This window comes from Rhodococcus sp. JCM 9793 (assembly GCF_055380405.1).
The window spans coordinates 2,240,700-2,296,867 of record NZ_AP043721.1 but is presented as its reverse complement, the minus strand read 5'-3'; the positions used below and the strand labels follow the sequence as shown (position 1 = coordinate 2,296,867).

At 65.0% G+C, this 56,168-nt stretch carries 57 protein-coding genes and 1 pseudogene (2 of these 58 cut by a window edge); 30 read left to right on the top strand and 28 right to left on the bottom strand.

Annotation, left to right across the window (positions count from 1 at the left end):
- Positions 1-244, top strand: partial view of a 5'/3'-nucleotidase SurE gene (gene surE / locus ACZ46K_RS12770; protein ID WP_054805407.1) — the 3' end only. The gene continues 530 nt to the left of window position 1, outside the view; only the last 244 of its 774 coding nucleotides appear in the window; its start codon lies beyond the left edge, outside the window; its stop codon occupies positions 242-244.
- 153 nt (positions 245-397) lie between these two features.
- Here the strand turns inward: surE and phoU are convergent, their stop codons facing one another.
- The 4 genes from phoU to ACZ46K_RS12750 all read right to left on the bottom strand — a co-directional run bounded on the left by phoU (position 398) and on the right by ACZ46K_RS12750 (position 4,022).
- Positions 398-1,159, bottom strand: a complete 762-nt coding sequence (phoU, locus tag ACZ46K_RS12765) for a phosphate signaling complex protein PhoU (protein ID WP_464748557.1) — start codon at positions 1,157-1,159, stop codon at positions 398-400.
- 258 nt (positions 1,160-1,417) lie between these two features.
- Complete coding sequence (locus tag ACZ46K_RS12760; protein ID WP_054805409.1) at positions 1,418-2,935, bottom strand: catalase; 1,518 nt, start codon at positions 2,933-2,935, stop codon at positions 1,418-1,420.
- 77 nt (positions 2,936-3,012) lie between these two features.
- Positions 3,013-3,492 (bottom strand): DUF421 domain-containing protein, encoded by a 480-nt coding sequence (locus tag ACZ46K_RS12755; protein ID WP_464749303.1) that lies wholly within the window; start codon positions 3,490-3,492, stop codon positions 3,013-3,015.
- The gene (locus tag ACZ46K_RS12750) at positions 3,492-4,022 is read right to left on the bottom strand and encodes a hypothetical protein (protein WP_464748555.1); all 531 of its coding nucleotides are present in this window, start codon (positions 4,020-4,022) and stop codon (positions 3,492-3,494) included. The genes ACZ46K_RS12755 and ACZ46K_RS12750 overlap by 1 nt, the downstream gene beginning before the upstream one ends.
- Positions 4,023-4,137: 115 nt before the next feature.
- On the opposite strand from ACZ46K_RS12750, the gene ACZ46K_RS12745 reads away from it, so the two are divergent.
- Positions 4,138-4,407: a DUF7218 family protein gene (locus ACZ46K_RS12745; protein WP_054805410.1), complete on the top strand. Its 270-nt coding sequence runs from the start codon at positions 4,138-4,140 to the stop codon at positions 4,405-4,407.
- A 2-nt stretch (positions 4,408-4,409) separates the two neighbouring features.
- On the opposite strand, the gene ACZ46K_RS12740 is transcribed toward ACZ46K_RS12745, so the two are convergent.
- Positions 4,410-4,892 carry a hypothetical protein gene (locus ACZ46K_RS12740; protein WP_464748553.1) on the bottom strand — a complete coding sequence of 161 codons (483 nt, stop codon included), beginning with the start codon at positions 4,890-4,892 and terminating at the stop codon, positions 4,410-4,412.
- Between the two features lie 86 nt (positions 4,893-4,978).
- Between ACZ46K_RS12740 and ACZ46K_RS12735 the strand changes: the two genes are divergently transcribed.
- Complete coding sequence (locus ACZ46K_RS12735; RefSeq protein WP_054809732.1) at positions 4,979-5,632, top strand: superoxide dismutase family protein; 654 nt, start codon at positions 4,979-4,981, stop codon at positions 5,630-5,632.
- A gap of 180 nt (positions 5,633-5,812) precedes the next feature.
- On the opposite strand, the gene ACZ46K_RS12730 is transcribed toward ACZ46K_RS12735, so the two are convergent.
- The gene (locus ACZ46K_RS12730; protein WP_464748551.1) at positions 5,813-7,606 is read right to left on the bottom strand and encodes a thiamine pyrophosphate-requiring protein; all 1,794 of its coding nucleotides are present in this window, start codon (positions 7,604-7,606) and stop codon (positions 5,813-5,815) included.
- Between the two features lie 168 nt (positions 7,607-7,774).
- Between ACZ46K_RS12730 and ACZ46K_RS12725 the strand changes: the two genes are divergently transcribed.
- Positions 7,775-8,332: a DUF2231 domain-containing protein gene (locus ACZ46K_RS12725; RefSeq protein WP_464748550.1), complete on the top strand. Its 558-nt coding sequence runs from the start codon at positions 7,775-7,777 to the stop codon at positions 8,330-8,332.
- Positions 8,333-8,450: 118 nt separating this feature from the next.
- On the opposite strand, the pseudogene ACZ46K_RS12720 reads toward ACZ46K_RS12725, so the two are convergent.
- A pseudogene (locus ACZ46K_RS12720) lies at positions 8,451-8,840 on the bottom strand (glutathione-dependent formaldehyde dehydrogenase); the annotation flags it as partial.
- Between the two features lie 167 nt (positions 8,841-9,007).
- Between ACZ46K_RS12720 and ACZ46K_RS12715 the strand changes: the two are divergent.
- The 3 genes from ACZ46K_RS12715 to ACZ46K_RS12705 all read left to right on the top strand — a co-directional run bounded on the left by ACZ46K_RS12715 (position 9,008) and on the right by ACZ46K_RS12705 (position 11,763).
- Positions 9,008-9,577 (top strand): type 1 glutamine amidotransferase domain-containing protein, encoded by a 570-nt coding sequence (locus tag ACZ46K_RS12715; RefSeq protein ID WP_054806862.1) that lies wholly within the window; start codon positions 9,008-9,010, stop codon positions 9,575-9,577.
- Between the two features lie 24 nt (positions 9,578-9,601).
- The gene (locus ACZ46K_RS12710) at positions 9,602-11,011 is read left to right on the top strand and encodes an alpha,alpha-trehalose-phosphate synthase (UDP-forming) (RefSeq protein WP_464748548.1); all 1,410 of its coding nucleotides are present in this window, start codon (positions 9,602-9,604) and stop codon (positions 11,009-11,011) included.
- A 77-nt stretch (positions 11,012-11,088) separates the two neighbouring features.
- Positions 11,089-11,763 carry a PAS and ANTAR domain-containing protein gene (locus tag ACZ46K_RS12705; RefSeq protein ID WP_464748546.1) on the top strand — a complete coding sequence of 225 codons (675 nt, stop codon included), beginning with the start codon at positions 11,089-11,091 and terminating at the stop codon, positions 11,761-11,763.
- 38 nt (positions 11,764-11,801) lie between these two features.
- Here the strand turns inward: ACZ46K_RS12705 and mbp1 are convergent, their stop codons facing one another.
- Together mbp1 and ACZ46K_RS12695 are read right to left on the bottom strand one after the other, a co-directional pair.
- On the bottom strand, positions 11,802-12,038 hold the full coding sequence (mbp1, locus tag ACZ46K_RS12700; protein WP_464748544.1) for a microaggregate-binding protein 1: 237 nt from the start codon (positions 12,036-12,038) through the stop codon (positions 11,802-11,804).
- A 76-nt stretch (positions 12,039-12,114) separates the two neighbouring features.
- A complete protein-coding gene (locus ACZ46K_RS12695; RefSeq protein ID WP_054806860.1) occupies positions 12,115-12,360 on the bottom strand; it encodes a DUF6480 family protein in 246 nt (81 codons plus the stop codon).
- A gap of 250 nt (positions 12,361-12,610) precedes the next feature.
- On the opposite strand from ACZ46K_RS12695, the gene ACZ46K_RS12690 reads away from it, so the two are divergent.
- From ACZ46K_RS12690 to ACZ46K_RS12680, 3 genes are read left to right on the top strand one after another with little or no spacing between them, the layout of a single operon-like run.
- On the top strand, positions 12,611-12,850 hold the full coding sequence (locus ACZ46K_RS12690; protein ID WP_054810352.1) for a hypothetical protein: 240 nt from the start codon (positions 12,611-12,613) through the stop codon (positions 12,848-12,850).
- Positions 12,851-12,859: 9 nt separating this feature from the next.
- Positions 12,860-13,216 carry a hypothetical protein gene (locus tag ACZ46K_RS12685; RefSeq protein WP_054806859.1) on the top strand — a complete coding sequence of 119 codons (357 nt, stop codon included), beginning with the start codon at positions 12,860-12,862 and terminating at the stop codon, positions 13,214-13,216.
- 47 nt (positions 13,217-13,263) lie between these two features.
- Complete coding sequence (locus tag ACZ46K_RS12680; RefSeq protein WP_464748542.1) at positions 13,264-14,490, top strand: glycosyltransferase; 1,227 nt, start codon at positions 13,264-13,266, stop codon at positions 14,488-14,490.
- Positions 14,491-14,641: 151 nt separating this feature from the next.
- Here the strand turns inward: ACZ46K_RS12680 and ACZ46K_RS12675 are convergent, their stop codons facing one another.
- Entirely contained in the window at positions 14,642-15,067 is a 426-nt protein-coding gene (locus tag ACZ46K_RS12675; RefSeq protein ID WP_464748540.1) for an STAS domain-containing protein, read from the bottom strand.
- A 299-nt stretch (positions 15,068-15,366) separates the two neighbouring features.
- On the opposite strand from ACZ46K_RS12675, the gene ACZ46K_RS12670 reads away from it, so the two are divergent.
- Both ACZ46K_RS12670 and ACZ46K_RS12665 read left to right on the top strand, forming a co-directional pair.
- Entirely contained in the window at positions 15,367-15,801 is a 435-nt protein-coding gene (locus tag ACZ46K_RS12670) for an ATP-binding protein (RefSeq protein WP_054806858.1), read from the top strand.
- Positions 15,798-16,580, top strand: a complete 783-nt coding sequence (locus ACZ46K_RS12665) for a SigB/SigF/SigG family RNA polymerase sigma factor (protein ID WP_054806857.1) — start codon at positions 15,798-15,800, stop codon at positions 16,578-16,580. The genes ACZ46K_RS12670 and ACZ46K_RS12665 overlap by 4 nt, the downstream gene beginning before the upstream one ends.
- 25 nt (positions 16,581-16,605) lie before the next feature.
- On the opposite strand, the gene ACZ46K_RS12660 is transcribed toward ACZ46K_RS12665, so the two are convergent.
- The 4 genes from ACZ46K_RS12660 to aceA all read right to left on the bottom strand — a co-directional run bounded on the left by ACZ46K_RS12660 (position 16,606) and on the right by aceA (position 22,417).
- On the bottom strand, positions 16,606-17,667 hold the full coding sequence (locus ACZ46K_RS12660; protein WP_054806856.1) for an NAD(P)-dependent alcohol dehydrogenase: 1,062 nt from the start codon (positions 17,665-17,667) through the stop codon (positions 16,606-16,608).
- Positions 17,668-17,718: 51 nt separating this feature from the next.
- Positions 17,719-20,013, bottom strand: a complete 2,295-nt coding sequence (gene metE, locus ACZ46K_RS12655; RefSeq protein ID WP_464748538.1) for a 5-methyltetrahydropteroyltriglutamate--homocysteine S-methyltransferase — start codon at positions 20,011-20,013, stop codon at positions 17,719-17,721.
- Positions 20,014-20,061: 48 nt separating this feature from the next.
- Entirely contained in the window at positions 20,062-20,958 is an 897-nt protein-coding gene (locus ACZ46K_RS12650) for a 3-hydroxybutyryl-CoA dehydrogenase (RefSeq protein ID WP_054806317.1), read from the bottom strand.
- A gap of 169 nt (positions 20,959-21,127) precedes the next feature.
- Positions 21,128-22,417, bottom strand: a complete 1,290-nt coding sequence (aceA, locus tag ACZ46K_RS12645) for an isocitrate lyase (protein WP_464748536.1) — start codon at positions 22,415-22,417, stop codon at positions 21,128-21,130.
- Positions 22,418-22,943: 526 nt separating this feature from the next.
- Here aceA and ACZ46K_RS12640 point away from each other — a divergent pair.
- From ACZ46K_RS12640 to ACZ46K_RS12580, 13 genes are all read left to right on the top strand, one after another.
- The gene (locus ACZ46K_RS12640; RefSeq protein ID WP_464748534.1) at positions 22,944-24,104 is read left to right on the top strand and encodes a globin domain-containing protein; all 1,161 of its coding nucleotides are present in this window, start codon (positions 22,944-22,946) and stop codon (positions 24,102-24,104) included.
- Between the two features lie 54 nt (positions 24,105-24,158).
- Complete coding sequence (gene ramB / locus ACZ46K_RS12635; protein ID WP_054806316.1) at positions 24,159-25,571, top strand: acetate metabolism transcriptional regulator RamB; 1,413 nt, start codon at positions 24,159-24,161, stop codon at positions 25,569-25,571.
- A 15-nt stretch (positions 25,572-25,586) separates the two neighbouring features.
- The gene (locus ACZ46K_RS12630) at positions 25,587-25,988 is read left to right on the top strand and encodes a pyridoxamine 5'-phosphate oxidase family protein (RefSeq protein ID WP_464748532.1); all 402 of its coding nucleotides are present in this window, start codon (positions 25,587-25,589) and stop codon (positions 25,986-25,988) included.
- Positions 25,989-26,208: 220 nt separating this feature from the next.
- Positions 26,209-27,477 (top strand): urea ABC transporter substrate-binding protein, encoded by a 1,269-nt coding sequence (urtA, locus tag ACZ46K_RS12625; protein ID WP_054806315.1) that lies wholly within the window; start codon positions 26,209-26,211, stop codon positions 27,475-27,477.
- A gap of 30 nt (positions 27,478-27,507) precedes the next feature.
- Complete coding sequence (urtB, locus tag ACZ46K_RS12620; RefSeq protein WP_054806314.1) at positions 27,508-28,392, top strand: urea ABC transporter permease subunit UrtB; 885 nt, start codon at positions 27,508-27,510, stop codon at positions 28,390-28,392.
- Positions 28,392-29,516: an urea ABC transporter permease subunit UrtC gene (gene urtC, locus ACZ46K_RS12615; protein WP_464748530.1), complete on the top strand. Its 1,125-nt coding sequence runs from the start codon at positions 28,392-28,394 to the stop codon at positions 29,514-29,516. The genes urtB and urtC overlap by 1 nt, the downstream gene beginning before the upstream one ends.
- Positions 29,513-30,295 (top strand): urea ABC transporter ATP-binding protein UrtD, encoded by a 783-nt coding sequence (gene urtD, locus ACZ46K_RS12610; RefSeq protein ID WP_054809861.1) that lies wholly within the window; start codon positions 29,513-29,515, stop codon positions 30,293-30,295. The genes urtC and urtD overlap by 4 nt, the downstream gene beginning before the upstream one ends.
- Before the next feature lies 1 nt (position 30,296).
- Entirely contained in the window at positions 30,297-30,989 is a 693-nt protein-coding gene (gene urtE / locus ACZ46K_RS12605) for an urea ABC transporter ATP-binding subunit UrtE (RefSeq protein ID WP_464748529.1), read from the top strand.
- Positions 30,989-31,675 (top strand): GntR family transcriptional regulator, encoded by a 687-nt coding sequence (locus ACZ46K_RS12600; RefSeq protein ID WP_054806312.1) that lies wholly within the window; start codon positions 30,989-30,991, stop codon positions 31,673-31,675. Before urtE ends, ACZ46K_RS12600 begins: the two co-directional genes overlap by 1 nt.
- A gap of 51 nt (positions 31,676-31,726) precedes the next feature.
- The gene (locus tag ACZ46K_RS12595) at positions 31,727-32,266 is read left to right on the top strand and encodes a carboxymuconolactone decarboxylase family protein (RefSeq protein ID WP_054806318.1); all 540 of its coding nucleotides are present in this window, start codon (positions 31,727-31,729) and stop codon (positions 32,264-32,266) included.
- A 292-nt stretch (positions 32,267-32,558) separates the two neighbouring features.
- A complete protein-coding gene (uca, locus tag ACZ46K_RS12590; RefSeq protein ID WP_464749302.1) occupies positions 32,559-36,107 on the top strand; it encodes an urea carboxylase in 3,549 nt (1,182 codons plus the stop codon).
- Entirely contained in the window at positions 36,104-37,819 is a 1,716-nt protein-coding gene (gene atzF, locus ACZ46K_RS12585; RefSeq protein ID WP_464748527.1) for an allophanate hydrolase, read from the top strand. Before uca ends, atzF begins: the two co-directional genes overlap by 4 nt.
- Positions 37,820-37,888: 69 nt before the next feature.
- A complete protein-coding gene (locus tag ACZ46K_RS12580) occupies positions 37,889-38,578 on the top strand; it encodes a GAF and ANTAR domain-containing protein (RefSeq protein ID WP_054806191.1) in 690 nt (229 codons plus the stop codon).
- Positions 38,579-38,601: 23 nt separating this feature from the next.
- On the opposite strand, the gene ACZ46K_RS12575 is transcribed toward ACZ46K_RS12580, so the two are convergent.
- Both ACZ46K_RS12575 and ACZ46K_RS12570 read right to left on the bottom strand, forming a co-directional pair.
- Positions 38,602-38,940 (bottom strand): cupin domain-containing protein, encoded by a 339-nt coding sequence (locus tag ACZ46K_RS12575; RefSeq protein WP_464748525.1) that lies wholly within the window; start codon positions 38,938-38,940, stop codon positions 38,602-38,604.
- The gene (locus ACZ46K_RS12570) at positions 38,937-39,749 is read right to left on the bottom strand and encodes a class I SAM-dependent methyltransferase (protein WP_054806190.1); all 813 of its coding nucleotides are present in this window, start codon (positions 39,747-39,749) and stop codon (positions 38,937-38,939) included. Before ACZ46K_RS12570 ends, ACZ46K_RS12575 begins: the two co-directional genes overlap by 4 nt.
- Positions 39,750-39,887: 138 nt before the next feature.
- Between ACZ46K_RS12570 and ACZ46K_RS12565 the strand changes: the two genes are divergently transcribed.
- Positions 39,888-40,571 carry a helix-turn-helix transcriptional regulator gene (locus ACZ46K_RS12565; RefSeq protein WP_464748523.1) on the top strand — a complete coding sequence of 228 codons (684 nt, stop codon included), beginning with the start codon at positions 39,888-39,890 and terminating at the stop codon, positions 40,569-40,571.
- A gap of 38 nt (positions 40,572-40,609) precedes the next feature.
- Here ACZ46K_RS12565 and lpdA read toward each other — a convergent pair whose 3' ends face one another.
- From lpdA to ACZ46K_RS12550, 3 genes are all read right to left on the bottom strand, one after another.
- Positions 40,610-42,013: a dihydrolipoyl dehydrogenase gene (lpdA, locus tag ACZ46K_RS12560; protein ID WP_464748521.1), complete on the bottom strand. Its 1,404-nt coding sequence runs from the start codon at positions 42,011-42,013 to the stop codon at positions 40,610-40,612.
- A gap of 78 nt (positions 42,014-42,091) precedes the next feature.
- On the bottom strand, positions 42,092-42,907 hold the full coding sequence (locus ACZ46K_RS12555; protein ID WP_054809860.1) for an ABC transporter permease: 816 nt from the start codon (positions 42,905-42,907) through the stop codon (positions 42,092-42,094).
- Positions 42,904-43,851 carry an ATP-binding cassette domain-containing protein gene (locus ACZ46K_RS12550; RefSeq protein ID WP_464748519.1) on the bottom strand — a complete coding sequence of 316 codons (948 nt, stop codon included), beginning with the start codon at positions 43,849-43,851 and terminating at the stop codon, positions 42,904-42,906. Before ACZ46K_RS12550 ends, ACZ46K_RS12555 begins: the two co-directional genes overlap by 4 nt.
- Positions 43,852-43,938: 87 nt before the next feature.
- Between ACZ46K_RS12550 and ACZ46K_RS12545 the strand changes: the two genes are divergently transcribed.
- Positions 43,939-44,646, top strand: a complete 708-nt coding sequence (locus tag ACZ46K_RS12545) for a TetR/AcrR family transcriptional regulator C-terminal domain-containing protein (protein WP_054806194.1) — start codon at positions 43,939-43,941, stop codon at positions 44,644-44,646.
- Here ACZ46K_RS12545 and ACZ46K_RS12540 read toward each other — a convergent pair.
- From ACZ46K_RS12540 to ACZ46K_RS12515, 6 genes are all read right to left on the bottom strand, one after another.
- Positions 44,622-45,278 (bottom strand): response regulator, encoded by a 657-nt coding sequence (locus ACZ46K_RS12540; RefSeq protein ID WP_464748517.1) that lies wholly within the window; start codon positions 45,276-45,278, stop codon positions 44,622-44,624. The two genes, ACZ46K_RS12545 and ACZ46K_RS12540, sit on opposite strands and share 25 nt — an antisense overlap.
- A complete protein-coding gene (locus tag ACZ46K_RS12535; RefSeq protein WP_464748515.1) occupies positions 45,275-46,513 on the bottom strand; it encodes a sensor histidine kinase in 1,239 nt (412 codons plus the stop codon). The genes ACZ46K_RS12540 and ACZ46K_RS12535 overlap by 4 nt, the downstream gene beginning before the upstream one ends.
- A gap of 29 nt (positions 46,514-46,542) precedes the next feature.
- Positions 46,543-47,313, bottom strand: a complete 771-nt coding sequence (locus ACZ46K_RS12530; protein ID WP_054806188.1) for an ABC transporter permease — start codon at positions 47,311-47,313, stop codon at positions 46,543-46,545.
- Entirely contained in the window at positions 47,310-48,218 is a 909-nt protein-coding gene (locus ACZ46K_RS12525) for an ATP-binding cassette domain-containing protein (protein ID WP_054806187.1), read from the bottom strand. The genes ACZ46K_RS12530 and ACZ46K_RS12525 overlap by 4 nt, the downstream gene beginning before the upstream one ends.
- 96 nt (positions 48,219-48,314) lie before the next feature.
- Complete coding sequence (locus tag ACZ46K_RS12520) at positions 48,315-49,154, bottom strand: SDR family oxidoreductase (RefSeq protein WP_464748512.1); 840 nt, start codon at positions 49,152-49,154, stop codon at positions 48,315-48,317.
- Positions 49,155-49,205: 51 nt separating this feature from the next.
- The gene (locus tag ACZ46K_RS12515; RefSeq protein ID WP_054806434.1) at positions 49,206-49,928 is read right to left on the bottom strand and encodes a MerR family transcriptional regulator; all 723 of its coding nucleotides are present in this window, start codon (positions 49,926-49,928) and stop codon (positions 49,206-49,208) included.
- Between the two features lie 41 nt (positions 49,929-49,969).
- Between ACZ46K_RS12515 and ACZ46K_RS12510 the strand changes: the two genes are divergently transcribed.
- The gene (locus ACZ46K_RS12510) at positions 49,970-50,443 is read left to right on the top strand and encodes a DUF6194 family protein (protein WP_464748510.1); all 474 of its coding nucleotides are present in this window, start codon (positions 49,970-49,972) and stop codon (positions 50,441-50,443) included.
- Positions 50,444-50,495: 52 nt separating this feature from the next.
- On the opposite strand, the gene ACZ46K_RS12505 is transcribed toward ACZ46K_RS12510, so the two are convergent.
- A complete protein-coding gene (locus ACZ46K_RS12505; protein ID WP_464748508.1) occupies positions 50,496-51,920 on the bottom strand; it encodes a wax ester/triacylglycerol synthase domain-containing protein in 1,425 nt (474 codons plus the stop codon).
- On the opposite strand from ACZ46K_RS12505, the gene ACZ46K_RS12500 reads away from it, so the two are divergent.
- The gene (locus ACZ46K_RS12500) at positions 51,904-53,913 is read left to right on the top strand and encodes a prolyl oligopeptidase family serine peptidase (RefSeq protein ID WP_464748506.1); all 2,010 of its coding nucleotides are present in this window, start codon (positions 51,904-51,906) and stop codon (positions 53,911-53,913) included. The genes ACZ46K_RS12505 and ACZ46K_RS12500 overlap by 17 nt on opposite strands.
- 60 nt (positions 53,914-53,973) lie before the next feature.
- Here the strand turns inward: ACZ46K_RS12500 and ACZ46K_RS12495 are convergent, their stop codons facing one another.
- Positions 53,974-54,831, bottom strand: coding sequence for an alpha/beta hydrolase family protein (locus tag ACZ46K_RS12495; RefSeq protein ID WP_464748504.1), 858 nt, complete (start codon positions 54,829-54,831; stop codon positions 53,974-53,976).
- Between the two features lie 4 nt (positions 54,832-54,835).
- On the bottom strand, positions 54,836-55,903 hold the full coding sequence (locus ACZ46K_RS12490; RefSeq protein WP_464748502.1) for a patatin-like phospholipase family protein: 1,068 nt from the start codon (positions 55,901-55,903) through the stop codon (positions 54,836-54,838).
- A 123-nt stretch (positions 55,904-56,026) separates the two neighbouring features.
- On the opposite strand from ACZ46K_RS12490, the gene ACZ46K_RS12485 reads away from it, so the two are divergent.
- On the top strand, positions 56,027-56,168 hold the 5' portion of the coding sequence (locus ACZ46K_RS12485) for a phage holin family protein (RefSeq protein WP_054806436.1). Its footprint extends 248 nt past the window's final position; only the first 142 of its 390 coding nucleotides appear in the window; it begins with the start codon at positions 56,027-56,029; its stop codon lies beyond the right edge, outside the window.

The following is a 56,168-nucleotide window of genomic DNA, read 5'->3' as shown; positions in this document are numbered from 1 at the left end:
ACTACGTGGACTACGGACAGCTCCCCTTGCGGAATTCGGAGCCGTGCAAGCAGAAATCGGCGAAATGGAGGACGACGGTCTCGAGACCCGCAGTGTACCGGTGACCTTCCGAAGCGTCGTCATCGACGAGACCAGAGAGAGCGATGCCGCACTGCTACATCATGGCTGGGCCACCGCGACGATGTTGACGATGCCGTTCGAAGCTTCCGGGATCGATCTCAGTGCGTTGACATTCTCGACATGATCCCATCGCGGGACCCGAGGCACTCGATGCCCCGTATCCACAACATCGGAATCGAGCCCCGGCCATACGAATCGGACCCTGGACTCGACCGGATCAGCTTGTAATCCTTGTCTTTCGTGCCGGTGACTGTGCCGGTCTCCGTGTTGTGTTCGGTCATGTCGGTCCTCTGCGTTCGATGGGTCCGATGCCCGTCACATACCCACTCGCTGTGGAATGAACCTGGTCCGTCCCCGGAGATTTCGCCTCATGCGACAGGATTTCGCCTTCCTCGGCATCACCGGCGAGTCCGGTCTCGAGGAAGATCACGCGGTGACCGATCGCCACGGCATGATCGCAGAACCGCTCGTAGAAGCGGCCGAGCAGCGTCACATCCACTGCTCCCATGACGCCGTGCTCCCAGCGGTCGGAAGTGATGCGCTCGAACAGGGCACGGTGCAACGCATCCATCTCGCTGTCGGCCCGCTCGAGCGCTGCGGCACGCACCGGATCTCGCTGCGCCAGCACACGGTGGGTCTCACCGGCAACCGCGACAGCGACCCGGCCCATGTCGGCAAGGATGTCATGTGCCTCCGTGGGGACCACGTGCGCGGGATGGCGTCGGAGGACCGCCTCCGCAATGTGGGTCGTCAACGCGCCCATGCGCTCGAGGTCCGCGGCGATGTGCATGCCGCCGATCATCAGTCGCAGATCGGACGCGACCGGAGCCTGCAACGCGAGCAGGGCGAAGGCGGTCTGCTCCCACTGCCGGGCGGCGGAGTCGCATTCTTCCCGAGTCGCGATCACCTGCTCGGCGAGGTCCAGGTCTGCCGACACCAACGCGCGCGACGCGTCCCCCATCATCGATTCCACACCGGTGCACATCGCCGCGAGATCCGCGGCGAGACGATCGACATTCTCAGCGAAGCGACTACGCACTGCCCTACCCTCCTACGACGTCGGACGCCACGGTGATTCTGCATCGGTTGACCGTGCATGAGCCCGGCCGTGTGCCACCACCACAGCGCCACAAGCGTTCTGCCCGTGAAAAACAACGCCGACAATTGGCTGTACGGCACCTTCGGCGCCGTCATAGTGCGGTTGGCGGTCTACCGCTGGAGGCAGCACTCGGCCCCTCCTGCCTGGGAGCGTGCCCGCAGGAGGTGGCCTCGTCCTCGACTGGGGTAACAGACCGGATCAGGCCTTCTTCTGTGCGCTGCTCCGCGCGGGGTTCGCTTGTTGTCCTGCCTTCGGGTCCTTCTCCGATTTCTTCTCGGAGACACCGCTGACGATCCGGTCGCCGAGGGGCTTGTCGATGTTCCGCCAGTACTCGAACGCCCGCTCGAGAACTGGTTCGGAGACCCCATTGAGAAGATGTCCGACGACGTTGTCCACCAACCGATCCCGGGCTTCATCGTCGAGAACTTCCCGAACCATCGTTCCGGCCTGGCCCCAGTCGTCGTCCTCACTGTGCAATGCATAGGGTGCGCGCACCATGTCGCCCGAGCTCTGCCATGTGGCGGTCTCTCCGACCTGTGACGGATCCGCGTGGGGCCCGCCCTTGGAATTCGGCACGTAGACCGGATCACCGGGGTTGTGGTGCCGCATGTTTCCGTCCTTCGAATAGGACCGGACGGGGACATGCGGTTTGTTGACCGGCAGTTCCTTGTAGTTGGCGCCGATTCGATACCGGTGAGCATCGGGATACGAGAACAACCGACCGAGGAGCATCTTGTCCGGACTCGGGCCGATGCCGGGAACGAGGTTGCTCGGCTCGAACGCGGCCTGCTCGATCTCGCAGTGGTAATCGGTGGGATTGCGATCGAGCGTCATCGTGCCGACCGGGATCAATGGGTAGTCGCCGTGTGGCCACACCTTCGTCAGGTCGAACGGGTTGAAGCGGTAGTCGTCCGCATCCTCGAACGGCATGATCTGCATGTTCAACGTCCAACTCGGGTACTCGCCCGCTTCGATGTGTTCCCACAGGTCACGTGTGTGATAGTCCGTGTCCATCGATGCCATCTGGTCGGCCTCGTGCTGCGTGAAGAACTCGATTTCCTGGTCGGTCTTGAAGTGGTACTTCACCCAGAATTTCCTGCCCTCGGCGTTCACCCACATGTAGGTGTGGCTCGAGTAGCCGTTCATATGGCGCCACGTGCGCGGAATACCGCGGTCACCCATGAGCCAGGTGACCTGGTGTGCCGATTCAGGAGAGAGCGTCCAGAAGTCCCATTGCATGTCGTGGTCGCGCAGATTGTTGTCGGCGCGGCGCTTCTGGGATCGGATGAAATCCTGAAACTTCATCGGGTCGCGCATGAAGAAGATCGGGGTGTTGTTGCCGACCATGTCGTAGTTTCCCTGGTCGGTGTAGAACTTGATCGCGAAACCGCGTGGGTCGCGCCACGTGTCGGGGCTGCCACGCTCCCCTGCAACGGACGAGAACCTGATCAGCAGGTCGGTCTTCTTACCGGGCTGGAACAGATCTGCCTTCGTGTAGGCGGAGACGTCCTCGGTGACCTCGAATCGCCCGTAGGCACCGCCACCTTTCGCGTGGGGTTGGCGCTCCGCGACGCGCTCGCGATTGAACTGGGCCATCTTCTCGATCAGGTAGTGGTCCTGGAGCAGGATGGGTCCATCGGTACCGATAGTGAGGGAATGCTCGTCACTCGTAACCGGAATACCGGCGTCGTCGGTCGTGAAGTTCGGATCCGTCATCGTGGCCTCCTTCAGCAGACAGTGTCTGACAACGGGTACCCATGCGTGCCACGGCCAAACGGACGCCCGGCCTACCGTCAAATGATGTCCGGATGTGCCGACTCGTCCGCCCCTCCGTCGGCCCGCGTGAAAAACGATACGCGCCCATTGGTCTCGAGGACAGCGAGTTCGATCTCGTCGAAGCGACGAATACCCTTCTGACGTGCACTGCTCATCAAATCGTCGAGCGACATCCGTTCGGTACGCAGTCGGTGCAAGTCGGGGACTCCGTCGCGGACGACGATGACGGGAACTCCGTGCGTGACACCCCGCATGCGGGGGAAACGGGAATTGATCCACGTCAACCCCATGGTGAGCAGAGCGAACACTCCGATCGCCAATACTGCCGCAGTGACGGAGTAGTCCTGCTGAGTGACCCCTTGCTGGATGAGGTCACCCATCGCAATGTAGAGAATCAGCTGGAAGGTACTCAGCTCACCGACCGTCGACCGGCCGACTATCCGGGTGATCACCCACAGAAACAGGAAAAGAACAGCCGCGCGGATGACGATTTCCATCAGGGCGCCACCCATGTCGTGAAATCCACAGTGACCACATCGATTCCGTCCTCGTATACGGATACCGAGCCCGATGCTCCGGCCTGGCTCGACGGCTGGATATACGCATCGAACCCGAGGGTGAGGGTATCGCCGGGCGGTGGGTCGAGGGTCATGTAGGTGCGGACGGCATCAGCGGTCTCCGCCGACGGCTCGGGCGTCCAACCTTGACTCTCGAACATGTCGAAATAGTCGGATTCCACGGCGATCACCACCGGCTCGGTGAAACCGCCTGGCTTCCGGACCGTCAGATTCCAAGGGACGTCCAGTCCGGGTCGCGCGATCCGCGGATATTCGAGGTGAAGTTCGTATCCACCGCCGGATGCGTGGGTGGCCGCGCTGTACACGCCTAATCGGCCGGTGAGACCGACCAGGACGATCACGGCAAGGAGCACGACCGCACCTCGTCGAAGCCAGGCGACGGTCGGCGTACGTGCAAAAGTCCCGACATCGTCCAGTACCGAGTCGGGGATTCGGTCGGCAGTGCCCACCGTCCGAATCTCCCACGATCAGGACGCACGCGCCGGGATTCGTGCGAAATGCCGACCCGGGTTTTACGGTGAAGCCCCCGGGTATGCGTGGAGGTGACCAGCGAGGAGGACTGTCATGCCGAAGAAGGGTTCTGATCCGCATCTGAAGGATCAGGAGTTGTACGAGGAACTGCGGGACGAGGGTGACTCGAAGGAGAAGGCCGCACGTATCTCCAATGCCGCGGCGAACGAAGGACGCTCGTCGGTCGGACACAAGGGCGGCAAGGCCGCTGACTATGAGGAACGGACCGTGCCCGAGTTGAAGGAGCGGGCAAAGGAAATCGGTGTCACCGGGTACTCGAAGATGACGAAGGACGAACTCATCGACGCATTGAGGAATCACTGACCTCATTCTGCTGTTGCGTGCCGCAGCCGCGCATCGAGCAGGCGATCCAGCAGAGCCAGCGCTTCGAGGAGAATATCGGCGCGTAGCGAGGCAGACGCGTGGTCGGCATCTTCGAGGGCCGTCCCGACAGAGTCACTGTCGTCGGCGAGTTCTGCTGTCACGGCCCGGACAACGCACTGGACCGCGGGTGGGGCATCGGCGAAATCGACGGCATGGCCGTCGAGTGTGCGGAAGCCGACCTTGTATTCCGCTGGTTCCTGAGGCCCCCACTCCAGCGGTTCGATGATGATTTCTGCGATCCTCGTGACCACCCATGCGAGTACGCGGTCGTAACGGACTCCGTCCGACGCCGCTGAGTACCTGTTCGCGGCTGCGAGATCGCACACCACTCGGACCAGCGTTCCGTTGTCACGCTCGTCCAGGACAGCGAGCAGGTGTCCCGCTGCTCGGGCGTCCGGCTGGGCGAGGCCACCGCTGTGCGTCATGATCTTCGGGTTCCCACTTTTGCGGGATACACACGTCGTGACGAAATCCTGGGTTCGGACCTGTACGTCGCGGGTACGCGACATTCATGAACACACGACACACCACCTTGATCGCGGCAGTGTCACTGGCCGCTCTCGTCGCCACCGGTTGCAGCGACGACGAAGCGACAACCGACGACGCCACCGTCGAAACACCACCTCTGACCACCACCGAAACGACCACCGACGACATACCCACCCCGGCACCCGGGATGGCCGGCGCCTTCCAGGCACCCGGGGAGGCCGCCGGCGACGACGACAATGCCTTCACCTACGACGAAGCCGCCGTGCCGGTGGGCTCGGTGGTGAGGGTCGACTCCGAGGACCAGGACGGCCGCACGACGATCACCCTCGACGCGACGGGTCTGGCACCGAGCCGCGACTTCGGCGTGCACGTGCACACCTTGCCGTGCGGGCCGCAACCGTCGGACTCGGGACCGCACTACCAGAACGACCCCGACCCCGCGGCCACCCCGGACGCACCGTCGACGGACCCGGCCTATGCGAACCCCCAGAACGAGATCTGGCTCGACATCACGACCGACGAGAACGGCGCCGCGCAAGCGTCGACGACCGTCGACTGGGAGTTCCGCGACGATGAGGCCAATTCTGTGGTGCTCCACGCACAGCACACCATGACAGGACCGGGTGAGGCCGGAATGGCAGGTGACCGCCTGGCGTGCATCGACACCGATTTCTAGAAATCGTAGGTACACCGACGACTCCGACGACAACGATCGACGACACCGTCCGAGCTGACGTATCTCGAGCGCAGGCACCGGTATCGATACACAATGGGTTTCCGGACACATTGCGCTGCAGCTATATTGGCAATGGAAGGGCGGAACTGGGGTCACGCAACGTCGAATACGAATACTCGGTCAGTCGTCGTTGTGCGGGAGAAATTCCTGCGCCTTGGTCTTGACACCGGTCGTGATGAACCCCCAGGCGTCCTCGTCCCCGTGCAGGACCGCAGAAGCGGCCGACTTGAACTGTTCCCAGGTCGCGTGCGGCGGGATCGGCGGCATGTTCGGGTCGGTGTGCACGTCCAGCACGGTGGGCCGATCCGCTGAGAGCGCCTTGTCCCACGCGCCGGCGAGTTGGCCGGGTTCGGTGACCGTCTCGGCGCGCAAGCCGAGACTCTCGGCGAACGCCGCGTAGTCGACATCCGGAATGGTTTGCGAAGGTACGAATTTGGGTGCACCGGACATCGCTCGCATCTCCCAGGTCACCTGATTCAGGTCGTTGTTGTGCAGAATCGCGACTATGAGCCGGGGATCATCCCACTCCTGCCAGTAGTGTTCGACAGTGATCAGTTCGGCGAGCCCGTTCATCTGCATCGCGCCGTCGCCGGCGAACGCGATCACGGGACGATCCGGGTGCGCGAACTTCGCTCCGATTACGTAGGGGACGCCGGGCCCCATGGTCGCCAGAGTTCCCGAGAGGGAACCTCGCATCCGACCACGGAACCGCAATTGGCGCGCGTACCAGTTGGCCGCCGAGCCTGAGTCTGCGGTGACGATCGCGTCGTCGGGTAGGCGAGGCGACAGTTCGGCGAACAACCGCAGCGGGTTGACAGGATCGGCGTCCACCTGCGCTTGCATCTCCATGGTCTCCCACCAACGCGCCACGTTCGCCTCGATCTCCTCCCGCCAGGATCGGTCCTCCTTCCGGGACAAATGCGGAATCAATGCCTGCAAAGCTGTTTTCGCATCGGCGACCAGATTGACCTCGTTCGGGTAGCGCATCCCGATCATGTGACCGTCGATGTCGATCTGTACACCGCGGGCCTGGTCGTATTCGGGTAGGAACTGGGCGTACGGGAAGGAGGAGCCGATGGTCAGAAGGGTGTCGCAGCCGGCCATCATCTCGTAGCTCGGGCGCGTGCCGAGCAGCCCGATCGCTCCGGTGACCCACCCCAGTTCATCGGAAAGCACATCCTTGCCCAACAGCGCTTTGGCTGCGCCGGCGCCGAGCAGATCGGCAACGTGTGCGATCTCCTCGTGCGCGCCGCGCGCACCCTGCCCGACCAGGAGAGCAACCTTGCTGCCGGAGTTGAGGATCTCCGCGGCCCGCACCACCGCGGCGTCGCCGGGGGCGAGCGTCGGGATATCGAAGCCCACACTCGAGGGCACCATCTTGAACTCGTGGGTCGGTGGGGAGTAGTCGAGTTCCTGCACGTCCGCCGGAATGATCAGCGCGGTGGGAGCGTGCCGGGTCATTGCTGTCCGGATGGCCCGGTCGAGGGCGTTGGGCAATTGCTCGGGGACCGTGACTACTTGTACGTAATCGCTGGCGACATCCTTGTACAGGCTGAGCAGGTCCACCTCCTGCTGGTACGAGCCGCCCATGGCGGAACGGTCGGTCTGTCCGACGATCGCGACCACCGGTACGTGGTCGAGTTTGGCGTCGTAGAGGCCGTTGAGAAGATGTATCGCACCAGGTCCGGAGGTGGCGATACACACCCCGAGGCGTCCCGAGAATTTTGCGTATCCGACGGCTTCGAACGCACACATCTCCTCGTGCCGAGCCTGAACGAATCGCGGATTGTTCCCAGCCCGCTCCCAGGCGGCGAGAATGCCATTGATCCCGTCTCCTGCGTATCCGAATACGTGCTCGACTCCCCAGGTACGCAACCGTTCGAGCAGGTAGTCTGCGACGTTCTGACGGGTCATCGAATCCTCCTCAGCGCAAGAGACGCGTGCGCGCGATTGTCAACGGAACAGAGCACATGCTGCGACTGCACTCCCCAGCTACCCGGCTGACAGTGCCCGAAACCGGATCGGGCGAACAATCGCCAGTGTCGAGTGTTTCGAACCTTTCATCTGAGGTACTCGCGACCCATGACCGGATTGTTCTCGACACTGGAGTCCGCGACAGCACTCGATCGACCGTCGACGGTGGTCCGAGATGTTGTCCGACGTATTACCGCAGGCGTACCGGGTGACCTGTTGCGCGGTGACGTGGCTCCGGGCCATCCACTGCACCCCGCACTGGTTGCGATCCCGATCGGTGCCTGGTCGTGTGCGCCGCTGTTCGACTTCGTCTTCCGCAAACCGGAGACCGCACGGCAGCTGATCGGGCTCGGGTTGGTCGCAGCGCTGCCGTCCGCGCTTACCGGCTGGGCCGACTTCGCGGAATGCGACACACAGCAACGACGGGTCGGGCTGGTCCATGCTGCGGTCAACGGAACCGGCATCGCCCTGATGGGTCTGTCCTACCTGGGACGACGGCGAGGCGACCGTCCCGCTGCAGTAGCAGCGAGCACGGTCGCAACCGCAATGATCGGCTTCGGCGGCACCCTCGGCGGGCACCTGGCGTTCGCGATGGGTGCGCGGGTGGAGCGCCGCCGAAACCAGCCGTCGGCGGCCGGGCCGGCGTTCGATCCTGTGCTTGCGTGACTCCTCCTGCGACCTCCTCCCGAACGTCAAGGTGTGAAGACGATCTTCACCGCGCCGTCCTGCTTTCGTTGGAAGATGTCGTACGCATGCGGGGCATCCGACAACGGCAGCCGGTGCGTCCTCTCGCCGAGTCCCGCGCGAGCCGCTCCGGAACCAGGTCGACCGCGATGACCCGCGCTCCACGATGGCCGGCGATGCGGCCGGCCATGTCGCCGATCGGGCCGAGCCCGAGAACCGTAACCGTGCCCCCGTCCGGGATCTCGGCGTATTCGACCGCCTGCCACGCGGTCGGGAGGACGTCCGACAGGCACACGAATCGTTCGTCGGCGGGCCCCTGCGGGACCTTGATGTGGGTGGAGTCTGCATGGGGAACACGCAGGTACTGGGCCTGCCCGCCGGGCACACTGCCGTACAGCTGCGAGTAACCGAACAGCGCAGCGCCGCTTCCCTGCTCACGTACCTGGGTGGTCTCGCACTGGGTCTGCAGTCCACGATCACACATGAAGCACTCGTTTCCTCCGCTCGTCGAGACATGCACATCGGCGTACCCGCCGTCTCGGAAGGCAAACGGGTCGCCGCAGGCAAACGGAGTGGGCAGCAGAACATCCCGCAGCATGAAATCAGCCGAGACGGGTATGCGGGAGTCGGCGATACTTCGAAGAAGGGTTGATCATCATGAGCACAGCAGACAGTGGACGCCTGTCGGGCCGGACCATTGCCATCCTTGCAACCGATGGTGTCGAGGAGGTGGAGCTCGTCGAGCCCCGACGTGCGGTGGAGCAGGAGGGCGCCACCGTGCGGTTGCTGTCGCTGGAGAACGGAGAGATCCAGGCGATGCAGAAGGACGTGCATGCCGCGGGCAAGTACTCGGTCGACCAGGTAGTGGCAGACGCGTCGGTGGACGACTACGACGGCCTTCTCCTGCCGGGCGGGACAACCAATCCCGACCATCTCCGCCAGGACGAGAAGGCGGTCGCATTCGTCAGAGACTTCGTCACCTCGGGACGGCCCGTCGGCGTCATCTGTCACGGACCGTGGACGCTCGTCGAAGCCGACGTGGTCCGCGATCGAACGCTGACCTCGTATCCGAGTGTCCGGACCGACATCCGGAATGCCGGTGGCACGGTGGTGGACAAGGAAGTGGTCATCGACCAGAACCTGGTCTCGAGCCGCAACCCGGGCGACCTGCCCGCTTTCTGTTCGGCAGTGGTCGACGTGTTCGCGGGCACACGGCGAGCGGAGTGAATGCGAGCGGCTGGAGCAGGACGGATGCAAGGAGCAGGGCCGCGCGATTTCGTCGTGGTGGCGAACCGTCTTCCCATCGATCTCGTCGAGCAGCCCGACAATGGACCCGCGAGGTGGCAGCGCAGTCCCGGTGGGCTCGTCACGGCCCTCGAACCGGTTCTCCGATCCGTGGACGGCTCGTGGGTGGGATGGACCGGCACCGCTGATGCCGCCCACGATCCGTTCGTCGAGAACGGACTGACCCTTCATCCGGTGCAACTGGATGAACACGAGGTTGCCGAATATTACGAAGGCTTCGCCAACTCGACAATCTGGCCGCTCTACCACGACGCAGTCGTGGCACCCACCTTCCGCCGGGAGTGGTGGCACGCCTACCAACAGGTCAACCGCCGCTTCGCGGAGGCGGCATCTCTGGCCGCCGCGCCGGGTGCCACCGTGTGGGTCCACGACTATCAACTCCAACTCGTACCGCAAATGCTCCGCGAGTTGCGACCGGATGTGAGAATAGGGTTCTTCCTGCACATTCCGTTCCCACCGCCGGAACTGTTCCTGCAATTGCCGTGGCGAAAGGCGACCATCGAGGGTCTGCTCGGCGCGGACCTCGTCGGGTTCCACCTTCCGGGTGGCGCCGAGAACTTCCGGTATCTGGCCCGACGGCTTCTCGGCTTGCCCAGTACGCATCGAGCCGAGGGTGGCCTGATCGAGTTCGGCACACGGCGTGTGCGCGTGGGCGCCTACCCGATCTCCATCGACGCAGCTCGGCTGCGCGACTCTTCGGTGGAGCCGAGCACCGTACTACGCGCCGGGCAGATCAGGGCCGAGCTCGGTGATCCCGAGATCTTCCTGCTCGGCGTGGATCGACTCGACTACACCAAGGGCATCGAGCTGCGTATCGAAGCCCTCCGGGAGTTGTTCCAGGACGGAGCACTCGATCCCGACAAGACCGTGATGGTGCAGCTCGCCACCCCCAGCCGCGAGCGTCTCGCAGCCTATTCCTCGTTGCGAGATGTGGTCGAACGGGTAGTGGGCGGAATCAACGGCGAGTTCGGTCGTCTGCGCGGTCCGGTCGTGCACTACCTGCATCGTCCGGTCGCACGCGACGAGCTCGTCGCGATGTACACCGGCGCCGATGTCATGCTCGTGACACCGTTGCGCGACGGAATGAACCTTGTCGCGAAGGAGTACGTGGCCTGCCACAGCGATGGCACGGGCGCGCTTGTTCTCAGCGAATTCGCCGGGGCCGCCGCAGGGTTGCGTCGTGCTCTGCTGGTGAACCCACACGATCTCGAGGCCGTGAAGAACGCGATACTCAGCGCCGTCCGACTCGGCGATCCGGGCCTGACCCGAAGGATGCGTTCGATGCACGGTCAGGTCATGACTCACGACATCGACCGGTGGACGCGTCATTTCCTCGACGATCTGCGCACGGCGTAGTCCATGCATGCCGTGTCGTTCGAGCCACGACCCTTCCGGTGAACCCAGCCGATGCGAAGTGGCGCATAATCTGACCTATGAAAGATCGTGCCACTCTTCCCGACGCGGCTGCGGCCCGCCCCCTCGGCGGCAACTCGTCCCCGCATGTCGGAAGCTTCCGATACCTGCTTGCCGACGACACGTGGGAGTGGTCCGACGCGGTGGCGGCCATGCACGGATACGCGCCGGGCACGGTGCATCCGACCACCGAGTTGCTACTGCAGCACAAGCACCCCGACGACAAGAAGAAACTTGCAGAACTACTCGAGGCGGTCCGCACCACGGGAGAACCGTTCAGCAGTAAACATCGCATCATCGATACCGCCGGCAACATCAAGAGTGTGGCGGTGATCGGCGACCGCCTGGTCGACGGAAACGGCACGGTGCTCGGCACAAGCGGGTTCTACCTGGACCTGTCCGAGGCAATCGAGGAGGACATCCGGGAAGGCGTGGACGAGGCGGTTTCCTCTCTCGCCGCAGCGCGCGCCGTGATCGAACAGGCCAAAGGCATCCTGATGGTGGTGTACGCAGTTTCCGCCCAACACGCCTTCGAGGTCCTGACCTGGCGTTCCCAGGAGACCAATGTCAAGCTGCGGGTACTCTCGGAACAACTTGTCGCGGAGGCTACATCCGGTTCCGGCGCGCAGCCTATCGCGCGCACGGAATTCGATCATCTCTTGATGACACTGCACGAGCGAGTGCCCGACGCCTGATCAAGGCCTCGGGCACCCCCAACAGCTGCCGCTGTGGACTACTGCTGTGAACGCTGCCGTGCTTCGTCCACTTCGGCTTCGCCGCGAGCCTTCTCGGCCTCGGCTTCCTTCTTCGCAGCTTCCCGCTGACTCTCGGCCTTGTCCTGTTGGGCGCGTCCCTCACGCGTGAGGTCGTCGTTTCCTACCAAGGCTCCGGCTGCTTCCTTGGCCTTGCCCTTCACGCCTTCGACGGCGCCCTTGATGCCCTCGCTGGGGCCGCTCTTGTCGTCTGTCATTCCGATAATCCCTTCTCGTGATTCACATGCTCGGGTCGCCCGTCCATCGCTTCGACCCCGATTCGGTGTGCTGCTTCTAGAACAACAAGCCGACGGCCACAGCCACGAAGATCAGGACGATCACCACCACGGCGCCGATCGTCATCCACCCGGTGGGAGGGAATCTGAAACTCGTACGCGGCTCCGGCGCAGACAGCCCCGAGGTACCCGATGATTCGGGCGGTGTCGATCCGGGGCGCACTCCACCGCCGGGATCCAGATCCGGTGTCCTGTCAGGACTCGGATCGGTGTTGCCGTGAGGCTCAGGATCGGAGACGCTCATGTGCTCTCCTCGATTCGTTTCCGCATCGTGTCGGTCGAATACCGAACTCGGCAACCGCACTTCTGCTATCGGGCGGACCTGTACTGGATGCCCATTCGCCCGCCATCGAAACCCGATCAACCGGGACGATCCCCGGCCCGCTCCTAATCCGTCTCGCGAACCGCACGTTTGCCACGCGAACCGCACGTTTGCACAGCCACGTGGCGGGGCACCCGAGAGGCACGGCAGTTCACACGAAAGGAGCTTCGGCATGCCCACGTGCGATACATGCGGAAACGACTACGACAAGACCTTCACCGTCACTCGCGAGAGCTTCACGGGCACATACGACAGTTTCGAGTGCGCCGTCGATGCGATGGCGCCGGAGTGCGCCCATTGCCACTGCAGAATCCTCGGTCACGGAGTCGAGGCGAACGGGGTGATGTTCTGTTGTGCCCACTGCGCGCGTCAAGTCGGCCAAGACCGGCTCACCGATCGTGTCGGGAGCTGACCACCAGCCATGACCCAAGATGTGGAGAAACGCTGGCGCGATCCCAAGGCGTTCCGTAGCGCCGTCCGGTATGCAGCCATCGTCATTGCGATCGCACTGCTGATCATGGTCGGAGTGATCGTGTGGTCGGCAATGTCCGGTGACAGTTGTGCGGACGCAGAGTTCGCCGTCTGCACCGATCCCGCTCGCCAGATTCTCATGTTCGGACCGGTACTCGTACTTCTTCTGGGAGGACTCGGGGCGTTCATCCGCGCCTATCTGGTGTGGAAGGAGGGTGGCCGTTGGCCTATCTGGCACGGAACCGGGTGGGCCCTCTTCGTTCTGATGGTGATGTACGCCGGCATTTCGGCGACGGCCGCGACGTAGTCCGTTTCTCCGAAGAAGCCGCTGCTCTTTGCCCAGGAGGGAACCCGATGCACATCGCGATCGTGTCCGCAGGCGCGAGTCCGCTCTGTACTGCCGGTGATTCCCACGCCGACGCACGGGGTTTTCACGTCGCTGAGCTCTCCGCAGCCCTCACTCGTGCAGGCCACCGCGTTGTCATATACACACGCTACGACAGCCCCGACCTTCCCGAACGAGTGCGCACCGAGGCGCATTACGAGGTGGTGCACGTCCCTGCCGGTCCGCCCGAGCAGCTGGCGGAGGATGAACTGCTCACCTTCACAGGAGAGTTCGGCTCCTTCCTCCAGAGCGAATGGTCACGTGAACGTCCGGACGTCGCACACGCCCATTTCTGGCTGTCGGGAATCGCGACCCAGTTGGCAGCACGAGAACTGGGAATTCCGACTGTGCAGACCTTCCATACGTTGGGAGTGGTCGAGCGTCGACATCAGAGCACGACCGACGCCACCCCATCGGACCGGATCCGCCTGGAGAAACTCGTCGCTCGCGGTGCCACCAGAGTGGTAGCAGCCTGCACCGACGAAGTGTCCGAGCTCACTCGCATGGGCCTACCCCGGGCTCGCACATCCGTCGTGCCCTGCGGCGTCGATGTGAACCGATTCGAACCTGTTGGCCCCACGCTCCTCCCCCGGAGAGCGAAGTATCGCATCGTGTCCATCGGAAAGATCGTTCCCCCAATGGGTTTCGATGTCACGATCGCAGCCCTGAGTGCACTTCCCGACACCGAACTCGTGGTGGCAGGAGACCCACCGGACGGCGGCAGCCCACCCGGCGATCCGGAAGCATCACGGCTCGCCGGAGTCGCACGGCGGTGCGGCGTATACGACCGAGTACGGATGCCCGGCAGGATCGCGCACTCGCAGACGCCCGCTCTATTGCGTTCGGCAGATATCGTCGTGAACAACCCCTGGTACGAGCCATTCGGCGTCGTGCCCCTCGAGGCCATGGCGTGTGGACGACCGGTGATCGCATCCGCGGTCGGCGGCGTACTCGACATCGTGGTCGACGGCGTTACCGGTGATCTCGTACCACCCCGGTCCCCCGAAGCCCTCGCGAAGGCAGCACGGAAACTGCTCGGCGACCCGACCACCCGCGACACCTACGGGATCGCGGGACGCGACCGCGCCGTCGCACGATTCTCGTGGGATCGCGCCGCTGCGGACACTGCCCGCGCGTACGAGCGGTGCATCCCGCTGCCGCGTGAGGAAGCCCTCAGTCGAGTGAGAACGCGATGATCCGCTCTCGTTTAGCAACACGGACACCAACATCGCATCGCATCGCATGAAGCATCGACGAAAACACCGTTGCCGTGCAAGCATTCACCTTGCACGGCAACGGCTTCGCGACATACTGACCACTACAGTCTGCCGCGTCCTTCGAATGGCATCACGCCGCGTGACTCAGCGATCGCATCGCGCTCTCCAGGGAAAAGTGCTTGGGAATACGCTGTTCGGGGTCGGCAACACGCAGCAGTCGCTGGACCGGCCTTCCGCAGACGAGAGCCCAACGTGCACTGTTCTGGCGACTCACCTCATCGAGCTCGTCGAACACCGCCAGGCCAGGCGTCCCGAAGAACCCCACTTCGGACAGGTCCAGGATCACCCGCGGCGAAGACCGAAGCTGCGCACAAGAATACTCGCTCAGCGCAGCCGCGTTACGGAGGTCGATTTCTCCGCCGACTCCGACACGAACCAGAGCGGAGCTGATCTGCTGCGCGCAGAATTGGGCGCCGGCCGCCCAGTAGATCGCAGCACCGGCCGGACCAGGACGCATGGGCAGGGTCCGCGGGGCAGGGCTCTCGGTAGCTGTCATTGCACTTCCCAACGTCTGAGAAACTCCAAAGGCGCTAGTGGCGCAGACGCAGCGGCACAGAATCGCCCGCCGGAATACCGCCCATCATGCGGCACCTTCGACTTCCAGGCTGTGTGCTCAACCGCCCCCAACACTAGTGCAGACCCGGCGCGTGCTCAACCGGATCGAGATATCTCCATCCGTAATGGAGGCAGCGGAAGAACCGTTGGGTTGAAACCTCTCCGACTGGGTAGTCTCCCCCCTGAAAGGGAAGCAGAACATTGAGCACCGTTACATGCAGTCACGGAGAACAGGCACCCATGGCGAATTCCGCGTCGGTAGATTCGGCACACGAAGATGCACCCCCCACAGTCGAGCTGCGGGTCAGGGCCGATGCCGACCAGCTTTCGGTGCTGCGCGCGGTCGCGGCAGCGATCGCATTGCAACACGACTTCGATCTCGACACCGTCGAGGACATCAAACTCGCAGTCGACGAGGCAGCAACCCGACTGATCGTGAATTCCACAGATCTGTCCACCCTTCTGTGTAGCTTCCAAGTCTCCCCATCGGGAGTGAAGATCAGCTTGTCGGCACCCACCCGCACGGATGCCCCCACCCGGCAGCCCCGCTCGTTCGGGTGGCATGTTCTCAATTCGCTCACCGATTCGGTTTCGGTGTCGTCGGGTATCGACGACCACGGTGACACTGTGAGCACCATCGACCTTGTGATCTCCGAAGGTAGCGCCGCTCGGTGAAAGAGAACAACAGGAGGACGAACGACGAGTATGCCGACGTCTTCGACGATCTGAAAAGGATCGCTGTTCTCGATGTGAAGGATGCGGAACGCTCTGTGATCCGCGAGCACGTCGTCGAACGTTGTCTCCCTCTTGCCGAACACATCGCGCGTCGCTTCGATGGGCGCGGCGAGGGATTCGAAGACCTGGTCCAGGTCGCGCGTCTCGGGTTGGTCAACGCGGTCGACAGGTTCGATCCGGATCGCGGGGCCGACTTCGTATCATTTGCGGTACCCACCATCATGGGTGAGGTGCGCCGGCACTTCCGCGACACCGCGTGGGCGGTGCGGGTTCCCCGTCGCATGAAGGAACTGCACCTGTCGTTGAGCCATGCAACCGCCGACCTGTCGCAGCGCCTCGGGCGCGCGCCCTCGGCAAGCGAGCTCGCGCAGGAGCTGGGTATCGACCAGGAAGAAGTACTGCAGGGTCTGGTCGCGGGGAATGCCTACACCACTATCTCCGTGGATCGGTCGTCGCCACAGACCGACGACGGACTGACTCTGGCCGAGACACTCGGCGAGTACGACGCGGCCCTCGACGAGGTCGAGAACAACGAAGCACTGCGTCCGTTGCTCGAGGCGCTACCGGAACGCGAACGCTCCATCGTCATGTTGCGATTCTTCGGCAACATGACCCAGACGCAGATCGCCGAACGAGTCGGGGTGTCGCAGATGCACGTCTCGCGTCTGCTGGCAAAGACTCTCGCGCAGCTACGGGATCAGCTCGGCGACAACTTCTGACCCGGCCCGTTCCCTCGGTTCCGGCTCAGAAGGTTGCGGCGTCGATGACGAATCGGTACCGCACGTCGCTCGCAACGACGCGGTCGTAGGCCTCGTCGATGCGATCGGCGGAGATCAATTCGATCTCTGCGGCAATGCCGTTCGCCGCACAGAACTCGAGCATCTCCTGGGTCGACGCGATCCCTCCGACGTTCGATCCCGCGATCGCCCGGTCGTTGTTGCCGAGTGAGAACGCCCGCAGCGTCAGCGGATTCTCGGGCAGTCCCAGTTCGACGAGAACACCCTGCAACGACAGCAGCGACAGGTACCGGTCCAGGTCGAGGTTGACCGACACGGTGTTGAGGATCAGATCGAACTTGCCGCGAAGTTCCTTGAAGATCGCCTCATCGGTCGTCGCGCGGTAATCGACGGCGCCGAAGCGCAGGCCGTCCTCTTTCTTCGCCAGGGAATGGCTGAGCACGGTCACCTCCGCGCCGAGCGCCGCGGCGATCTTGACGCCGACATGCCCGAGACCGCCCATCCCGATGATCGCGACCTTGGTACCGGGGCCTGCCTTCCATCGCTTCAACGGTGAGTACAGGGTGATGCCGGCGCACAGCAACGGCGTCGCCGCGGCGGGATCGAGCCCGTCCGGCACCTGCAGCACGAAGTGTTCGGTGACGACGATGTGCGTCGAGTAGCCACCCTGAGTGACCTGGCCGTCGCGGCCGACGGAGTTGTACGTCGCGGTGACCCTGTTGACGCAGTGCTGCTCGAATCCGGTGGTGCACGGATCGCACTCACCGCACGAATCGACGAAGCACCCCACACCGACCCGGTCGCCGACGACGTGCTTCGTGACCTCGGCGCCGACGGCGGCGACGCGTCCGACGATCTCGTGACCGGGCACGACCGGGTACTTCGTACCGCCCCACTCGTTGCGGGCCACGTGGATGTCCGAGTGACAGATGCCCGCGAATTCGATCTCGATCAGCACGTCGCTCGGACCCAACGGGCGGCGCTCGATCGTGGTCTTCGTCAGCGGGGCATCTGCAGCGGTGGCGGTGAAGGCAGCAGCAGTGATGGTCGGAACAGCCGAGTCGCTCATGCTCCTATCCTTACTCCCCTGCCGGAACCCTGCACCCGCGGGTGCAGGGCGTCACAGTCGTTCGTGCTGTTCGGTCCTGGCTGCGGCCCGGCGACGCACCCGGCGCGCCGCGGCGACGAGGTTGCGCAGCGACGGCTCGAGCTGCCAGTTCCGGCGAGACTTGAGGCCGCCGTCCGGGTTCGCCCACAGCCGGTCGAGGTCCACGGACTGGGCTGCTTCGGTCAGCAACTCGTCGAGTTCGTCGATGTCGGGGATCCGCGCCGAGCGCGACTCGTAGACGCCCGGCCCGACGCCGTGGGTCAGGGCCTGATCCTTGATCGCCTCGAGCACCCAGCCGATCGACCTGGTCGCGACGATCGCGGTGACGTCGGCATCGAGTCGTTCGATTGCGTCGACCACCGACTTCTGGCCCGAGTACGTCAGGTGTGTGTGGATCTGGGTCTCGGGCGCTGCCCCGCCGGTCGCGAGGCGGAACGCATCGACCGCCCAGTCGAGGTACTCGACGCGCCCGTCCTGCCGTAGCGGCAGCAGTTCACGGATCGCCGGTTCGTCGACCTGGATGATCGCGATGCCCGCCTTCTCCAGATCCTTGATCTCGTCTCGGATCGCGAGCGCCAACTGGTCGGCGGTCTCGTGCCGCGGCTGGTCCGCTCGCACGTAGGAACGCGCCAGCATCGTGACCGGGCCCGTGAGTATTCCCTTGACCGGTTTGTCGGTGAGCGACTGCGCGAACGCGGTCCACTCGACCGTCATCGGTTTCGGCCGCACGATGTCGCCGTACAGGATCGGTGGGCGAGTACAGCGCGACCCGTAGGCCTGCACCCAGCCGAAATGAGTGGTGGCGTAGCCTTCCAGCAGTTCGGCAAAGTACTGCACCATGTCGTTGCGTTCGTGTTCGCCGTGCACCAGGACGTCGAGACCGATGTCCTCCTGCAGCCGGATCGTCGACTCGATCTCGGCCTGGATCAGCTCGGTGTACTCGTCGTTCGACAGTCGCCCTCGGACGAGTTCGTACCGCGCCTTGCGCGCCTCGGCTGTCTGAGGGAACGAACCGAGGGTTGTCGCGGGGACGGGCGGCAGCTTCAGTCGCTTCTGCTGGGCGACGCGACGCTCCTCGTAGGGGGCGCGGACGCGATGCTCGGCGGTGAGAGCGTTGAGGCGGGCCCGCACGGTGTGCTTCTGCTTGAAATGCACGGAGACGGGCGGTCGGCGCCACTTCTCCTCCGCTCCGGTGGTGAGCGCCTTCGCGAGCGAGACGACCTCGCCGACCTTCTGCTTCGCGAAGGCGAGCCGGTCGGCGACGTCGCCGGGGATGTCGTATTCGATGAGGAGGTCATACGGCACGTGCAGCAACGAGGAGGAGGTCGAGACGACGAGGTCCGGCGCGACCGCAGCGAGCGACTGCAGGTAGTCGAGCGTGCGGCGCCGATCGACTTTCCACACGTTGCGGCCGTCGACGACGCCGGCGTAGATCCGCTTACGCTTCAGGCCGGGCACGGCAGCGAGTTCGTCCGGAGTCATCCGGCCGTTGACGAGGTCCAGACCGAGCGCTTCGACCTTCGACGCCGCCAGGATCGGCAACGCTTCACCGAGATGGCCGTACGGTCCGGTCACGAGGATGCGTGGCCGCAGCGGTGCGTGCGAAAGCACTTCGTAGGCTCGCTTCAGCGCGGCAAGTTCGTCGGCGCTGCGGTCCTCGGTGAACGACGGCTCGTCGAGTTGCACACACGTAGCGCCGCGTATCGCGAGTTGTTCGAAGAGCCGCTCGTACTGCTCGAGCAGCCTGTCGAGCAGATCGAGTGTCGAGAATCCGTTCTGCTGGGAAGCCGGCGCAACCTTCGACAGCAACAGCAGCGACACGGGGCCGAGCACGACGGGCCGAAGTTCGACGCCCTCGGCCATGGCACGATCGAACTCGTCGAGCAACGCGGCCGAATTCAGTCCGAAGACGGTGTGCTCGTCGAGTTCCGGCTGGCGGTAGTGGTAGTTGCTCCCGAACCAGCGGACGAGTTCGAGGGGCGGGAAGTCTGCGCGGCCACGGCACATCGTGAAGTAGAAATCGAGTGGGTCGAGTTCGTCGACGAGCGGACGGAATCGCTCCGGGACCGCACCGAACAGCAGTGCGTTGTCGAGCACGTGGTCGTAGTAGGAGAACGTGTTGCCGGGGACCTGCGTCAATCCGGTGGCGAACAGTTCACGCCACATGTTCTCCTGCAGTTCGCGACCGACCGCGATGATCTCGGCGCGGGTGCCGTCCCCGTGCCAGTAGGAATCGAGAGCACGCTCGAGTTCACGACGGGGTCCGATGCGCGGGTAACCGAGAATGCTCGAGCCGTGGCCTGCCATGCCGGAATCGACCTCTCCCTCAATGCAGTCGCGGTGGGTGCTGCCTGACTAGCCGGCCTTCTTGGTCGCGCGACCGTTGTCGGCGTACTCGTAGAAGCCGGCTCCCGACTTCTTGCCGACGAGTCCGGCCTCGACCATACGGAGAAGCAGCGGAGGTGCCGAGTAGAGCGGCTCCTTGAATTCGTCGTACATGGAGTCCGCGATCGACTTGACGGTGTCGAGCCCGACGAGATCGGTCAGTTCGAGCGGGCCCATGGGGTGGGCGCACCCGAGCACCATCGCCTTGTCGACGTCCTCTTTGGTGGCGAAACCGGATTCGACCATCCGGACTGCCGAGAGAAGGTACGGCACGAGCAATGCGTTCGCGATGAAACCTGCCCGGTCGGATGACCGGACAACCTGTTTGCCGAGGATGTCGCTTGCGAAGGCCTCTGCGCGTTCCGACACCGCGCGGCCGGTCTTGAGGGTGGTCACGACCTCCACCAGCGGAAGTACCGGTACCGGATTGAAGAAGTGCATCCCGATGACGCGTTCGGGTGCCGCGGTCGCGATGCCGAGTTTCATGATCGGGATCGACGACGTGTTGGAGGCGAGAACAGCATTGGGATCGGTGACGACCTTGTCCAGCCCCGCGAAGATCTCGGCCTTGATCTTCTCGTCCTCCACGACCGCTTCCACCACGAGCTGCCGATCTGCGAAATCCTCGAGATCGGAGGTGAAACGCAGCCGCCATGCAGCCTGTTCACGCTCACGTTCGGTGATCTTCCCAGTACTCACACCGCGGTCGAGAGACCTGAGGATCCGTGCGCGTCCGGCCGCCGCGAGTTCGCGGGTCTGCTCGAACACCAGGACGTCGACATGAGCACGCGCACACACCTCGGCGATACCCGAGCCCATGATGCCGGCGCCGATCACACCGACGCGCTGAATCCTCTCGCTGGTCACGTCAGCTCTCCCTCAACCTTGACTGCGCTACGGTGACAACAGATCTGGTGAGCAGATAGTCAACTCACCCGGGTACGTCCCAAGCCTCGAGTTTCGACACCGGCGGCCCGCAACCAACGTCGCGGGCCGCCGGGCTTGTATGCCGAAATCCGGAGAGGCGGTCCAGCTCCTAGTGGAACTGGCCTTCCTCGGTGGAACCCTTCAGGGCAGCCGTGGAGGTGTTCGGGTCGACCGTGGTGGCGATGCGGTCGAAGTAGCCTGCGCCGACCTCACGCTGGTGCTTGATCGCGGTGAAGCCACGCTCTTCTGCGGCCTTGAACTCGCGCTCCTGCAGGTCGACGAAGGCGGTCATGCCCTCGCGGGCGTAGCCGTGCGCCAGGTCGAACATGCCGTAGTTGAGCGAGTGGAAGCCGGCGAGGGTGATGAACTGGAACTTGAAGCCCATCGCGCCGAGCTCCTTCTGGAACTTCGCGATGGTCGCGTCGTCCAGGTGAGCCTTCCAGTTGAAGGACGGCGAGCAGTTGTAGGCCAGCAGCTGGTCGGGGAACTCGCTGCGGACGGACTCGGCGAACTTCTTGGCGACCTCGAGATCCGGCACACCGGTCTCCATCCAGATGAGGTCGGAGTACGGGGCGTAGGCCTTGGCGCGAGCGATGCAGGGCTCGATACCGTTCTTGACGCCGTAGAAACCCTCGGCAGTGCGGGTGCCATCGAGGAACTCGCGGTCGCGCTCGTCGACATCGGACGTGATGAGCGTAGCGGCCTCGGCGTCGGTGCGGGCGATGACGACCGTCGGGACGTCGGCGACATCCGCGGCGAGGCGAGCCGAGGTCAGGGTGCGGATGTGCTGCTGGGTCGGGATGAGCACCTTGCCACCGAGGTGGCCACACTTCTTCTCCGACGCGAGCTGATCCTCCCAATGCGAACCGGCAACACCGGATGCGATCATGGCCTTCTGCAGCTCGTAGACGTTGAGAGCGCCACCGAAGCCGGCCTCACCGTCGGCGACGATCGGAGCGAGCCAGTTGTCGACGGAGGTGTCGCCCTCGACCTTGGCGATCTCGTCGGCGCGCAGCAGCGCGTTGTTGATGCGGCGCACGACCTGCGGAACCGAGTTCGCCGGGTACAGCGACTGGTCCGGGTAGGTGTGACCGGACAGGTTGGCGTCGCCGGCGACCTGCCAACCGGACAGGTAGATGGCCTTCAGGCCGGCGCGAACCTGCTGAACGGCCTGGTTGCCGGTGAGGGCGCCCAGCGAGTTGATGTAGTCCTCGTTGTTCACGAGGTCCCACAGGATCTCCGAACCACGACGGGCGAGGGTGGCTTCCTCGACGACGGAGCCCTGCAGTGCGGCGACCTGCTCGGCCGTGTAGTTGCGGGTGATTCCCTTCCAGCGCGGATTGGTGTCCCAGTCCTTCTGGATTTCTTCAGCGGTCCTCGGGGTGCCGGTGGTCGACATCAAAGCTCCACTCTCTAGATCTACTCCGCTCGGCGTCAGCAGTACGTCTGTACTACTTCACATCCTTTGCGGCCCATTCGGATGTACATGACGACAATGACACATCCGAAAACCACTCGCTACCTGTTGCTAATGCCAATCTCGGCAATTTTTGCCGTGCACTCTGCAAAGATTGCTAATCAAGGGTGGGACCAACAACCATGCCGCCGGGGATAGAAGTTACCCGCCGGTAGCACTGACCTCGACTTTTACGGCCCTTCAAAAGCCGAGTGCGATGCAACGCCCTGTCGCGATGACCTGCTCGACAAATCCCTCGAAGGTTCCCTGATGTGACGGCCTTCACAGAACTTCACTGCACATACACGCCCTGTAAATGACCTTGAAAGCACCCCGCGCGGTCGTACGATGTGCCGCACGACCGGATCGGGGCCGGTCGCGCACAGCCCTGCGCGCCTCCTGCTTCGGTTGCCGTCCGCACAACCGAGGAGCAGTCATCCTTTCAGCCACGTCGCGTCCGATCGTCGAGATGACCCTGCCTGTGGTCGGGGCACACATCGGCGTGATCTCCAAGGTGTTCTACGAGAAGCTGTTCGCCGCAGTCCCGTCGCTGCGCACCAACCTGTTCAACGGGACGAATCAAGCGAACCTCACCCAGCAGCAGGCGCTCGCAAGTTCCGTTGCGTCGTTCGCAACCATGCTCGTCATGCAGGAACCCCGCGACATCGACGCGATCATGGCCCGGATCGCCGCAAAGCACGCATCCCTGGGCGTGACGTCCGACCTCTACGAAGTCGTGCGCACCCACCTGTTCGCCGCGATCGTGGAGGTCCTCGGCGACGCCGTCACTCCCCAGGTTGCCGCCGCATGGGACGAGGTGTACACACTGATGGCCAACTCTCTGGCCGAACAGGAATCGCAGCTGTACCAGGATGTGGGCGTGACAGAAGGCCAGGTATGGAGGCAGGCCCTGGTGGCCGCGCGCGAGTACGACGGCGCACACTCCGCAACGCTGTTCCTGCGTCCTCTCGACGGGAGCCCGTTCCGCATCCACCGCCCTGGCCAGTACACCTCGGTCCGCATCCGCTTCGCAGACAAATCAGAACAGATCCGCCAGTACACGGTGACCCACGGCCGCCAGTCGGGCGAATGGGCGCTGTCCGTCAAACGCGTGCCGGACGGACTCGTGTCACCGATCCTCGTGGACAGGGTCGAGGAAGGTGACCAGCTCACCGTGTCGCAGCCGTTCGGCGGCGTCGTGGTCGACAACGGCACCCACCCGTTGCTCCTGGTCTCTGCGGGAATCGGTGTCACCAACACCATGGCGACCCTCCAATATCTGGCCACGTACAACCCCGCCCGCGAGGTGACGATCGTCCATGTGGAGGCGTCCGCATACGAGCACGTACGGCGCATCGAATTCAGCGCGCTGGTGAAGTCACTGCCCCACGCACAGCTGTTCCTCCGCTACAAGGATTTCGACGGTGAGCACGACGACGGCCGAAACCCACTGACGCGTGTCCCGTTGCCCTCGGATGCACAGACGTACGTATGCGGACCGGTCGACTTCATGCGGTCGATCCGCCGCGAACTGATCGGCGCCGGACTGTCACCGGCATCGATCCATTTCGAGGCATTCGCGCCGGGTTCGTGGCTCGGCTTCGAGAGTGAGGCGGCGCCCGTTTCTTAACGAAGTTGCGAACCCTACGTTGCAAAGCGAGTGGAAGCGTCTTACGCTGGGCGAATGGCCAAGACCTACGTCGGCGCCCGCCTGCGCCAGCTACGGACCGAGCGTGGACTCAGCCAAGCCGCACTCGCCAAGACACTCGAGATCTCCGCAAGCTACCTCAACCAGATCGAACACGACGTCCGGCCCCTGACCGTGCCGGTGCTACTGCGGATCAGCGAAGTGTTCGGCGTCGACACCACGTTCTTCTCGTCACAGGACGACACCCGCCTGATCGCCGAGATGCGTGAGGTCGCGCTCGACCAGGAGATGGGGATCGAGGCCGACGCACAGGAGATCGCCGAAATGGTCGCAGCGCATCCCGGTCTGGCGCGCGCGATGGTCAATATGCACAGCCGCTTCCGCAATACCACCGCTCAGCTCGCCGCCGCGACAGAGGACCGCTACAGCGACGGCAGCGGGAGCGGCGCGATCACCATGCCGCACGAGGAGGTCCGCGACTACTTCTATCAGCGGCAGAACTACCTCCACGAACTCGACACCGCAGCCGAGGAGTTGGCCAACCGGATCCGATTCCACCGGGGCGACGTGGGCGGCGAGATCGCCAAACGCATGGCCGCGATCCACGACGTGCAGGTCGTCAAACGCATCGATCTCGGCGAGAACGTCCTGCACCGCTACGACCCCGAGACCCGGGTGCTCGAGATCGCGCCGCAGCTGTCCGGAGGGCAGCAGGTGTTCAAGCTCTCGACCGAACTCGCCTATCTGGAATGCGGCGATCTCATCGACAAGCTCGTCGACGACAACGGATTCACCAGCGACTCGTCACGCTCGCTTGCGCGCCTCGGACTCGCGAACTACTTCGCGGCAGCGCTGATCCTGCCGTACACCCAATTCCACGAGATCGCCGAAGACTTCCGCTACGACATCGAACGACTCTCGGCGTTCTACGGTCAGAGCTACGAAACAGTCGCGCACCGCCTCTCGACGCTGCAACGTCCGAAACTGCGCGGTGTGCCGTTCTCGTTCGTCCGTGTCGACCGGGCGGGCAACATGTCCAAGCGACAATCCGCCACCGGATTCCACTTCTCGACGAGCGGTGGCACCTGCCCACTGTGGAACGTGTACGAGACGTTCGCGTACCCGGGCAAGATCATGACGCAGATCGCGCAGATGCCCGACGGCCGCCGCTACCTGTGGGTCGCGCGCACCGTCGAACGCCGCGCCGCCCGCTACGGGCAGCCGTCGAAGACCTTCGCGATCGGCCTCGGCTGCGAACTGCGCCATGCGCACCGGCTCGTCTACGCGGAAGGCCTCGAGCTCGACGAGTCGAACCCCGGCACTCCGATCGGCTCCGGCTGCCGGGTGTGCGAGCGGATGAATTGCCCGCAGCGTGCGTTCCCGCCGCTCGGCAAGGACATCGACATCAACGAACACCGTAGCTCCGTCTCGCCGTACCTCGTGCGCTGAGTACTCTCTACCCACATGTCACGCACCCCCGACGCGCTGGGCGACAAGGCCCTCGAGTTCCTGTCCGAATACCACCTCGCGACTCTCACGACGTTGCGCAAGGACGGGACGCCCCACGTCGTCGCCGTCGGGTTCACATGGGATCCCGCGACAGGCCTCGCCCGGGTCATCACCTCCGAAGGATCGCAGAAGGCACTCAACATCGAACGAGGTGGGTACGCGTCCGTCAGCCACGTCCACGGCGGGCGGTGGCTGACGATGGAAGGCCGGGCACGCGTCGCCCGCGACAGCGACTCGGTCGCCGAGGGCGAGCGGCTGTACGCGGCCCGCTACCGCGAGCCCCGCCCCAACCCTCGACGCGTCGTCATCGAAATCGTGGTCGAGCGGGTCATGGGTTCCGTCCTCGACCCCGCGTAATCCCTTCCGCGCGCAGGTCGGCTTCCCTCAACAGCATCCGCATGCTCGGGAAGCTGGTCAGCGCGCGGGAACAATGTGAGCACGACGTAACACCGACGTCATCCACGTCATGGAACGGTCATCGGAAGACACTCCGGCGCAATAACACCCACCTATCGTATGGATCCACGGATACAGCGCTGTATACGCCGCCCGGTCCCCTTCCACGAAGGACACCCCCATGACAGTTGCCCGTTCCAAGTTCGCCACGAGCGTCGCAGCATTGGTCGCCGTCGGACTCACTCTCACCGCGTGCGGAAGCAAGGCTGCGGACACCTCCACGGGAGATGCATCCGCCTCCGCTGGGGCGACATGCGTCGACACCGCCGGTGACAGCATCAAGGTCGGCTCCTTGAACTCGCTGTCCGGAACGATGGCGATCTCCGAGGTCACCGTACGCGACTCGATCGCCTTGGCCGTCGAGCAGATCAACGCCGACGGCGGCGTGCTCGGTAAGCAGATCCAGATCGTCGCGGAAGACGGCGCCTCCGAACCCACCGTCTTCGCGGAGAAGGCCGAGAAGCTCATCAGCTCCGATTGCGTCGCAGCGGTGTTCGGCGGCTGGACGTCGTCGAGCCGCAAGGCGATGCTTCCGGTGTTCGAGGACCGGAATTCGTTGCTCTACTACCCTGTTCAGTACGAGGGCCTCGAGTCGTCGTCGAACATCTTCTACACCGGGGCGACGACCAATCAGCAGATCGTTCCCGCTCTCGACTATCTGAAGGAACAGGGAGTGCAGTCCCTGTATCTGGTGGGCAGCGACTATGTCTTCCCGCAGACGGCCAACCGGATCATCAAAGCGTACGCCGAGGCGAACGGCATCGAGATCAAGGGCGAGGACTACACCCCGCTCGGCTCGACCGACTTCTCCACCATCGTCAACAAGGTCCGTACCGCCGACACCGACGCCGTATTCAACACGCTCAACGGCGATTCCAACGTCGCGTTCTTCCGGGAGTACACGAACGCCGGCCTGAAGGCCGCCGACATGCCCGTGGTGTCGGTGTCGATCGCCGAAGAAGAGGTCGTGGGTATCGGGGCGCAGAACATCGAGGGTCAACTCACCGCGTGGAACTACTACCAGACGGTCGACTCCCCCGAGAACACCGCCTTCGTCGAGGCATACAAGGCCGAGTACGGCGACGCGAAGCCGACGTCCGACCCCATGGAAGCCGCCTACACCTCGGTGTTCCTGTGGAAGAACACCGTCGAGAAGGCCGGATCGTTCGACGTCGCTGCGATCCAGGAAGCGGCCGACGGGGTGACGTTCGATGCGCCCGAAGGCACCGTGACGATCGACGGCGACAACCACCACATCACCAAGACCGCACGCATCGGTGAGATCCGCGGTGACGGTCTGATCTACACGGTCTGGGAGTCCGACGGACCGGTCGATCCCGATCCGTACCTCGAAACCTACGACTGGGCCTCGTCCCTCTCCGGGAACTGACCGGTACCACCGCCGACGAGGAGTACCGACATGGATATTGTTGCAGGACAGTTGTTCACAGGATTGAGTATCGGATCTATCCTGCTGCTGGCAGCATTGGGGCTGTCGCTGACGTTCGGTCAGATGGGCGTGATCAACATGGCCCACGGCGAATTCATCATGGCCGGTAGCTATACCGCATTCGTGGTTCAGCAGGTGATCTCGTCCGCCGGCCTCTCTCTGTTCGTGTCACTCCTCGTCGGTTTCCTCGTCGGCGGTGCACTCGGTGTCCTCCTCGAGGTCACCCTCATCCGGCGGATGTATCACCGCCCCCTCGACACGCTGCTGGTGACCTTCGGTGTGGGTCTGCTCCTCCAGCAGCTCGCCCGCGATATCTTCGGAGCGCCTGCCGTCAACGTCATTGCACCGACATGGCTTTCCGGCGGCGTCGAGATCCTCGGCGCGGTGGTTCCCAAGACCCGCCTGTTCATCCTCGTACTCGCCACTGTGTGCGTGGTCGCCCTGATCACCGCGATGAAGTACACCTCTATGGGTCGCCGCATCCGCGCCGTCGTACAGAACCGCGACCTCGCGGAGACCGTCGGAATCTCGTCCCGCCGCACCGACCTGACCACCTTCTTCCTCGGCTCCGGACTCGCCGGCCTCGCCGGGGTAGCGCTGACGCTCATCGGGTCGACGAGCCCGACCATCGGATCGGCCTATCCCATCGACGCGTTCCTCGTCGTCGTCATCGGCGGTCTCGGCCGCATCGAGGGCGCCGTCATCGCCGCAGTCTCCCTCGGCCTGCTCAATTCGTTCATCGAGTACTCGACCACCGCATCGATCGCGAAGGTGATCGTGTTCGTGCTCATCGTGATCTTCCTCCAGGTCCGCCCGCAGGGCCTCTACGCGGTCAAGACAAGGAGTCTGGTCTGATGTCGACGCCCTTCCACGCCCGCGACCTCACCCGCCCCGGCCCAGTACGCACTGCCGCGGGATTCGCTCTCGCCGCAACGATGCTCTTCGCCGTCGCCCCCGCAGTGCTGTCCGACTTCCGTCTCGGACTGCTCGGCAAGTTCCTGTGCTTCGCGATCGTCGCCGTGGGCATCGGCCTCGCCTGGGGCCGCGGCGGCATGCTCACCCTCGGCCAAGGTGTGTTCTTCGGTCTCGGCGCCTACATGATGGCGATGCACCTGAAGATCGCCGACGCCGAACTCCGCGGCGACACCGTCCCCGATTTCATGCAGATCGCCGGCATCCGCGAACTGCCCGCCTACTGGGTGCCGTTCACCTCACCGATCGTGACCATCCTCGCGATCCTCCTGCTCCCGGCTCTCGTCGCACTGCTGCTCGGCCTCGGCGTCTTCAAGCGTCGCGTCAAGGGCGCCTACTTCGCGATCCTCTCGCAGGCGCTCGCCGCCGCCTTCGCGATCCTGCTCATCGGTCAGCAGTCTACCGGAGGGTCCAACGGGCTCAACCGATTCCGGAGTTTCTTCGGTTTCGACCTGTCGGATCCCGTCAACAAGCGGATGCTGTTCTTCATCGTCGCCGCGATCCTGTTGCTCGTCGTCGCCGCGACCCGACAACTCATGCAGTCCCGCTACGGCGAACTGCTCGTCGCAGTCCGCGACCAGGAGGAACGCGTCCGATTCCTCGGATACGACCCCGCCGACATCAAGGTCGTCGCCTACACCGTCGCCGCGTTCTTCGCCGGAATCGCGGGCGCAATGTTCGTTCCGATCGTGGGCATCATTTCCCCCTCCGACGTCGGAATCGTCCCCTCGATCGCCTTCCTCATCGGTGTCGCGATCGGCGGCCGCACGACCCTCCTCGGCCCCGTCCTCGGCGCGATCGGTGTCGCATGGGCCCAGACCTCCCTGTCGGAGAGCTTCCCCTCCGCCTGGACCTACGCGCAGGCACTGCTGTTCATCGTCGTCATCGGGTTCTTCCCCGCCGGAATCGCCGGGCTCGCCAAGCTCCGTAGACGTCGCGCGGAAGCAGATTCCACCGACGATCCCACGACCTCTCCCTCCGAACCCGAATTGGAGCCGGCCCGATGAGCGCACCCGAATTCGGCGGCAATGCCGGTATGTCTGCCGAGTACCTCGAAATCCAGGATCTGCGAGTCCAATTCGATGGATTCATCGCCGTCGACGGCGTCGATCTCACCCTGTTCCAAGGCGATCTGAGGTTCCTCATCGGACCCAATGGCGCCGGCAAGACGACCCTCGTCGACGCAGTCACCGGTCTCGTCCCCGCGACCGGATCGGTCACCAAATCCGGTATCGAGCTGCTCGGCAAGAAAACCCACAAGATCGCGCGTCTCGGTGTCGGACGCACCTTCCAGACCGCGTCCGTGTTCGAGGAATTGTCGGTCCTGCAGAATCTCGACATCGCCGCCGGTGCCGGCCGCTCGCCGTGGCAACTGCTCCGCCGCCGCAAGGACGTCCTCCCAGAAATAGAGCAGGCCCTCGAGACGATCGGTCTGACCGCTCACCGCGACACCCCTGCCGGCATCCTCGCTCACGGTCAGAAGCAGTGGCTCGAGATCGGGATGCTGCTCGTGCAGAACGCCGACGTCCTGCTCCTCGACGAACCCGTCGCAGGCATGAGCGGCGACGAACGCGAGGAGACCGGGCAACTGCTCCGGAGGATCGGCGCTCAGCGCACCGTGGTGGTCGTCGAACACGACATGGACTTCATGCGTGCCTTCGCGACATCGGTGACGGTGCTCGCCCGGGGCAAGGTCATCGCCGACGGCACCGTCGAGGAAGTACAGAACAATCCGCAGGTCCAGCAGGTCTATCTCGGGACCACCGCTGCAGTACAGGAGGCGTGAGATGCTCGAACTCGTCGACGTCCGCGTCGCATACGGACGCACCGAGATCATCCACGATGTCTCCCTCGAAGTCCCCGGCGACGGGGTGGTCGCGGTGATGGGACACAACGGAGCAGGCAAGACGACGCTGCTACGTGCCGCGGTCGGATTGCTGCCCGTCACGCGAGGAAAGATCATCTTCGATGGTGAGGACATCACCGGCCTCCGCCCCGCCGCCCGCGTCGCGCGCGGACTCGCCTATGTGCCGCAGGGCCAGCAGTCGTTCGGACAGCTCACCTGCGAGGAGAACCTGCAGGTCGTCGCAGACGGACGCAAGAACGGCAAGAAGCTGATCGCCGACATGCTCGATCTCTTCCCCGCGCTCGTCCCGCTCCTCGACCGACGCGCGGGCCTGTTGTCCGGTGGTCAGCGACAACAACTCGCCATCGCGCGAGCACTCATCACCGAGCCGCGCATGCTCATTCTCGACGAACCCACCGAGGGCATCCAGCCGTCCGTCGTCGCGGAAATCGAGAACACCATCGTCGAACTGAGCGGCTCGGGCAATCTCGGCGTGCTGCTGGTCGAGCAACACATCGGATTCGCGCTCGACAACGCGCTGCGCTACTACGTCGTCGAATCCGGCCGCGTCACCTCCACCGGTGACGGCGGCGCTGAGGCAGCACACACCGTCCGCGAAGCGATGGCGATCTGATGACGACCACTACCCACCGCGACCGGGTCTACCGGGCATTGCGCGACGACCTGATGTCCGGGGCCCTGGCGGCCGACGAACGGCTCGGTGAGGAGAAGCTCGCGGATCGCTACGAGGTGTCGCGCACACCGGTGCGGGAGGCATTGGCCCGGCTGGTCTCCGACGGGCTCGTCGAACGCCGCACCGGTGGCCTGTTCCCGTACCGCCCGCGTTTCGACGACCTCGCCGACCTGTACGAACTGCGCATCACCCTCGAGTTGCACGGAATTCGGCGTGCGCTCGAGAATCCGGCGATCCGCCACGACCCCGCCGTCCTCGGCCCGGAACTGGACCGCTGGTACACGTTGCGCACCGATCCGCCCGCACCCGATGCCGGTTTCGTCGCCCTCGACGAGCAGTACCACCTGGCAGTACTCGCGTCGTCCGGGAACCACGCATTGTGCGATGCCCTCGCCGCGGTGAACGGCAAGGTCCGGCCGGTGCGAATGTTCGATTACCTGACCCCTGACCGCATGGCCGCGACCATCGACGAGCACATCGAGGTGGCCGAGCTACTGCTCGACGGCAGACTCGACGACGCTCACCGGGTACTGCTCGGACACATCGACACTTCCCGCGACGTCGTGATCCGACGCGCAGAGGAAGCGCGCGCGATGGCGCGCTTCGCGCAAGCGCTCCGCGATTGACAGCTACGTGTCGCGCGTGACTCGTGCCCGGCACTCGTGCACACTACGATCGTGACGCCGCGAATCCAGCCCGGACGACTCAAGGAACTCGGCCCGATCAACTGGGTTGCGTGGAAAGCACTGTCCCGCGCCGCGGGCACGCCTGACGCGCACCTGTTCAGCACCCTCGGCCGATCGGGCCGACTCTTCCGCGGCTGGCTGCACTATTCGGGCATGCTGATGCCGTTCGGTAAGCTGAGCCGTTTCGAGGCGGAGATGGTCATCCTGCGAGTGGCCCACCTGCGTGCCTGCGCCTACGAATTCGACCACCACACGCGCCTCGGGCGGCGAGCCGGAATCACCGACGAGATCCGTGAACAAGTCGTCACCGGACCGTCCGCCGAAGGCCTGAGCCGACGTCAGCGCGCAGTCCTGACCGCTGTCGACGAGTTGGTCGACACTCGGAACCTCACCGACAAGACCTGGGTGGCACTCGCGGAATTCTTCGACGATCGACGCATGATCGAGTTCTGCCTCCTGGTCACGCAATACGACGGTCTCGCCACCACCATCGGTGTCCTTCGACTCGACCGCGACTTCGGCGGCGAATAACTCTTCCGCTCCCCCTCCTACGTGCCGGCATCTTCCGGCATCGTGTGCTCCACCCGGCACCAGCGGTGACAGCTCTTCCTAACCGACGCTTTACCGCAGGAAACCGAGACGAAACAACGGGCCCATAGCGTATACAGCAGTGTCCACAACGACGGATACAGCCGCGGCACACTCATTTCCGCGCTGTTCGATGTGGATCCTGTTCGCCCGCCAAATTTCGAAGGAGCACGCCGTGGCATTCGGATTCGACACCCTTCTCGTCGCGAATCGCGGTGAAATCGCGTGCCGCATCATGCGCACCGCGCACCTGATGGGGCTGAAGACGGTCGCGGTGTACTCGGATGCCGACGCGTCCGCCGCACACGTCGAATCGGCCGATATGGCAGTACGTCTCGGCCCTGCCTCCGCCGCGGAGTCCTATCTGCGCGCCGACCTCGTGATAGAGGCGGCACTCGCCTCCGGGGCCGGCGCGATCCACCCCGGCTACGGGTTCCTCTCCGAGAATGCCGAATTCGCCGCAGCATGCGAAGCCGCCGGCATCGCGTTCGTCGGTCCGACGGCGGACCAGTTGCGCGTATTCGGCGACAAACACACGGCGCGCGAAGCCGCACGCGCCGTGGGAGTTCCCCTGGTCGCCGGGAGCGGCCTGCTCGGTTCCCTCGACGAAGCGCTCGCCGCGGCGGACGAGATCGGTTACCCGGTGATGCTCAAGGCCGTCGGCGGCGGCGGCGGGATCGGCATGCAGGCCTGCCACGACCGCGACGACCTGCGCGAGGCGTACGACCGCGTGCTGCGACTCGCGTCGGCGAACTTCTCGTCCTCGGGAGTCTTCCTCGAACGGTTCGTCGCGCACGCCCGCCACGTCGAAGTGCAGGTCTTCGGTGACGGCCTGGGCCGCACCGTCAGCCTCGGCACGCGCGACTGCTCACTGCAGCGACGCAATCAGAAGGTCGTCGAAGAGGCACCCGCACCGAACCTGCCCGACGAGATCGTCGAGCAGATGCTCGCGTCGTCGCGGACACTGGCATCGTCGGTGCAGTACCGCTCCGCCGGTACAGTCGAGTTCGTGTACGACACGTCTCGCGGCGAGGTGTCGTTTCTCGAGATGAACACCCGTCTGCAGGTGGAACATCCGGTCACCGAAGAGGTGACCGGTGTGGATCTCGTCGAGTGGATGTTGCGCCTCGCCGGGGGCGAGACGACCCTGCTCGACGCGGTGCCCGATTCGGGACCAGAGATCACGGGGCACGCCGTAGAGGCCCGCGTGTATGCCGAGGATCCCTGCCGGGACTACCGGCCCAGTTCCGGCCTGCTCACGCACGTCGAGTTCCCCGCGCACACCCGCATCGAGACCTGGGTCGACACCGGCACCGAGATCAGCTCGTTCTACGATCCGATGATCGCGAAGGTGATCGTGCGCGGCGACTCCCGCCGCACCGCGTTCGCCGGACTCGCAGAAGCCCTCGCCGACACCAGCGTGTACGGGGTCCAGACGAACCTGTCTCTGCTCCGGACGATCTGCACAGAACCGCCCGTCCTGTCCGCTGAGCACACCACCGCAACCCTCACCGGTGTCACCGGAACCCGTCGCCGGATCGACGTCCTGCGCGCCGGTACCATGACCACCATCCAGGACTTTCCGGGTCGAACAGGGTTGTGGGAGGTCGGGATTCCCCCGTCCGGACCGATGGACGATCTGTCGCTGCGCGCCGCGAACCTCGCTGTGGGGAACGCCGAGGGTACCGCCGGTCTCGAATGTACGCTCCAGGGCCCGCGCTTGAACTTCTCCGACACCACGGTCGTGTGCGTCACCGGTGCGCCCACTGCCGTCACGCTCGACGGCGAACCCGTGTCGATGTGGGATCCCATCGAGGTCCCCGCCGGCGGCGTCCTCGATGTCGGAACCCCCACCGATGTGGGACTGCGCACCTACGTCGCGGTGCGTGGTGGACTCGACGTGCCGCTCTACCACGGCAGCGCCTCCACCTTCACACTCGGCGGCTTCGGCGGACTCACCGGCGCTGCGGTGGCCATCGGCGATGTCCTCGGACTCGCGGACACCACTGCCGTCACCGATCCGGCGTCCGTGCCCGACGATCGACGACCCGAATTCGGTCACACCTGGCATCTCGCGGTCACCGAAGGCCCACAGCCTGCGCCCGCGTACTTCACTCCGGAGGACATGGCGCAGTTCTACGACACGACATGGACCGTCCAGACCCACGCCAACCGGACGGGAATCCGCCTGGACGGCCCCAAACCGACGTGGTCACGCACCGACGGAGGCGACGCCGGACTCCACCCGTCGAATCTGCACGACAATCCGTACAGTGTCGGGTCACTCAATGTCTCGGGTGATACACCGATCCTGCTCGGTCCCGACGGCCCGAGCCTCGGCGGATTCGCGTGCCCACTGACCGTGGTGTCGGGACATCGGTGGAAGCTCGGCCAGATCCGCCCCGGCGACTCCGTTCGGTTCGTGCCGGTGTCGGACGAGGACGCAGCCGCCCTCCGCCACGGTGCCCACCGATCGCTCGACGTACCGCCGATGGTGCCGAGCACCACCCTCGACTCCGGACGCCTCGGCCACTTCGACTCGATGCTCGACCGACCCGAGGTGGCGTACCTTCGCGGCGGCGACGACAACATCCTCGTCGAATACGGCGAGATGACCCTCGACCTCGGCCTGCGTATGCGCGTCCACGCATTGTCCGAAGCACTGGCCACGACGCAGATTCCCGGCATCATCGACGTCACGCCCGGTGTGCGGTCGCTGCACATCCACTTCGACCCCGACGTCCTCCCCCAGTTCCGATTGCTCGGCGTGCTCCAGGATCTCGAAACCGAGCTGCCGGCGACCCACGATCTCGTGGTACCCAGCCGCACGGTCCGGCTCCCCCTCTCGTTCGACGATCCGTCGATCTCCGAGGCGTTGTCGCGGTACCGCAGCGGTGTGCGCGACGACGCGCCCTGGCTCCCGTCCAACATCGAGTTCATCCGCCGCATCAACGGTCTCGACTCCGTGGACGAAGTCCGCGATACCGTGTTCGACGCCGAATACCTCGTTCTGGGTCTTGGAGACGTGTATCTCGGTGCACCCCTGGCAGTTCCGCTCGATCCGCGCCATCGGCTCGTGACCACCAAGTACAACCCGGCTCGGACGTGGACACCGTCGGACGCCGTGGGCATCGGCGGAAAGTACCTGTGCGTCTACGGGATGGAATCTCCCGGCGGTTACCAGCTCGTCGGCCGTACCGTGCCGATCTGGTCCGGTTACCGGCAGTCCGGTCCCTTCGAGGACGGCAAGCCGTGGCTGTTCCGATTCTTCGACCGTATCGTCTGGGAGCCCGTCTCCCCGGAGCAGTTGCTCGAGTACCGGGCCGCGTCGAAGGCCGGGCGGTTCGACGCCGACATCTCGGAGGGAACGTTCGCCCTCGCCGACCATCTCCGGTTCCTGGAGAACAACGCCGGGTCCATCGCCGAGTTCGACGCGAAGCAGTCCGCCGCCTTCGAGATCGAGAAGAAGGCGTGGCACGACTCCGGCGAATTCGACCGCGTCGAGGCCTCACCCGTCGAGGTCTCCACCACGGCCGACCCGCTTGCCGGGATGCCCGACGGCTCCACCGTCGTCGAAGCGTCCCTCGTGGGCAACGTGTGGCGTGTCGAGGTCGTCGAAGGTCAGGCCGTCGACGTCGACACCACCGCCGTGATCCTCGAAGCCATGAAGCTCGAAATGCCGGTCCGCAGCGAACGGACCGGAACAGTCCTGAAGGTGCTCGTCACACCGGGCGCGAAAGTCGCGCCGGGCACCCCCCTTCTCGTGATCGGACCTGCAGCATGACAACCGATTTCGCCACATCCACCGAAACCGCGACAGACCGCGCGCGACGTGCTCTGAGCCGCATCGCGGAGGTCGACCGTCCCGAGGTGTGGATCACGCTGCGCGACGCGGACGACATCCTCGCCGACGCCGCCGCCGTCGACGCACGTGTCGCGGCCGGTGAGTCACTCCCACTCGCAGGTCTCGCGGTCGCGGTCAAGGACAACGTCGATGTTGCCGGCCTGCCGACCACTGCCGGGTGCCCCGAGTTCGCGTACACACCCACGACCACGGCTTCGGGCATCGCCCGTCTGATCGACGCGGGTGCAGTGGTTCTCGGAAAGACCAATCTCGACCAGTTCGCAACGGGCCTCGTGGGCACCCGCAGTCCCTACGGCGCAGTACGGTGCGCATGGGATCCCGAGCGCGTCTCCGGTGGGTCGAGTTCGGGCTCCGCGACTGCAGTGGCCCTGGGTATCGCCGACATCGGAATCGGCACCGACACAGCCGGTTCGGGACGCGTACCGGCGGCTCTGCACGGCATCGTCGGCATCAAGGCCACGCTCGGGGTCATCCCGACGCACGGAGTGGTGCCCGCGTGCGTCGACTACGACTGCCTCACCGTACTCGCAGAGTCTCTCGACCTCGCGACGAAGGCGGCTGCGGCGATGGCGGCACCGGACGAACGCGATCCGCGCAGCCGCACATGGCCGACCGACGTACGGCTCGCCGCTCCCGCACAGATCCGGCTCGCCGTGCCGCGGCCGGAAGATCTCACCGCACTGTGTGCCGAGTACCGCGACGCGTTCGATGCAACGGTTACCGACGCTCGCCGCTCGGGCATCGAGGTCGCCGAAGTGGACATCTCTCCGCTCCTCGATGCGGCAACCTTGCTCTATGACGGAGCCCTGGTCGCCGAACGGTATGCGGCCATGGGCAAGTTCCTCGAGACCGAACGGGTCGGCGCGGACCCCACCGTCGCCGCGATCGTCGCGTCGGCGAAGAAACCGGCCGCGCACGAACTGGTGACCGACCTCGACTCCCTGGTCCACACGCGGGCATACGCGAGCGTGTTACTGGACGGCTTCGACGGCCTGCTGCTCCCGACCACCACCGAGCATCCGACGATCGCTGCGGTGCAGGGCGATCCGGTGGGCATCAATCGCCGGATGGGGACGTACACCAATTTCTGCAACCTGCTCGACATGGCCGCGGTCGCGGTACCCGGCGCAACCACCTCCGAGGGACATCCGTTCGGCGTGATGGTGGTGACCCCCGGGTTCGACGATCAGGTAGCGGTCGACATCGCGGCGCGCCTCACGAGCGTCGAGGCACCGCAATTCGTCGACGCCGGCGTCGAGTTGGCGGTGTTCGGCGCCCACCTGCGAGGTCAGCCGTTGCATTTCCAGCTCGAGAGCATCGGTGCCCGATTCTCCGAACAGGTGCACACGTCCGATGCGTACCGGTTGATGGCACTGAACACCGCCCCGCCGAAGCCGGGCGTGGTGCGGCACGGCCCCGGCGAGGGCGCCTCGATCGTCGGCGAACTGTTCCGAGTATCCGAGGCCGGACTGGGCAGGTTCCTCGCAGCTCTGCCCGCCCCGATGACACTGACGAGCGTCGAGCTCTCGGATGGTCGCTGGGTCGTCGGCTTCGGATGTACCCAGGACGCCTCTGCCGATGCCGTGGACATCACCGGATTCGGTGGCTGGGTGGCATACACGACGAGTTGAGAGGCAGTTCGTCCGCAGCGGGACGGGGCAGACTATCGTTCTCGAGTAGTCGACGAAGGGTGCCGGGCGATGTCGGATCAGGACGAACGATTGAGCCGGATCATGGCTGATCTTGCTCGTTCGATGACGGACGATACCGACCTCGAGTCGTCTCTCGAACGCTTGACCGCAGCCGCAATCGAACTGATTCCGGGTGCGGACGCTGCCGGGGTGCTCATGGTCACCGGACCGTCCGAGTTCGAGTCACACGCTGCTACCTCCGAGCTGACGAGACAGGTGGACAAGATCCAGGCAGAGCTCGGAGAGGGCCCCTGCGTCGATGCCGCGCTGGAAACGGAAATGACGCACACCGCCGACCTGCGATCGGAACAGCGGTGGCCGCGGTTCTCCGCGGCCGCGGTAGAGGCGGGCGTGCGCAGCATGTTGTCGTTCCGGCTGTTCACGCATGGCGACGAGTCGGGTGCCCTCAACCTGTTCGCGGCGGAACCCGGTTCGTTCGATGCCGAGTCGATGCACGTCGGCGGGGTCCTCGCTGCGCACGCCGCGATCGCGGTCCTTGCTTCCCGCAAGGAACTGCAGTTCCAGTCCGCGCTCGCCAGCCGTGACCTGATCGGTCAGGCCAAGGGCATGCTCATGGAGCGGTTTGCCGTGGGGGCCGGACAGGCCTTCCAGATGATGGTGAGACTGTCGCAGGAGACCAACACGCCCGTCTCGGTGATCGCGGCCCGGATCGTGGAGGCCGGTCCGGGCCGCGGCTGAGCGCCACGGACCTCCGCGCCCGGTCAGCGCAGGATCGTCAGCATCACCACGGAGTCGGTGTTGGCAACGAGGTTGTGCATGACTCCCTCGTCGACGTGCACGGCGGTGCCCGGCACGAGCGGCACCGTCCGATCTGCGGTGCTGAACGACACGTCACCGCTGGTGGTCTGTACCAGGATCGGGGCCGGCGCACGATGGTCCTTCAGAATCTGTCCGGCGGCAAAACCGATCCGGATCACGGTGGCCCCCGCACCCGAGGCAAGCTTTTCGAGACGCGGGGCGTCGCCGTCCTTCTTGTCGAGGTGCGTGAGCCCCTCGATCACGGTCATCGTTCCGGTCGAATCGCTGGAATCACTCATCATGCCGCCTTCTTGGTCGCGATGATCTCGATCGCGACGAGATGTTTCTTGTACTTCGTGAACGTCGAACGCATCTGCAGCACGCGCGCGCGAGCGTCGGAGTCCCGCAGTACGTTTCCCACGAATTTCACAATACCCACAAGGCCTTCGTCGGCAAGGATGCGTTGAGGTTCGAGGAGCGCCATCGGAGCGAAGCCCACGGTCTCGATCTCGAATCCGGCATCGGTGAGGAGCGTCGTCCATTCGGCCGCGGTCAGCGGCCGCGCGTTGACCTTGATGGACCGTGCAAGCGACTTGCGGATCTCGGTCTTGACCTCGTCCTCGACCTCATCGGGCTCGATCGCCAGTTCGTGGATCGCGTAGCGCCCGCCCGGACGCAGCACGCGCAACGCCTCGCCGATGATCTGCGTCTTGTGCTTGTCGGTCTGCATCGTGAGCATTGCCTCTCCGACGACGACATCCGCGGTCGCGTCGTCGAGCCCGGTCTTCGATGCCTCACCGCTGACCACCGCACCGGCAGACCCGAGGACCTTACGAGTCAGATCGGCTGCGCTCTCGTCGGATTCGACACCGGTATAGCTCTTCGGGGCGAACTCCAGGATGCTCTGCGCGGTTCGCCCCAGCCCGGGAGCGAATTCGACGACATCGACGCCGCGCAACTTCGCGTCGGTCAGCATCCGCGCGGTCAGTTCCTTGCCTCCGGGCCGAAGGACGCGCTTGCCGAGCCGCGCAAGCAGCCAGTGTCCGGGCAGGTGGGCAGCATCCCGATCGGCCAACGGGAGTGCGTCGCCTGCTCCGTGCTCGTCGTTCATGGTCGACCTCTCTCGCTGCACATCCTATTTACAGGAGTAATCTACGGTAAATACAACGTGGGATATAGAGCCTTTGGCCCTTTCACTAAGGTCACCCTCATTCACTCGAGGGTTACCGGGATCGCGAAGGAGTGCGAGTTGGCAAAGCGGGTGAAGCAGCGCGAGCGCGTACTCGACATGCTCCGGGAATCCACAGGGCCTCTCGACGCGCACCACCTCGCGGCCACGCTCGACCTGCACGTCACGACGATCCGTTTCCATCTCTCCGGACTCCTCGACGAAGGTCTCGTCCGCACCCAGGCCGTGCCCGCCGAGAAGGTCGGCCGGCCCCGCATGGGCTACATCGCGGTGAAAGAGCCGTCCTACACCGATCTCGTCGCCCTGCTCGCGGCGCGCATCGGGGGTAATGCAGCCGAGCGCGAACTCAAAGCCTTCGAGGTCGGCGACGACTGGGCCGGGATGCTCGGACTCCCTCCCTGCTCCACGACCGACGCCGGCGCACTCGTCATCGAATCCCTCGAACAGCTGGGCTTCGAAACGCAATCGGCCACCAACGCGTTCGGCACGCACAGCATCACCCTCTGCACGTGCCCCCTCGCAGAGATCGCCCGCCGCAATCCCGAAGTGGTGCGTGGCATCCAGCGCGGCCTGATCCAGCGCGTCCTCGACGACCACGCCGCCGCACTCGGAGCCTCCTACACCGTCGATGTCCTTCCGGACCCTCAGGACGGGAACTGCCTGGTCGAACTGGTGCTACGCCCGACGCGAGGCAAGTCCGAAACGACAGCAGCTCGCGGCGACGGTCGAGTCGCCACGAGCTGAGTCGGTACATCCGAGCGGGGGTCTGCCCGCGCGGAAGATCAGAAGTTGATCATGTGTCCTGCGAGGCCGTGGATGGCCTCCTGCAGTGCCTCGCTGAGCGTGGGGTGCGTGTGGACGTTGCGTGCCAATTCGTTGACGGTCAGGTCCCACTTCTGCGCGAGGGTCAGCTCGGGCAGCAACTCGGAGACGTCGGGGCCGATGAGGTGGCCGCCGATGAGTTCGCCGTGGGTCTTGTCTGCAATCAGCTTGACGAAGCCGTTCGGGTCGCCCAGGCCATGCGCCTTGCCGTTGGCGGTGAAGGGGAAGGTCGCGACCTTGATGTCGTAGCCTTCGGCCTTCGCCTGCTCCTCGGTCAGGCCGAACGACGCGACCTGCGGCTGGCAGAACGTCGCACGCGGCATCATGCGGTAGTCGCCGAGTTCGAGGGTCTCCGCGTTGCCGATGGTCTCGGCTGCGACGACGGCCTGAGCCTCGGCGACGTGCGCGAGCTGCAGCTTGGCGGTGACGTCACCGATCGCGTAGACGCCGGGGACATTGGTGCGCATGCGCTCGTCGATCTCGATGGCGCCGCGATCGGTGAGGGAGACACCGGTGTTCTCGAGGCCGAAGCCCTCGACCCGCGGGGCGAAACCGACCGACTGCAGAACCTTGCCCACGGTCATCGTCTCGACGTTGCCGGACTTGTTGTCCTTGATCTCGACCGTGACGTTCGAGCCGTTGTCGGTGATCTTCTGGACCGCAGCGCCGGTCTTGATGGTGACGCCGAGCTTCTTGTACGCCTTCGCGATCTCCTTGGAGATGTCGGCGTCCTCGTTGGGCAGCGCACGATCGAGGAATTCGACGATCGTGACATCGACCCCGTAGTTCTTGAGGACGTAGCCGAACTCCATGCCGATGGCGCCCGCACCGACGATGACGATCGAGTCGGGGAGGTCGCGGGTGAGGATCTGCTCCTCGTAGGTCACGACGTTGTCGCTGAGCTCGGTGCCCGGCAGCAACTTCGTGACCGAACCCGTGGCGATGATGACGTTGTCGAAGGTCACCCGGTCGGTGCCGCCCTTGGTGAGCGCCACCTCGATGGTCTTGGCGTCGACGAACGAACCCTTACCGTCGTACTCGGTGATCTTGTTCTTCTTCATGAGGAAGTGCACGCCCTTGGTGCGGCCGTCCGCCACCTTGCGGCTGCGGTCGAAGGCTGCACCGAAGTCGAACGACACATCTCCCGAGATGCCGAAGGTCTTGGCCTCTTTGGTGAAGAGATGCGCCAGTTCGGCGTTGCGGAGAAGCGCCTTCGAGGGGATGCAGCCCACGTTGAGACAGACACCACCCCAATACTTCTGCTCGATGATGGCGGTGCTCAATCCCAGCTGTGCCGCGCGGATAGCAGCGACGTACCCACCGGGACCGGCTCCGAGGACAACGACGTCATAGTGTGAGGTCACAGCCATAGAGGGTAGTCCTGCCCGATCCGGCTGTCTGCTGATGGTCCGGTTACCCGCCGGTAAGGTGAGTTTTCGCACTCATCGCTGCGCACCGTACCGCCTCACCGCGACAGGCACCGTCACCGCGAGGATCACCGCGATCCATCCGAATGCAGCAACTACCGGGTGGTGCATCGGCCACGCCGCATCGGCCGCCACCGCGGTTCCCGAGCCGAACAGTTCCCGCAGCGCGGCGACCACCGCGCTGATCGGATTCCATTCCGCGATCGTGCGGACGACGGACGGCATCGCCTCCGTGGGCGTGAACACGTTCGAGAACATGATGAGTCCGAAGATCATCGGCGCTGCCTGCTGGAGGACCTGCTCATCGCGGATCGCAATGCCGAGGAGGATGCCGAGCCAACTCAGCGCCGATCGGAAGGCGAACAGCAGCACGATGGCCAGGGCGACGTCACCGACGGGTGCGTCGATACGCCACCCGACCAGGTAGCCGACCCCCATCATCGCGGCGAGCGCCACCACGCCGATCACGGTCTCGGCCAGCGCGAGGCCCGTCGGCACCCCGGACCGTGCGATGGGCAGGGCACGGAACCGGTCCGTGAGCCCGCTGCTCAGATCCGTATTGGCGGTGCTCGCGGTGGCCATCAAACCCAAGGCGGCGACGAGGACGAACACGCCCGGCATGAGGTACGACCGATACGCCGAGGGATCGGCGTCGCCTGCGAGCGTGCCGCCGAAGACGTAGCCGAACAACACGACCATGCCCAGCGGCGCGGCGAGCGAAACGGCGAACAGGGCCGGCGAGTGCCGGTAGGTGGCCATGGTGCGGCCGAACACCACGCGCGCCGCGGTGACTGTATTCACGGTCGGGTGTGGATGGGTGGAGGTGGTCATGATGCCGGGATCCTTTCGGTGAGCGCGAGGAACGCCTCGTCGAGGCTCGCGCGGCGTCGACCGATGTCGTGGACGTCGATTCCGTCGGCGTCGAGAGCCCGCAGGATCGAAAGGAGCTCCGGTTCACCGTCCATCCCGAACGACAAGCGGATCGAGTCTTCCTGCACCGCCGTCGATCCCATTTCGCGGGCATCGAATCCGGCGAGAATCTGCACGGCCCGGTCATGGTGGGCCGGCGGGACGACGATATCGAGGCCGGTACCGACTGCGGCGGTGATCTCGGCGGGCGTACCGGTGGCGACGGTGCGCCCGCCGTCGAGGATCGTGATGGCATCGGCCAGGCGTTCGGCCTCGTCCAGATACTGGGTGGTGAGCACCACTGTGGTGCCGTCCGCCACGAAATTCAGGATGTATCCGAAGATGTCGTTGCGACTGCGCGGGTCGAGCCCGGTGGTGGGTTCGTCGAGAAACAGCACTGCGGGGCGCACGACGGTGCCCGCGAGAATGTCGAGTCGGCGACGCATGCCGCCCGAGTAGCTCTGGACCTGCCGGTCGGCCGCATCGGCAAGATCGAAGCGCTCGAGCAGGTCACGGGCGTGACGACGAGCGTCGCGTGCGCGGATTCCGGAGAGTCGCGCGAACATCGTGAGGTTCTCGGCGCCGGTGAGCCGCACGTCGACGGAGTGGAACTGACCGACCAGGCCGATGCGCTGCCGCACTTGAACGGCGTCGGCGACGGTGTCGTAACCGAGCACCCTGGCCTGCCCGGAGGTCGGGCGCAGCAGGGTCGACAGCATGCGCACGGTGGTGGTCTTGCCCGAACCGTTCGGCCCGAGCAGGGCATGCACCGTCCCTTCCCGCACTCGGAGGTCCACCCCGTCCACGACCGCGTGCTCGCCGTAGCGGCGCGTAAGGCCTTCGGTTTCGATGACGTTCACGGGCATCTCCTCATCTGTGAACAGTGTTCGCAGATTCAGTGTAAACATTTGCGAACATCGTTCGCAAATGTCGGCTCGAGGCATGCTGTGTTCATGCCGACCTCACTGTGGCTGAGATCCGACGGAGCGAAGCGCGGCCCCCGCCCGACGCACACGCTCAGCGATATCGCCGCAACCTGCGTCGATCTCGGAGATCGCGAAGGTATGCGCGCCCTGTCCATGCGCCGCGTCGCCGAAGCGCTCGGCACCTCAGCCGCGTCGCTGTACCGATACGTGTCCGGAAAGGACGATCTGCTCGCGCTGATGGCCGACCACGTCGCCGGGGAATACGTGTTCGCGCCCCTCACCGGCGACGTGCGTGCCGACGTCCTGGCCGTAGCGGAACAATCGCGCGTGCTGCACCAGCGCCACCCGTGGCTTCGCGAGGTCCCGGCCACCGACATGGGTCCGAACACCGTCGCCTACCTCGATCACCTCATCGGAGCACTCGCACCGGCGGAACTCGACGCGACGGCGACGATGATGGGCGTCGCACTGTTGAGCGGATGGGTGACGAACTTCGCCGCTCAGGAGTCCGCCGGCGAAGTCGCGTCCCAATCGGGCGGCGGTGCCGAACATCTGGTCGCCATGCTCGCTCACGGCGACTACCCGCACCTGGCAATGCTGTTCACCCGCAGCGGCGACGACGCCCCCACCGCCCCGATCGACAACGACGCCGCGTTCGTCGCGGGTATCGACGCGATGCTGTTCGGCATCGCACCACCCGATCCACAAGGTCAGCCGAGGATTCCGCGCTCGTAGGCGGCGGCCACCGCCGCGGCACGGTCCGACACGTTCAGTTTCCCGAAGATATGGATGAGATGCGTCTTCACAGTCGCCTCGCTGACGAACAACACCCGCGCGATCTCCCGGTTGGACGTCCCCTTCGCCACGAGTACCAGAACCTCACGTTCGCGGGCGCTGAGTGACCGTGGAGCGCCCGCATCGCGCACCCGCGACATCAGGCGCGACGCGACCACCGGCGACAGGACCGTGCGTCCTTCTGCAGCAGCCCGCACCGCGGCGAACAGTTCGTCGCGCGGTGCATCCTTGAGGAGGTATCCGGTCGCGCCTGCCTCGATCGCGGGAATGGTGTCGGAATCCGAGTCGTAGGTCGTCAAGACCAGAACCCGACTGCGGACACCGCTCGAAGTCAGCTCGGCGATCGCCTCGACACCCCCGCCTCCCGGCATCCGCAGATCCATGAGCACCACATCAGGATCCAATCGGGCGACCAGCGCCACCGCTTCCTTCCCGTCGCCCGCTTCACCCAGGACCGTGAACTCACCCGAGGCCGAGAACATTCCGCGCAGCCCATCACGCACGACAGGATGATCGTCGACGATCAGTACAGTGATGCCCTCTTCGTCGATGCCCTCATCGTCGCTGCTCACGAGACCGACCCCGCCTTCACCAGCGGCACTCGTACCGATACTGCTGTTCCGGCGCCGATTTCGGACTCGATATCCAAAACACCGGCAATGCGGGCGATACGGGAACGCATGCCCCTCAACCCGAATCCATCCACCGTCTCCGCCGACAGATCGAATCCGCGCCCGTCATCACGGATGTCGACGCTCACCTCGTCGTCCATGTACGACACGGTGACACCGACGCGGTGCGCCGACGCATGTTTGGCCACGTTCGCGAGCGCCTCCTGAGTGATCCGCAACAGCGTGGCCGCGATGTCGTCGTGCAGGTGTTCCACTGTTCCCGTCGCCGTGAACTCGGCCCGGATCCCGTGCTCGACGGACCAACGGCCCACGGATTCGGCCAGGACCGTTTCGAGTGTGTCGTGCTCGAGCACTTCCGGCGCGAGATTGTGCACAGAGCGTCGCGCCTCGCCGAGGCTACGTCGGGCAAGGTCAGCGGCCTCGTCCACATGACGTCGCGCCGCGTCGGGATCCGCGGTGGCCCCGGCGGCCTGCAGTTGGGTGACGATTCCGGCGAGGCTCTGCGCCAAGGTGTCGTGGATCTCCGCGGCAAGGCGACGCCGCTCATCGTCGATTCCTGCCTCTCGTGCATGTGTCAACAACTGCGCATGCAGTGCCTGGTTCTCCGACAGCGCCTGTTCGAGACGGGCATTCGTGCGTTCGAGCTCGGCGATCGCGTCGATCCGTTCTTCGGTCCTACGCTGGTCGCGCTCCCCGATCCGGTACGCCACCATCGCTATCGCAGAGTTGAGGACGAACAGCAGGACGAAGACGATCCAGATCTCCGGATCCTGCGGAGGCAGTCCCCCCGCTTGTGAGCCGGCCAAAGTCACCGCCGTCGCGACCAACCCGACACGAGCCCACCGTTCCCCGACCAACCAGGGCGCATCGAAGTAGCCCATCACGGCGTAGATCGCGAAGAACGGGTTGAACAAGCTCAGGACGAACGCCAGGACCGTGCGGACGATGTAGTAGACCGTGCCGGACCCCGCATGACCACGCAGCCGGCGGATCTCCCAACCCGCCAGCACCACGACCAGCAGCGACGCAGGGATCTGTTGATCGGGGGTCATCAGCAGCGATGCGGTGCCTGCGGACAGTAGTGTTCCGGTCGCGAGCAGCGCGATCGGGCCCCACCGGTGGAAGCGGCTCCACGGGTCGTCATCCAACTCGTGCGTCGTTGTTCGCTCTGTCACCACGGTGTCCAGGATGACGGGTGGAGGCGTCACTGCCAACGGAACCAGCGGATCGCGGCGGCGGTGAGCACCACCGTCCACCCCATGACCACGGCCAGCCCACTCCAGGCGGGCCACTCGCCCGCTGCGGCCTGGTCGAGTATCTGCGCGGCCGCCCCGAAGGGAGTGAGTTCGACGATCCGCTGCAGTACCTCGGGCATCGCCTGCACCGGAAGCCACACCCCCGCACAGAACATCATCGGGAAGAACACGATCGTGCCCAACGTCTGCGCTGCACGCTGCGACGACGACAACGCCGAGATCGCGGCGCCGAGACTCAGTGCCGCAGCGAGGGTCACGAGCACCGCGAGAGCATAGCCCCACGGCTGCGCAGGAAACGCCACATCGAACACCACACGGCCGACGACAAGGGCGAGGACCACCGACACTGCAATCGCAACGGCGTGCACGACGATCTGTGCCGTCAGCAGGTTCGCCGGACGTGCCGGAGTCACGGCCAGCCTACGGAGAATGCCCTGCTCGCGGTATGCCGACAGCACGGTGGGCATCGTCTGGATACCACCCACGATCATCGCCAGCAGCAACGTCACCGGCACGTACAGGTCGATCACCCGCAACCCTCCGAGGTTGGGATCGGGTTCCCGGAACGACGGGATCAGACCGAGAATCGTCAGGAGCAGAACAGGGAAGACGAGGATCCAGAACAACGCCGCGGGTTGGCGTGCGAACAGTCGCGTCTCGGTGCGCAACACCGCGATCGCCGGTGTGGTCGTCGCGCTGCTCCTGATCGAGGTGGTCATGATGTGCCTTTCGATCCGGTGATGTCCAAGTAGGCGTCGTCGAGGGTTGCGTCGGCCACACGGAGTAGTTCGGCGCTCAATCCTGCCCCGGAGAGCACCGAGAGCACGGCCTCGACCGACTCCTCGCTGCCCTCCACCACGACCCGCTCGTGATCCGTTCGTACTGCGGCAACGCCGGGCAACGACTCGAACCTGCCTACGTCGAACGGGCCCGAAGGGCGGAACGAGACAACGACGGCGGTGGTCGATCTGCCGATCAGTTCCGTAGGTGTGCCCAGCGCTTCGACCCGGCCCGAGCGGAGCACGGCGACTCGGTCGCACAGCCTCTGGGCCTCCTCCATGAAGTGTGTGACCAGCAGGACGGTGACACCGGCGTCACGGACCTCCTCGATCAACTCCCACGTGTCGCGGCGCCCGCGGGGGTCGAGTCCGGTAGTGAGCTCGTCGAGCACCACCACGCGCGGTGTCCCGATGAGCGCAAGAGCAATGAACAGGCGCTGCTTCTGCCCGCCCGACAATTTCGCGAACTGGGTGCGGAGCAGAGCCCCGAGCCCGAGACGTTCGGCCAAGGCGTGACCGTCAGCGGGCCGCGTGTAGAACGAGGCATACAGCTCGAGGGCCTCGCGCACGGTCAGTTTCGGCTGTAGTCGGCTTTCCTGCAACTGGGTACCGAGCAGTTCGGTGACAGCGCGGTGGTCACCGATCGGATCGAGTCCGGCGACGCGGACGGTACCGGAGTCGGGTGTGCGTAATCCGGAGAGGCATTCGACGGTGGTGGTCTTCCCCGCGCCGTTGGGGCCGAGAATCCCGAAAATTTCACCGTCGTCGACATGGAAATTCACGCCGTCGACGACGGTGCGCCCGCCGTACGACTTGCGCAGGTCGGTCACTTCTACGATTGGCATACATCGAGCGTGCCTGCCTGCATCGGGTCGGCACATCAACCGAGCGGTTCGGATCCGCATCAACCGATCGGATGATGCGGGCAGGTACGCCATGTGTCAGGGACGGAACCGGAACATCCGGAGAAGGTACCGGGGCACTCCACTGAGCGGAACGGCAACAGGCCAGTCGCCCGAGCGGAAATACGCCTCGGTGCCGCCGTCCACCGTCACGATACTTCCCACCATGAAATCCGCTGCGCGCGACAGCATGAACTCGACCCACTCGGCGATCTGCTCGGCGTCACCGAAGCCACCGATCGGTACTGGAAAGCCCTCGACCCGCTTCGCTTGCGGACCGGCCAGCTGCGTTTCCAGCAATGGTGTCGAAATTGCGCCCGGTGCAATGACATTGAGACGAATACCGGAACCCGCCCAGTCGTCGGTGACCGCGATACGACGAGCCCACCGGGTGACCGCGATCTTCGTCGCCGCGTAGGTGAACGGGGCCGCCGCAGCGGAGATGCGCCCTGCGCGCTTGACTCCTTTGTCGAGGTCTCCGGCGAGGAAAGCCTTCACTGCGGAGTTCGGCACACCGGGCGTCGCCGTCGTCGAGTTCGATCCGAACACCACCACTTTGCTGTTGCCGGTCGCGGCGAGGGCGGGCCGCCAGCCGACGAGCAGGTCTATCACACCTCGCACGTTGACCTGGGCGATCACCGTTTCCTTTCCTGCCACGGGCCCCAGCCCGGCGGCGAGGACGGCGCCGTCGAGGCGTCCGCCGGCAAGCTCGAGCGTCTGCCGGATCGCCGTGGAGCGCCCCTGCGGCGTCGATAGATCCGCGACGACGTCGGCGTCCAATCGGTCGACCCCGATGACCGTGTGCCCCTTCGCGCGCAATCGCTCGGCGCTCGCCTTGCCCATCCCGGATGCCGCCCCGGTCACTACATAGATACCCATGTGTCCCCCTTCACTGCGTGCGGACCAGTACAACATGTGGGCTCGGTGTTCTCAGCGACGGGCGATGATCTCGGCAAGGACGGCTCCGGCACGCAGCAGCGCAAGTGTTCGCGCTGCGATGTCGTCGATCCTCGAGTCCAGCACCCTCAGCGACACGTCGATGTCATGGAGGTCGCGAAGATCGGTGAGGGCTCTGTGGACATCGGGTATGCGGTAGCCGGCAGCCCGCAGCGCCGCGACGATTCGAGCCTCACGGATCGCCGCCAGCGGATAGCGACGGGCCGATCCTGCGCTCGTGGCCACTCGATGTGGCGTCACGAGTCCCTCTGTCTCCCAGAATCGCAACGTCGAGGCACGAACTCCGAGGGCGCCGGCGAGTTCGGTGATCGTCATGGTGTCACTCTCGGAAGATTCGACCTCGGTCGCCGCTTCCGCGCGGATGAGGAGAAGTGCCCGTCGCGCCTCGAGCGCTTGTTCGCGCTCGCGAGTGAGTTCGATGTGGAGGGACGCCACCAGTGCGGCCGCCTCGCCGGGCGCGAGGACCCGGATCTGCCGCATCACGTTCCGCGCCTCCACGGGACCGACAGCACCGGCGAGGTCGCGGTAGGCATGCAGGTCGCGAACGTGTCGCGCGGAGAACACCCGGTACCCGTTGGCTTTCCGAGGAGCAGACTCGACGACGCCGTGAGCCTCGAGGTCGCGGATCTGCTGTACCGAGTATCCGGTGGCCGCAGAGACGGCGGCGGTGCTCAGTTCGACGTCGCCGTGGCCCATTGCCAAACCCTCCACAAGCACTTCAACTGCACACTTGAACCATGAGTATGGAGCAGATTCTCGAGACGGTGCGCGGCTTCGACGGGATTCTCGAACTCGCACCCGCCGAAGGCAGTGAGTTCCCCGAGGTCGCGTGGGGCGATCATTTCTTCTATTACGCCCCCGACGGTCAGGTCCCGCAGCGAGCGCAGCCATTCGCGACGATCGTGACGAAGGACTACCCCGGCGACACCGGGTCCGAGCTGGACCCGCCGGATCGGTGGAGACTGAACATCCACGTCGGCCGGGCGAGATTCACCGAGCTCACCGGTGAGGAACCACGGGCAGCGGAATCCTCGGTGGACTACAGCGCCTCCGACACCGTCCTACCTCATCCGGTCTATCGAGCTCAGGGGTGGATTGCGATCGTCGATCCTGGCGTTCGGACGTCGACCATCGCCGTCAGCCTTCTTCGCCTTGCCCACGAAGACGCGCGACGCCGGAAGACACCACACCGCCGCGACTCGCACGGATAGGCACACCGTGCCGACAAAGTGCGTGTGTCTTCCGAGCGCGCGTATGTCTCGGTCACCCGCCGAGCGCGACCCGGACCTCGCCGATCGCCTCCCGCAGCATCGACTCGTACTCGTCGACGTCGGGCACCGCGCGTGGGCTCGAGTTGATACCGATCGTGACGGTGTCGCCGAGACCGTACACACCATGGGTCAGGGCCATCACCGGTGACAGCCCCGGAAATCCGGCACTGAACACGACCGGGGCACCTGCGAGTTCGAGGTCGGCGCGGCCGCGGTTCACGCTCGACACCACCGTGTTCCCTGTGACGGTCGCGGGAACCTCGCCCAAAGAGTACCGATCGACACCGAACTTCAACAGCGGCGCGGGAACGAACTCGTTCGCCGAATCACGTTGCGCCAACAGCGGGCTCGACAGTCGTGCGCGACGATCGGCGATATCGTCAGCGATCAGCGCGGCCCGCGCGGACAGATCAGGTTCGGTCACGAACAGGTCGATACCGGCATTACGGTAGTTGTTGCGCGACTCCCCTGTCGCGTCGACCGCGATGGTGACCTCGACGCCGAGCCGATCCGGCACCGTCTCGCCGCGCAACCCCAGGAAGCGGGGCAGGGCGACGGAGATCGCTGTCAGTGCCGACACCGTGACGGTGACGCCGGCCCCGCGGAAGACCTCGGCGGGGCACACCACCATCCGCACGGCCCGATCGTCCCCGGGGTCGGTATTGACGCCGACGAGAGGGCGCCCTGCGGCCGGCGCGGGAATCTCTCCCGCGGTTGTCGCGTCGGTCAGCGCCCGATCGGCAGCGGCAGCCCTGCGTCCGGCCGCGACGAGTCGCGCGAACTGGACCGGAAATCGAAGCGACCGTGCCAGCTTCACGCGCATCGAGACAGCGTCCGGAGCCGGCGAGCGCGGTGGCTCCTCGGTGCCGAACAGTGCGCGCACCAGTTCCGTCGCCCGAGCGCCGTCGGCGAAAGCGTGCGACACCTGAAACACCACAACAACCGCAGGCCCGTCACAGCGAGGAGCGTCGAGAACACCCGCGAAGACGTGCACCCGCCACGGGCTCGTCCGGGCGTCGATCGATGTGGCCACCAGCGACCCCAAGCGTTCCTGAAGCTCGTCCCACGTGTGGTCGGTCAAGACGTGCTCGACCACCAGGTCGTCGCCGTACTCCCTCGGTTCCCAATACGGGTAGTCGAGATTCCACGGAACCTCGCGGATCCTGCACCGGAGCTCCCCCACCCCCGCGACACGTCGCCGGACCGCGACACGCACCGCATCGGCGTCGGTATCGCCCGCGAAGCAGTACAGCAGGAACTGATCACTACGGATCCGCTCCGCAAGCCAGTACATCTGCGCGTCGGAAGGGGTGAGCTGCACGGCCGCGAGCGTACCGTCGACGCATTCCCGGGGCCCCACCGTCGGCACCCAACCGCTCCGGTCCAGGTAGAAATAGGGCATGAGCAACACCACCACCGATCCCTACCTCTGGCTCGAGGATGTCACCGGCGAGAAGCAACTCGACTGGGTGCGGTCACGCAACGACCGCACCGTCGACGCCTACACACGCACCGATGACTTCACTACGCTGGAATCCCGGATCCGGGAAATCCTCGACACCGACGCGCGCATCCCCTACGCCCGACGCCGCGGCCGGTACCTGTACAACTATTGGCGCGACGCCGAGCACGTGCGCGGCCTGTGGCGGCGCACCACACTCGACCAGTACGTCCTCGACGACCCGGAGTGGGATGTCCTCGTCGACCTCGACGCGGTGGCCGCCGAGGAGGGTGAGAACTGGGTGTGGTCGGGCGCTCAGGTCCTGCGCCCCGACCAGGACCGCGCGCTCATCAGCATGTCGCGTGGCGGTGCCGACGCAACCGTCATCCGCGAGTTCGATCTGATCACACGGCAGTTCGTGTCGGGCCCGGACAGTTTCGAGCTTCCCGAAGCGAAAACCGACATCAGCTGGATCGATGTCGACTCCGTCTTCGTCGGAACCGACTTCGGTGACGGCACCCTGACCGATTCGGGCTATCCGAGGATCGCGAAGCGCTGGCGCCGCGGCACCCCGATCGCGGACGCGGAAACGGTGTTCGAGGGCGAGACCACCGACGTCGCCGTCGGCGCCGGCCACGACAACACCCCCGGGTACGAACGCAGCTTCGTCGACCGCGCCATCGACTTCTACACCGCGCACCAGTACGAACTGAAGCCCGACGGCACCCTGGTCAAGCTCGACGTACCGGACGACGCGCGGGTGAGCGTGTACTGCGACCACATGCTCGTGCGCCTCCGCTCCGACTGGCTCGGCTACCCCGCCGGCTCCCTGCTCGCGACCGACTACCCCTCGTTCCTCGAGGGTTCACGCGACATGACGGTGCTGTTCACACCCGACGAGCACACGTCACTCGAGCAGTACACCTGGACTCGGAACCACCTCCTGATGGTCACGCTGCGCGACGTCCAGACCCGGATGCGCGTCCTCACACCCGGACCCGACGGCTGGTCGGACGAAGAGCTCGACGGGCTTCCGGGTGCGACGTCGACGTCCATCATCGACGTCGACCCGCGCGAGGGCGACGACTTCTTCCTCAACTCGAGCGGATTCACGACCCCCGCAACCCTGCTGTCCGGCACGGTCGGGCAACCACTCGAGGCGATCAAGCAGGCGCCCTCGTTCTTCGATTCGGACAGCATCACCGTCACACAGCATTTCGCAACCTCCGACGACGGAACGCAGGTACCGTACTTCGTCGTCGGTAGTAGCACCGGCGCCGCGTCACCGACCCTGTTGTACGGGTACGGCGGATTCGAGAACTCGATGGTCCCGGCATACAGCGGCGGTGTGGGTCGGGCCTGGCTCGAGCGCGGAAACACTTACGTGATCGCGAACATCCGCGGTGGCGGCGAGTACGGCCCCACCTGGCACACGCAGGCGTTGAAGGCGAACCGCCACAAGGTGTTCGAGGATTTTGCCGCGGTCGCGAAAGACCTTGTCGCGCGGGGTATCACGACAACGGAACAACTCGGGATCCAGGGCGGAAGCAACGGTGGCCTACTCATGGGGGTGATGCTCACCCGCTACCCCCACCTGTTCGGCGCCATCGTGTGTCAGGTCCCGCTGCTCGATATGAAGCGCTACCACCTGCTGCTTGCGGGCGCCTCGTGGGTTGCGGAGTACGGCGACCCCGACAACCCCGACGAGTGGAGGTTCCTGTCGGAATACTCGCCGTACCAGAACACCGACCCCGACGCGGCATACCCACCGATCCTGATCACCACGTCCACCCGTGACGACCGTGTGCATCCCGGGCATGCGCGCAAGATGGTGGCGCTCCTCGAGGAGCAGGGTCACGAGGTCTGGTACTACGAGAACATCGAAGGCGGGCACGGCGGCGCCGCAGACAACGCGCAGGCGGCGTTCAAGTCGGCGCTGACCTTCGCGTTCCTGACCGAGAAGCTGTAGCAGAGGTGTGGATCCGAGCCCGGTTGCTCGGATCCACCCTGTTTCTCACCGGTCACGTTCTCACCGGTCACGCAGCCAGGCCGCGACCCGCCCGACGGTGTCGGCGTTGTCGCGGATCCAACCGTTGTGCCCGAGTGGCCGTTCGAGGTGCCAGGTGGTGACGTCGGCCGCGGGTAGCTTCTCCATCAGGTGCCGCGCCGAGGCAATCGGCGTCATGTCGTCGTCCTCGATCGTGATCGACAGAACCGGAAGCTTCAGTCGGCTCAGGCGTTCTTCGTAGTCGATGTCGGCACCGGCAGGCTCGAACCTGCCGCTGCGCGCAAGCCGCGCCCAATCGGAGATCAGCGGACGCGACTGCCGCCCGAAGCCCGCGACGCCCAACCTGTCGCCGGGCCAGAATCCGGCGACACTCGCGGTGAGCGACATCGCCGTCGAGCCGAACAGGAGCCCTGGTCCGTGCACTCCAGGGAAGTGGCGATAGTACGGGGTGCCGGAAGCGACGAGCACGAGCCCACCGAGACGGCCACGAATACGGGCGGCGTACAGCACCCCGAGCTGACCACCCATCGAATGTCCCAGCAGGAACGGGGTCGAGTCGGGAAATCGTTCCCGTACCGCCTCGAACATCGCGGGAAAGTGCACCGCGACGATGTCTTGGTAGCCGTATTCACTGTCCGGCCCGGGCCTCGGGCGGCTGTCGCCCTGACCTGCGAGCTCGCAGATCGCCGCGTCGAATCCGCATTCGACGAGGGCCTGCGCGAACGGCTCGTAGTACCCGGCGGGGATCCCGAGCCCTGGAACGGTCACCACGACGGCCCGCGACGAGTCGAGCCGGTTCTCGTGGTGGTGCTCCGGTCCGGGGAACAAGCGGACCGACGTCGTCGTGCCGTCGGGAAGCTGGATCGCTACGGTCTCCACCAACTCAGAGTAGGCCCGAATCATCGTCCTGGTCGGCAGACTGCGGAGCGTTCGATTCTTTCCCGGAGGCGGTTCCGAGCCCAGCGGCATCGAGCGCAGCCTCGGTGAGCGATCGTCCCAGCGCGATCATGTCGGCGGCTTTGTGGAAGTCGAGGCTGCGGCACGCGGTGCGCGGGATTTCGACCAGTACATCCGGTGGATACGCCGCAAGCTGGTGGCGGGCAAGGGTGGACTGCATGATGTCGAGCGAGCGATTCATGACTTCCACCCTGCTGAACTTCGGAGCCGTGATCGCCTCCGGGCCCATGTCGACGTCGTGGGCGCCATCGTCCGTGTCGGCGTACGGGGCGTGCGGGTCGAGCCTCTCCTCCGGTGCACCTGCACCGAATCGGCCCACCACCGAACGGACGATGTCGCTGTCGAGCAACTGCGATGCGGATCGCCGGAAGCGTCCGCCCCATTCCTCCGCCGGGCGCGGTTCTGCGCTGACGTTCTCCGGCGACTGCGTTCGGCCGCGCTCCTCCCCACCGAGACTGATCCCGATCGTAAGGTCGGACGACACGCCGACCGTCGGCGCTACGGGTAGAGGGGCCAACGTGCCGCCATCGGTGAGCACGCGGCCGTTGAGCACGTAGGGTGTGATGACACCGGGGATCGCAATCGACGCGCGGATCGCAACGTCGACAGGTCCCCGCTGAAACCACACCGAACGCCCGGCTGCCAGGTCGGTCGCCACTGCTGTGAACGGGATCGGGAGATCCTCGATGACGACATCACCGATAAGCTCGCGAACCTTGTTGAGTACCTTCTCCGCGTGGATGACGCCCGGAGACGTGACAGACACATCGAGCAAGCGGACGACGTCGAGCTGGGTCAGGCTTTCCGCCCAGCGGGTGTACTCCTCGAGCTTGCCGGCAGCGTAGACCCCGCCGACGAGGGCGCCCATCGACGAGCCGGCGATGCCGACGACCTCGAACCCACGTTCTTCGAGAATCTGGATAGCGCCGATGTGGGCATAGCCACGCGCTCCCCCGCTCCCGAGAGCAAGAGCAACGCGCATCCGATCGGCCATGACTCCGATCGTGCCATGCTCGGGTGATCCCGACGCCGGCGATCCCGACGCCGTGATCCGGACGCCACGGACTCCGCGTCGTAAAGTCCGGTGTTCCGGTTCTCACCGGGATACGCTTTCCACATGATTCGGCTCCTCGCCACCACGGTCGTCGCGCTGATCGCCAATGCGATTGCACTGATCGTCGGCGCCTGGGTCCTCCCGGGCATGTCGCTCAGCTCCTTCGCCTTCGTCATCGCCGTCGTGATCTTCACGGTCTCCGTGA

Bases quoted from the DNA above. Each gene is read 5' to 3' on its own strand.
- ACZ46K_RS12760 (WP_054805409.1), bottom strand. From the start codon at position 2,935: ATGACGGATCCGAACTTCACGACCGACGACGCCGGTATTCCGGTTACG.
- ACZ46K_RS12755 (WP_464749303.1), bottom strand. From the start codon at position 3,492: ATGGAAATCGTCATCCGCGCGGCTGTTCTTTTCCTGTTTCTGTGGGTG.
- ACZ46K_RS12745 (WP_054805410.1), top strand. From the start codon at position 4,138: ATGCCGAAGAAGGGTTCTGATCCGCATCTGAAGGATCAGGAGTTGTAC.
- ACZ46K_RS12740 (WP_464748553.1), bottom strand. From the start codon at position 4,892: ATGACGCACAGCGGTGGCCTCGCCCAGCCGGACGCCCGAGCAGCGGGA.
- ACZ46K_RS12735 (WP_054809732.1), top strand. From the start codon at position 4,979: ATGAACACACGACACACCACCTTGATCGCGGCAGTGTCACTGGCCGCT.
- ACZ46K_RS12730 (WP_464748551.1), bottom strand. From the start codon at position 7,606: ATGACCCGTCAGAACGTCGCAGACTACCTGCTCGAACGGTTGCGTACC.
- ACZ46K_RS12725 (WP_464748550.1), top strand. From the start codon at position 7,775: ATGACCGGATTGTTCTCGACACTGGAGTCCGCGACAGCACTCGATCGA.
- ACZ46K_RS12715 (WP_054806862.1), top strand. From the start codon at position 9,008: ATGAGCACAGCAGACAGTGGACGCCTGTCGGGCCGGACCATTGCCATC.
- ACZ46K_RS12710 (WP_464748548.1), top strand. From the start codon at position 9,602: ATGCAAGGAGCAGGGCCGCGCGATTTCGTCGTGGTGGCGAACCGTCTT.
- ACZ46K_RS12705 (WP_464748546.1), top strand. From the start codon at position 11,089: ATGAAAGATCGTGCCACTCTTCCCGACGCGGCTGCGGCCCGCCCCCTC.
- mbp1 (WP_464748544.1), bottom strand. From the start codon at position 12,038: ATGACAGACGACAAGAGCGGCCCCAGCGAGGGCATCAAGGGCGCCGTC.
- ACZ46K_RS12695 (WP_054806860.1), bottom strand. From the start codon at position 12,360: ATGAGCGTCTCCGATCCTGAGCCTCACGGCAACACCGATCCGAGTCCT.
- ACZ46K_RS12690 (WP_054810352.1), top strand. From the start codon at position 12,611: ATGCCCACGTGCGATACATGCGGAAACGACTACGACAAGACCTTCACC.
- ACZ46K_RS12685 (WP_054806859.1), top strand. From the start codon at position 12,860: ATGACCCAAGATGTGGAGAAACGCTGGCGCGATCCCAAGGCGTTCCGT.
- ACZ46K_RS12680 (WP_464748542.1), top strand. From the start codon at position 13,264: ATGCACATCGCGATCGTGTCCGCAGGCGCGAGTCCGCTCTGTACTGCC.
- ACZ46K_RS12675 (WP_464748540.1), bottom strand. From the start codon at position 15,067: ATGACAGCTACCGAGAGCCCTGCCCCGCGGACCCTGCCCATGCGTCCT.
- ACZ46K_RS12670 (WP_054806858.1), top strand. From the start codon at position 15,367: ATGGCGAATTCCGCGTCGGTAGATTCGGCACACGAAGATGCACCCCCC.
- ACZ46K_RS12660 (WP_054806856.1), bottom strand. From the start codon at position 17,667: ATGAGCGACTCGGCTGTTCCGACCATCACTGCTGCTGCCTTCACCGCC.
- metE (WP_464748538.1), bottom strand. From the start codon at position 20,013: ATGGCAGGCCACGGCTCGAGCATTCTCGGTTACCCGCGCATCGGACCC.
- aceA (WP_464748536.1), bottom strand. From the start codon at position 22,417: ATGTCGACCACCGGCACCCCGAGGACCGCTGAAGAAATCCAGAAGGAC.
- ACZ46K_RS12640 (WP_464748534.1), top strand. From the start codon at position 22,944: ATGACCCTGCCTGTGGTCGGGGCACACATCGGCGTGATCTCCAAGGTG.
- ramB (WP_054806316.1), top strand. From the start codon at position 24,159: ATGGCCAAGACCTACGTCGGCGCCCGCCTGCGCCAGCTACGGACCGAG.
- ACZ46K_RS12630 (WP_464748532.1), top strand. From the start codon at position 25,587: ATGTCACGCACCCCCGACGCGCTGGGCGACAAGGCCCTCGAGTTCCTG.
- urtA (WP_054806315.1), top strand. From the start codon at position 26,209: ATGACAGTTGCCCGTTCCAAGTTCGCCACGAGCGTCGCAGCATTGGTC.
- urtB (WP_054806314.1), top strand. From the start codon at position 27,508: ATGGATATTGTTGCAGGACAGTTGTTCACAGGATTGAGTATCGGATCT.
- urtC (WP_464748530.1), top strand. From the start codon at position 28,392: ATGTCGACGCCCTTCCACGCCCGCGACCTCACCCGCCCCGGCCCAGTA.
- urtD (WP_054809861.1), top strand. From the start codon at position 29,513: ATGAGCGCACCCGAATTCGGCGGCAATGCCGGTATGTCTGCCGAGTAC.
- urtE (WP_464748529.1), top strand. From the start codon at position 30,297: ATGCTCGAACTCGTCGACGTCCGCGTCGCATACGGACGCACCGAGATC.
- ACZ46K_RS12600 (WP_054806312.1), top strand. From the start codon at position 30,989: ATGACGACCACTACCCACCGCGACCGGGTCTACCGGGCATTGCGCGAC.
- uca (WP_464749302.1), top strand. From the start codon at position 32,559: ATGCGCACCGCGCACCTGATGGGGCTGAAGACGGTCGCGGTGTACTCG.
- atzF (WP_464748527.1), top strand. From the start codon at position 36,104: ATGACAACCGATTTCGCCACATCCACCGAAACCGCGACAGACCGCGCG.
- ACZ46K_RS12580 (WP_054806191.1), top strand. From the start codon at position 37,889: ATGTCGGATCAGGACGAACGATTGAGCCGGATCATGGCTGATCTTGCT.
- ACZ46K_RS12575 (WP_464748525.1), bottom strand. From the start codon at position 38,940: ATGATGAGTGATTCCAGCGATTCGACCGGAACGATGACCGTGATCGAG.
- ACZ46K_RS12570 (WP_054806190.1), bottom strand. From the start codon at position 39,749: ATGAACGACGAGCACGGAGCAGGCGACGCACTCCCGTTGGCCGATCGG.
- ACZ46K_RS12555 (WP_054809860.1), bottom strand. From the start codon at position 42,907: ATGACCACCTCCACCCATCCACACCCGACCGTGAATACAGTCACCGCG.
- ACZ46K_RS12550 (WP_464748519.1), bottom strand. From the start codon at position 43,851: ATGCCCGTGAACGTCATCGAAACCGAAGGCCTTACGCGCCGCTACGGC.
- ACZ46K_RS12545 (WP_054806194.1), top strand. From the start codon at position 43,939: ATGCCGACCTCACTGTGGCTGAGATCCGACGGAGCGAAGCGCGGCCCC.
- ACZ46K_RS12530 (WP_054806188.1), bottom strand. From the start codon at position 47,313: ATGACCACCTCGATCAGGAGCAGCGCGACGACCACACCGGCGATCGCG.
- ACZ46K_RS12525 (WP_054806187.1), bottom strand. From the start codon at position 48,218: ATGCCAATCGTAGAAGTGACCGACCTGCGCAAGTCGTACGGCGGGCGC.
- ACZ46K_RS12520 (WP_464748512.1), bottom strand. From the start codon at position 49,154: ATGGGTATCTATGTAGTGACCGGGGCGGCATCCGGGATGGGCAAGGCG.
- ACZ46K_RS12515 (WP_054806434.1), bottom strand. From the start codon at position 49,928: ATGGGCCACGGCGACGTCGAACTGAGCACCGCCGCCGTCTCTGCGGCC.
- ACZ46K_RS12510 (WP_464748510.1), top strand. From the start codon at position 49,970: ATGAGTATGGAGCAGATTCTCGAGACGGTGCGCGGCTTCGACGGGATT.
- ACZ46K_RS12500 (WP_464748506.1), top strand. From the start codon at position 51,904: ATGAGCAACACCACCACCGATCCCTACCTCTGGCTCGAGGATGTCACC.
- ACZ46K_RS12490 (WP_464748502.1), bottom strand. From the start codon at position 55,903: ATGGCCGATCGGATGCGCGTTGCTCTTGCTCTCGGGAGCGGGGGAGCG.